This is a genomic window from Promicromonospora sp. CA-289599 (genome assembly GCF_050936155.1).
GTDB lineage: Bacteria > Actinomycetota > Actinomycetes > Actinomycetales > Cellulomonadaceae > Promicromonospora.
Genome location: NZ_JBNJNI010000001.1, coordinates 1,537,598 through 1,595,268 on the forward strand (window position 1 = coordinate 1,537,598; position 57,671 = coordinate 1,595,268).

The 57,671-nt window shown below is 70.8% G+C and carries 45 protein-coding genes (2 of these 45 running past the window's edge); 6 read left to right on the forward strand and 39 right to left on the reverse strand.

The window, feature by feature from the left end; all coding sequences use genetic code 11:
* The 13 genes from ACQEVI_RS06840 to ACQEVI_RS06900 form a co-directional block, all read right to left on the reverse strand.
* Nucleotides 1-258, reverse strand: the start of a protein-coding gene (locus ACQEVI_RS06840; RefSeq protein ID WP_432895994.1) for a type IV toxin-antitoxin system AbiEi family antitoxin domain-containing protein. Its footprint begins 774 nt before the window's first position; the window shows 258 of its 1,032 coding nt (coding positions 1-258); it begins with the start codon at nt 256-258; the stop codon falls past the left edge of the window.
* A gap of 200 nt (nt 259-458) precedes the next feature.
* Nucleotides 459-1,496 carry a hypothetical protein gene (locus ACQEVI_RS06845; RefSeq protein ID WP_432895997.1) on the reverse strand — a complete coding sequence of 346 codons (1,038 nt, stop codon included), beginning with the start codon at nt 1,494-1,496 and terminating at the stop codon, nt 459-461.
* 39 nt (nt 1,497-1,535) lie between these two features.
* On the reverse strand, nt 1,536-2,789 hold the full coding sequence (gene mnmA / locus ACQEVI_RS06850) for a tRNA 2-thiouridine(34) synthase MnmA (protein ID WP_432896000.1): 1,254 nt from the start codon (nt 2,787-2,789) through the stop codon (nt 1,536-1,538).
* The gene (locus ACQEVI_RS06855; protein ID WP_432896003.1) at nt 2,789-4,072 is read right to left on the reverse strand and encodes a cysteine desulfurase family protein; all 1,284 of its coding nucleotides are present in this window, start codon (nt 4,070-4,072) and stop codon (nt 2,789-2,791) included. The genes mnmA and ACQEVI_RS06855 overlap by 1 nt, the downstream gene beginning before the upstream one ends.
* A 155-nt stretch (nt 4,073-4,227) precedes the next feature.
* Nucleotides 4,228-6,423, reverse strand: a complete 2,196-nt coding sequence (locus ACQEVI_RS06860) for a PhoX family protein (RefSeq protein WP_432896006.1) — start codon at nt 6,421-6,423, stop codon at nt 4,228-4,230.
* Nucleotides 6,424-6,630: 207 nt separating this feature from the next.
* Nucleotides 6,631-7,743, reverse strand: coding sequence for a ThiF family adenylyltransferase (locus ACQEVI_RS06865; protein ID WP_432896009.1), 1,113 nt, complete (start codon nt 7,741-7,743; stop codon nt 6,631-6,633).
* Between the two features lie 191 nt (nt 7,744-7,934).
* Nucleotides 7,935-8,315 carry a hypothetical protein gene (locus ACQEVI_RS06870; protein WP_432896012.1) on the reverse strand — a complete coding sequence of 127 codons (381 nt, stop codon included), beginning with the start codon at nt 8,313-8,315 and terminating at the stop codon, nt 7,935-7,937.
* Complete coding sequence (locus ACQEVI_RS06875; protein ID WP_432896015.1) at nt 8,308-8,955, reverse strand: hypothetical protein; 648 nt, start codon at nt 8,953-8,955, stop codon at nt 8,308-8,310. The genes ACQEVI_RS06870 and ACQEVI_RS06875 overlap by 8 nt, the downstream gene beginning before the upstream one ends.
* Nucleotides 8,956-9,025: 70 nt before the next feature.
* Nucleotides 9,026-9,385: a hypothetical protein gene (locus ACQEVI_RS06880; RefSeq protein ID WP_432896018.1), complete on the reverse strand. Its 360-nt coding sequence runs from the start codon at nt 9,383-9,385 to the stop codon at nt 9,026-9,028.
* A gap of 44 nt (nt 9,386-9,429) precedes the next feature.
* Nucleotides 9,430-11,136, reverse strand: a complete 1,707-nt coding sequence (locus ACQEVI_RS06885) for a hypothetical protein (RefSeq protein WP_432896021.1) — start codon at nt 11,134-11,136, stop codon at nt 9,430-9,432.
* Nucleotides 11,133-11,639, reverse strand: coding sequence for a DUF6507 family protein (locus ACQEVI_RS06890; protein ID WP_432896024.1), 507 nt, complete (start codon nt 11,637-11,639; stop codon nt 11,133-11,135). Before ACQEVI_RS06890 ends, ACQEVI_RS06885 begins: the two co-directional genes overlap by 4 nt.
* A 66-nt stretch (nt 11,640-11,705) precedes the next feature.
* Nucleotides 11,706-12,416: a hypothetical protein gene (locus ACQEVI_RS06895; RefSeq protein WP_432896027.1), complete on the reverse strand. Its 711-nt coding sequence runs from the start codon at nt 12,414-12,416 to the stop codon at nt 11,706-11,708.
* A gap of 247 nt (nt 12,417-12,663) precedes the next feature.
* Nucleotides 12,664-13,260, reverse strand: a complete 597-nt coding sequence (locus tag ACQEVI_RS06900) for a hypothetical protein (protein ID WP_432896030.1) — start codon at nt 13,258-13,260, stop codon at nt 12,664-12,666.
* A 231-nt stretch (nt 13,261-13,491) separates the two neighbouring features.
* Here ACQEVI_RS06900 and glgX point away from each other — a divergent pair, with 231 nt between their 5' ends.
* Together glgX and ACQEVI_RS06910 are read left to right on the forward strand one after the other, a co-directional pair.
* Nucleotides 13,492-15,804 (forward strand): glycogen debranching protein GlgX, encoded by a 2,313-nt coding sequence (gene glgX, locus ACQEVI_RS06905; protein WP_432896033.1) that lies wholly within the window; start codon nt 13,492-13,494, stop codon nt 15,802-15,804.
* Nucleotides 15,805-15,813: 9 nt separating this feature from the next.
* Nucleotides 15,814-17,529, forward strand: coding sequence for an FAD-binding dehydrogenase (locus tag ACQEVI_RS06910; RefSeq protein ID WP_432896035.1), 1,716 nt, complete (start codon nt 15,814-15,816; stop codon nt 17,527-17,529).
* A 73-nt stretch (nt 17,530-17,602) separates the two neighbouring features.
* Here the strand turns inward: ACQEVI_RS06910 and ACQEVI_RS06915 are convergent, their stop codons facing one another.
* From ACQEVI_RS06915 to ACQEVI_RS06930, 4 genes are all read right to left on the reverse strand, one after another.
* The gene (locus ACQEVI_RS06915) at nt 17,603-18,652 is read right to left on the reverse strand and encodes a prephenate dehydrogenase (RefSeq protein ID WP_432896038.1); all 1,050 of its coding nucleotides are present in this window, start codon (nt 18,650-18,652) and stop codon (nt 17,603-17,605) included.
* The gene (locus ACQEVI_RS06920; protein ID WP_432896041.1) at nt 18,649-19,671 is read right to left on the reverse strand and encodes a prephenate dehydratase; all 1,023 of its coding nucleotides are present in this window, start codon (nt 19,669-19,671) and stop codon (nt 18,649-18,651) included. Before ACQEVI_RS06920 ends, ACQEVI_RS06915 begins: the two co-directional genes overlap by 4 nt.
* Complete coding sequence (locus tag ACQEVI_RS06925) at nt 19,662-20,501, reverse strand: hypothetical protein (protein WP_432896043.1); 840 nt, start codon at nt 20,499-20,501, stop codon at nt 19,662-19,664. Before ACQEVI_RS06925 ends, ACQEVI_RS06920 begins: the two co-directional genes overlap by 10 nt.
* A 66-nt stretch (nt 20,502-20,567) precedes the next feature.
* The gene (locus ACQEVI_RS06930) at nt 20,568-23,690 is read right to left on the reverse strand and encodes a VanW family protein (RefSeq protein WP_432896046.1); all 3,123 of its coding nucleotides are present in this window, start codon (nt 23,688-23,690) and stop codon (nt 20,568-20,570) included.
* A gap of 88 nt (nt 23,691-23,778) precedes the next feature.
* Here ACQEVI_RS06930 and ACQEVI_RS06935 point away from each other — a divergent pair, with 88 nt between their 5' ends.
* Entirely contained in the window at nt 23,779-24,075 is a 297-nt protein-coding gene (locus tag ACQEVI_RS06935; protein ID WP_432896049.1) for a hypothetical protein, read from the forward strand.
* Between the two features lie 400 nt (nt 24,076-24,475).
* On the opposite strand, the gene ACQEVI_RS06940 is transcribed toward ACQEVI_RS06935, so the two are convergent.
* On the reverse strand, nt 24,476-24,874 hold the full coding sequence (locus ACQEVI_RS06940; protein WP_432896051.1) for a hypothetical protein: 399 nt from the start codon (nt 24,872-24,874) through the stop codon (nt 24,476-24,478).
* A gap of 58 nt (nt 24,875-24,932) precedes the next feature.
* On the opposite strand from ACQEVI_RS06940, the gene ACQEVI_RS06945 reads away from it, so the two are divergent.
* Complete coding sequence (locus tag ACQEVI_RS06945) at nt 24,933-25,502, forward strand: hypothetical protein (protein ID WP_432896053.1); 570 nt, start codon at nt 24,933-24,935, stop codon at nt 25,500-25,502.
* Here the strand turns inward: ACQEVI_RS06945 and ACQEVI_RS06950 are convergent.
* The 18 genes from ACQEVI_RS06950 to fdxA all read right to left on the reverse strand — a co-directional run bounded on the left by ACQEVI_RS06950 (nt 25,423) and on the right by fdxA (nt 53,034).
* Nucleotides 25,423-26,661 carry a PIG-L family deacetylase gene (locus ACQEVI_RS06950; RefSeq protein ID WP_432896055.1) on the reverse strand — a complete coding sequence of 413 codons (1,239 nt, stop codon included), beginning with the start codon at nt 26,659-26,661 and terminating at the stop codon, nt 25,423-25,425. The genes ACQEVI_RS06945 and ACQEVI_RS06950 overlap by 80 nt on opposite strands.
* Before the next feature lie 34 nt (nt 26,662-26,695).
* Complete coding sequence (typA, locus tag ACQEVI_RS06955; protein WP_432896058.1) at nt 26,696-28,639, reverse strand: translational GTPase TypA; 1,944 nt, start codon at nt 28,637-28,639, stop codon at nt 26,696-26,698.
* Between the two features lie 205 nt (nt 28,640-28,844).
* The gene (locus tag ACQEVI_RS06960; protein ID WP_432896061.1) at nt 28,845-30,587 is read right to left on the reverse strand and encodes a dipeptide ABC transporter ATP-binding protein; all 1,743 of its coding nucleotides are present in this window, start codon (nt 30,585-30,587) and stop codon (nt 28,845-28,847) included.
* Nucleotides 30,584-31,543, reverse strand: coding sequence for an ABC transporter permease (locus ACQEVI_RS06965; RefSeq protein ID WP_432896064.1), 960 nt, complete (start codon nt 31,541-31,543; stop codon nt 30,584-30,586). The genes ACQEVI_RS06960 and ACQEVI_RS06965 overlap by 4 nt, the downstream gene beginning before the upstream one ends.
* A complete protein-coding gene (locus ACQEVI_RS06970) occupies nt 31,536-32,462 on the reverse strand; it encodes an ABC transporter permease (RefSeq protein WP_432896066.1) in 927 nt (308 codons plus the stop codon). The genes ACQEVI_RS06965 and ACQEVI_RS06970 overlap by 8 nt, the downstream gene beginning before the upstream one ends.
* A gap of 153 nt (nt 32,463-32,615) precedes the next feature.
* Nucleotides 32,616-34,313, reverse strand: coding sequence for a peptide ABC transporter substrate-binding protein (locus ACQEVI_RS06975; protein WP_432896069.1), 1,698 nt, complete (start codon nt 34,311-34,313; stop codon nt 32,616-32,618).
* A gap of 1,387 nt (nt 34,314-35,700) precedes the next feature.
* Nucleotides 35,701-37,305 (reverse strand): IS1634 family transposase, encoded by a 1,605-nt coding sequence (locus ACQEVI_RS06980; protein WP_432905779.1) that lies wholly within the window; start codon nt 37,303-37,305, stop codon nt 35,701-35,703.
* Nucleotides 37,306-38,501: 1,196 nt separating this feature from the next.
* Nucleotides 38,502-40,934 (reverse strand): ATP-binding protein, encoded by a 2,433-nt coding sequence (locus tag ACQEVI_RS06985; RefSeq protein WP_432896072.1) that lies wholly within the window; start codon nt 40,932-40,934, stop codon nt 38,502-38,504.
* A gap of 32 nt (nt 40,935-40,966) precedes the next feature.
* Entirely contained in the window at nt 40,967-41,659 is a 693-nt protein-coding gene (locus ACQEVI_RS06990) for an ABC transporter ATP-binding protein (protein WP_432896075.1), read from the reverse strand.
* Nucleotides 41,656-42,627, reverse strand: coding sequence for an ABC transporter ATP-binding protein (locus ACQEVI_RS06995; RefSeq protein WP_432896078.1), 972 nt, complete (start codon nt 42,625-42,627; stop codon nt 41,656-41,658). The genes ACQEVI_RS06990 and ACQEVI_RS06995 overlap by 4 nt, the downstream gene beginning before the upstream one ends.
* Nucleotides 42,628-42,681: 54 nt before the next feature.
* Entirely contained in the window at nt 42,682-45,486 is a 2,805-nt protein-coding gene (locus tag ACQEVI_RS07000) for an FtsX-like permease family protein (protein ID WP_432896081.1), read from the reverse strand.
* Nucleotides 45,486-48,746, reverse strand: a complete 3,261-nt coding sequence (locus tag ACQEVI_RS07005) for a hypothetical protein (protein ID WP_432896083.1) — start codon at nt 48,744-48,746, stop codon at nt 45,486-45,488. Before ACQEVI_RS07005 ends, ACQEVI_RS07000 begins: the two co-directional genes overlap by 1 nt.
* An 87-nt stretch (nt 48,747-48,833) precedes the next feature.
* Nucleotides 48,834-49,097 carry a hypothetical protein gene (locus ACQEVI_RS07010; RefSeq protein ID WP_432896086.1) on the reverse strand — a complete coding sequence of 88 codons (264 nt, stop codon included), beginning with the start codon at nt 49,095-49,097 and terminating at the stop codon, nt 48,834-48,836.
* Nucleotides 49,094-49,546, reverse strand: coding sequence for a hypothetical protein (locus ACQEVI_RS07015; protein ID WP_432896089.1), 453 nt, complete (start codon nt 49,544-49,546; stop codon nt 49,094-49,096). The genes ACQEVI_RS07010 and ACQEVI_RS07015 overlap by 4 nt, the downstream gene beginning before the upstream one ends.
* Before the next feature lie 47 nt (nt 49,547-49,593).
* Complete coding sequence (locus ACQEVI_RS07020) at nt 49,594-50,013, reverse strand: MarR family transcriptional regulator (protein ID WP_432896092.1); 420 nt, start codon at nt 50,011-50,013, stop codon at nt 49,594-49,596.
* 141 nt (nt 50,014-50,154) lie between these two features.
* On the reverse strand, nt 50,155-51,462 hold the full coding sequence (locus ACQEVI_RS07025; RefSeq protein ID WP_432896095.1) for a citrate synthase: 1,308 nt from the start codon (nt 51,460-51,462) through the stop codon (nt 50,155-50,157).
* Nucleotides 51,463-51,586: 124 nt separating this feature from the next.
* Nucleotides 51,587-52,705 carry a succinyldiaminopimelate transaminase gene (gene dapC, locus ACQEVI_RS07030; RefSeq protein WP_432896098.1) on the reverse strand — a complete coding sequence of 373 codons (1,119 nt, stop codon included), beginning with the start codon at nt 52,703-52,705 and terminating at the stop codon, nt 51,587-51,589.
* Nucleotides 52,706-52,716: 11 nt separating this feature from the next.
* Nucleotides 52,717-53,034 carry a ferredoxin gene (fdxA, locus tag ACQEVI_RS07035; protein ID WP_020017584.1) on the reverse strand — a complete coding sequence of 106 codons (318 nt, stop codon included), beginning with the start codon at nt 53,032-53,034 and terminating at the stop codon, nt 52,717-52,719.
* Nucleotides 53,035-53,172: 138 nt separating this feature from the next.
* Here fdxA and ACQEVI_RS07040 point away from each other — a divergent pair, with 138 nt between their 5' ends.
* The gene (locus tag ACQEVI_RS07040) at nt 53,173-53,481 is read left to right on the forward strand and encodes a DUF6725 family protein (protein WP_432896102.1); all 309 of its coding nucleotides are present in this window, start codon (nt 53,173-53,175) and stop codon (nt 53,479-53,481) included.
* A gap of 85 nt (nt 53,482-53,566) precedes the next feature.
* On the opposite strand, the gene ACQEVI_RS07045 is transcribed toward ACQEVI_RS07040, so the two are convergent.
* The 3 genes from ACQEVI_RS07045 to glgP all read right to left on the reverse strand — a co-directional run bounded on the left by ACQEVI_RS07045 (nt 53,567) and on the right by glgP (nt 57,204).
* A complete protein-coding gene (locus tag ACQEVI_RS07045; RefSeq protein ID WP_432896105.1) occupies nt 53,567-54,124 on the reverse strand; it encodes a hypothetical protein in 558 nt (185 codons plus the stop codon).
* 151 nt (nt 54,125-54,275) lie between these two features.
* Nucleotides 54,276-54,473 (reverse strand): ferredoxin, encoded by a 198-nt coding sequence (locus tag ACQEVI_RS07050; RefSeq protein WP_432896108.1) that lies wholly within the window; start codon nt 54,471-54,473, stop codon nt 54,276-54,278.
* Between the two features lie 151 nt (nt 54,474-54,624).
* Nucleotides 54,625-57,204, reverse strand: coding sequence for an alpha-glucan family phosphorylase (gene glgP / locus ACQEVI_RS07055; protein WP_432896111.1), 2,580 nt, complete (start codon nt 57,202-57,204; stop codon nt 54,625-54,627).
* Between the two features lie 204 nt (nt 57,205-57,408).
* Between glgP and ACQEVI_RS07060 the strand changes: the two genes are divergently transcribed.
* Nucleotides 57,409-57,671, forward strand: partial view of an alpha-1,4-glucan--maltose-1-phosphate maltosyltransferase gene (locus ACQEVI_RS07060; protein WP_432896114.1) — the 5' portion only. It continues 1,843 nt past the right edge of the window; the window shows 263 of its 2,106 coding nt (coding positions 1-263); the start codon lies at nt 57,409-57,411; its stop codon lies off the right edge, out of view.

Below are 57,671 nucleotides of genomic sequence, written 5' to 3' on the forward strand. Positions count from 1 at the left end.
GTCACGGCTCGCACGGCCCGACGGGACGAAGCGCCGCAGATAGACAGCGCGACGTAACCGCTCGATCCGACCCGCCCGAGCATCTTCGGCAAGCTTCCTCCGCTCGTCCCGCCGATAGGGCAACGCCTTGGGAACCGAGGGGCCCGCTGTCCGGTCGGCCGAGTACATCTTCACGGTCGGATCGGTTCCGTCTCGTCTGGCTCGTTGCCAGCGGGCGATGCGTTCCAGGTTGCTCTCGAAATCAGGTTTCCGCTTCATCCAGCCATATTGACGATCATTCGCATGCAATGGCAGAGAGGTTGGGCCATGGCTGTGGAAAACCAGTCGACACGCACCAGCCTCGATGGTCTTCCGACGTGCTGACTCGATGGACCTGGGCAGCCGAGTCAGCCACGTGGTCGGACCAGCCTGCTGACTCGGCGGACCTCGGACGCCGAGTCAGCAGGCTGGTACGGGAGTCAGGCTTCCGCCTTTTCCGACAGGGCCTCCGCTACCCGGCCCAGGTTGGCCAGCTCCGCGCGGTGGGCGTCCGTCGAGCCGAGCGACTTCCGGTGCGCGGCCAGGAGCGTCACGTCGGCGAGCTGCGCGGCGGGCAGGCCGATCCGCCGCCACGGGACGGCGACCAGGTCGGCGAGCGTGCCGAGCGCCGGTCCCGCGCACTGCGAGACCTGCGCGGGCGGCAGCCCCGCCCAGAGCCCGGTCCCGCGCTCCGTCGCGCGGGCAAGCAGCTCCCAGGCCCGCTCGTTCCAGCCGCCCGGTCCGACGTCGGCCAGGTCGAGGCCCAGCGCGTCGGCTCCGGCGAGGACCACTGCCGGCACACCGACCCAGGTGCTGCCCAGGTGGACGACGGAGCGCGCGCCGGCGTCCCGCACGGCCGCGAGCACCGGCTCCAGGCCCTCGACGATCTCGGGCCCCGCCACCGCCCGCAGCCGCGAGAACCCGGAGAACGTAGGCAGCACGCCCGCGTGCACCTGGCCGAGCAGCGGCTCCGCGAGCTGCACGGTCACCTCTGCGCCGGGGACCTGGGCGACCATGTCGGCGACGAGCGTGCGCAGGCTCCCGGCGAGCGCGAGGCCCAGCGCCGCGCGGGCTCCGGTGTCCGCCAGGACGCGGTCCCCGCGGGCCGACCAGAGCTGGGCCGCCAGTGTCCACGGCCCGAGCATCTCCACGGTCAGCGGACCCGTGTGGCCGTGCGCCGCGATGGCGAGGGCCTCGAGGTCCTCGCGCCAGAACGTATCGGCCCGCCGTGCGTCGATCCCCGGCCGGTCGGTGAGCTTCCAGCCGTGGGGCCCCAGCTCGACGGGCATCTCGGCGAGCCGCACCGCCGTCCGCCCGAGGGTGTCAGCGCCCGGACCACGCTGCGGCAGCTGCGTCAGGAACGGCAGCGCGTCGACGCCGGTCGGCAGTTCGGCGAGCTCGCCGAGCGCCATCTGCTGTGCCTCGAGCACATCGCGCTCGCCTCCGGGCCACGGCCCGTGTCCGGTCACAGCGGTCATCAGCTCTCCTTGTTCAGATGTGCGGGCTCGCGGCGCTGCCTAACGCGCCGCGGGGGCCCGCCAGGCGCGGGAGACCGTCGCCTGGCCGAGCACACGCGTCCCGCGGTACACGACCACCGACTGGCCAGGCGCGACGCCACGCAGCGGAGCCCCGGTCAGCTCGATCTCCATCGCGTTCGCGAGCCGGTGGGATCCGTCCGCCGACGGCGTTCGCTCGCCTTCCGGGACGTCGTCACCATACGCGTCGCCGGGCGAGGCGACCGACCGCACCCGCGCCGGGACGGGCGCGCCGTGTGCGCGGACCTGGACCTCGGCGGTGAACCAGCCGTCCGCGTCCGGGACGACGTCGGCGGGGGTCTCGACGGGCTCGACCGGCGATCCCGAGAGCACGCCCTCGAACCACAGGGCCTTCTCCCCCGCGATCCGGTCCACACTCAGCAGCTCGGCCGGTCCCACCACCACGGTGTTCGTCGCGGGCTGCACGTCGACGACGTACCGCGCCTTGCCGTCGGCGGCGGGCCGCCCGAGCCCGAGGCCCTTGCGCTGCCCGACGGTGAACGAGTAGGCGCCGTCGTGCTCGCCCACGACCTCGCCGTCGGTGTCGACGACGGAGCCCGGGCGCGAGCCCAGGCGGGACTGCAGGAAGCCGCGGGTGTCGCCGTCTGCCACGAAGCAGATGTCGTAGGAGTCGGGCTTGGCGGAGACCGACAGGCCGCGCTTCGCGGCCTCGGCGCGCACCTCGTCCTTGGACGCGAACCCGCCCAGCGGGAACATCGCGCGCGCGAGCCGCTCAGGACCGGCGACCGCCAACACGTAGGACTGGTCCTTGGCGTCGTTCGGCGAGCGGTGCAGCTCGCGCACGGTCTGCCGGCCGCCGTCGGGCAGCGGGACCTCGGTGGTCACGATCTGTGCGTAGTGACCCGTCGCGACGGCGTCGAACCCGAGGGCCGTCGCCTTGTCGAGCAGCGCCTCGAACTTGATGTGCTCGTTGCAGCGCACGCACGGGTTGGGGGTGCGGCCGGCCTCGTACTCCGACAGGAAGTCGGCCACCACGGTGTCCTCGAACCGCTCGGACAGGTCCCACACGTAGTACGGGATGCCGAGCATGTCGGCCGCACGGCGGGCGTCGCCGGCGTCCTCGATGGAGCAGCAGCCGCGCGATCCGGTACGGAACTGGTCCCGGTTCCGGGACAGTGCCATGTGCACGCCGACGACGTCGTGCCCCGCCTCGACCGCGAGCGCCGCGGCGACCGCGGAGTCCACGCCGCCTGACATTGCCGCGAGCACCCTCATCACATGCCTCCGATCGAACGGCCGGACACCAGGCCCGCGGCCTGCGCGCGGGCAACCACGTGGGGCAGCGCGGCGGCGAGCCGGTCGACGTCGGACTCGGTGGACGTGGCGCCGAGCGTGAACCGCAGGGCGCCGCGGGCCTCCGCCTCGGGGACGCCCATGGCGAGCAGCACGTGCGACGGCTGCGGCACTCCCGCCTGGCAGGCCGAACCGGTGGACGCCTGCACCCCCGCCGAGTCCAGCAGGTACAGCAGGGAGTCGCCCTCGGCGCCGGGGAAGGTGAAGTGCGCGTTACCGGGCAGCCGGTCGCCCGACGTCGGCTCGGGGCCGCGCAGCACCGCGGAGGGTGCCGCGACCCGCACACGGGCGACGAGGTCGTCGCGCAGGGCGGACAGCCGGGCGGCACGCTCCGGCAGGCACTCGACGGCATGCCGTGCGGCGACGCCGAAGGCCGCTATCGAAGCGGTGTCGAGCGTCCCGGAGCGCACGCCGCGCTCCTGGCCGCCGCCGTGCAGCACCGCGTCGAGGGCCAGGTCACGCTTCGCGAGCAGCGCGCCGACGCCGACGGGGCCGCCCAGCTTGTGCCCGCTGACGGTCATGGCGTCCACGCCGGAGTCGGCGAAGGAGACCTCGGCCTGGCCGACGGCCTGTACGGCGTCGGTATGCACGGGGATGCCGTACGGGCGCGCGGCGCGCACGACGTCGCGGATCGGCTGGAGGGTGCCCACCTCGTTGTTCGCCCACATGACGCTGATCAGGGCCGTCTCGTCGGCGTGGGCGGCGAGCTCGGCGCGCAGGGCGTCGAGGTCGAGCCGGCCCTCGCCGTCGACGGGCAGGAGCACTATCTCGGCGCCCGCGTGGCCGGCCAGCCAGAACGCCGGGTCGAGGACCGCGTGGTGCTCGACTGCGGAGACGAGGATCCGGCAGCGGCGCGTGTCCTGCGCGCGACGCCCCCAGAAGATGCCCTTGATCGCCAGGTTGTCCGACTCGGTGCCGCCCGACGTGAAGATGACCTCGCTCGGCCGGGCGCCCAGGGACTTCGCGAGCGTCTCGCGCGCCTCCTCGACGGCACGCCGTGCCGTGCGCCCCGCGGAGTGCAGCGACGACGCGTTGCCGGTGCGCTGCGCCTCGGCCACGAACGCCGCGAGCGCCGCGGCCGACATGGGCGTGGTCGCGGCGTGGTCGAGGTATGCGCCGTCCGGCTCACGGGGCGGTTCGCCGTGCGCACCGCTCGCCGTGAGCGGCTTGCGTGCGGGAACGGGGGGCGGGGTGGTCACGGTCATCAAGTCTACGAACGCCTGGAGGCCCTGATCGCATCCCGCGGGTGTGACGTGCGCGAGAAAGCGCCGGGGCACCGCCGGCCGGGCCTGCCGGGACCGAAGTCCCGACGGGCCCGGCCGGCGGTGCCCCGGCGAACAGCGTCGCGCGACCTCAGACGTCAGTCGCGGTCACGGTCGCCGCCGCCCCAGGGCGAACGACGCTCGCGGTAGACCTGCACCACGGTCGGGCGCGGGCCACGGAAGTCGCCGGCCTCGGGGCGGACGCCTGCGGGCACGTAGTCCGGGAAGAACGACTGCGGCGCGGCGAACGTCCCGTCCTCGCCCGGGTGCTGCACGTTGACGTAGACCATGCCGTCCCGTGAGTCGACGAGCGGGCCGCAGGTCTCTGCGCCCGCGGGCACCGAGAGGAACTGCTGCACGTGCCCACGCTCGCGGCCCGTGACGGGCACCTTGAACAGGCCGTCGCACTTGGCGATGCCGCTGGAGCTCGGCTGGCCGTCGGTCGAGATCCAGAGGTTGCCCTCGGCGTCGAACGCGAGGTTGTCCGGGCAGGAGATCGGGGAGACGCGCTCCTTCGGGTAGCCCGCGAAGTAGGTGCCCTCGACGGCCGGGTCGCCCGCGACGATCAGGAGGTTCCACGTGAACCGGGTGGAGGTCTGGTCGCCCGAGGGGATGATCTCGACGACATGGCCGTCGCGGTTGCCGTTGATCGTGGCCCCGTTCACGACCTTGTGGGTGCGCGGGTTCGGCTCCGTGGCACCCTCGACCGTGCTCGTCGGGGTGCGGCCGGAGTTGTTGGTGCACGCCACGTAGATACGGCCCGTGACCGGGCTGATCTCGACGTCCTCCGGCCGGTCCATCTTGGTGGCGCCGACCTTGTCGGCGGCCAGGCGCGTGTAGACCAGCACCTCCTCGACGGACATGCCGGCGACCTTGCTGCGGCCGTCCTGCACCAGGGGCAGCCACTCGCCGGTGCCGTCGAAGGCGCCGTCGGACGGGAGCGCGCCCGAGCCGTCGATCTCGGCGGCCGGCGAGTCGCCGGTGAACTTGGCGACGAACAGGTCGCCCTCCGAGAGCAGCGTCTTGTTGTGCCTGCGGGCCCAGCGGGAGTCGCCCTTGGCGACGCGGTCCTTGGACACGAACTTGTAGACGTAGTCGAACGCCTGGTCGTCGCCCATGTACGCGACGGCGTGGCCCTTGCGGGACAGCGTGACGTTGGCGCCCTCGTGCTTGAACCGGCCCATCGCGGTGTGCTTCACGGGCTTCGAGTCCGGGTCGTACGGGTCGAGCTCGACGATCCAGCCGAACCGGTTGGCCTCGTTCTCGTAGCCCTCGGACTGGGCAAAGCGCGGCTCGTCGGCCTCCCAGCCGTAGCTGGTGGAGCTCCCGATGCCGTAGCGGGCATCGGCGGTCGGGTTGGCTCCGGCGGCCACGAAGTAGCCGTTGAAGTTCTCCTCGCCCGACAGCACGGTGCCCCACGGCGTGGTGCCGCCGGCGCAGTTGTTCATGGTGCCCAGCACGCGGCGGCCGGTGCTGTCCGCGGCGGTCTTGAGCAGGTCGGAGCCGGCCGCGGGGCCGTCGAGCACGAACTCGGTGTCCATGTGGATGCGGCGGTTGAGCACGCTGATGCGCTGGTAGTCCCACGGCTTGCCCGTGCCGCGTCGGCGTACCTCGACGACGGCCATGCCGTGCGCCGCCCGCTCGATCGCGCGGGAGTAGGCGTTCTTGGTGCGGCTGCCGTCAGCGGCGATGTCCCAGTACCGCTCGGTGGGCGGGAACATGGTCTCGGGGTTGGTGTACTCCAGGTTCGACACCAGGATCCCGCGGGTGCCACGGTGCTTCTCGCGGGGCCGGATCGGCAGGATGTCGAGGTAGTCGCAGTTGTAGCCGAACTGCTTGGCCTGCTGCTGGGGCGACTGGTTGTTCGGGTCGAACGTGCGCCCGCCCGGGAGGATCGGGTCACCCCAGCGGATGATCGGGTCCCAGGTGTAGCCCTCGGGGACGACCAGCGCGTCGACGTCGACGGGCTGCGGGTCGATCGCACCGAAGGCCAGGCCGCGGCCACCGTGGCCGGGGAAACGCCCCTCGGGCAGGGTCGCGGCGGCCGCGGACGGCGCACCGACACCCTGCGCACCGATCACCACGGCGCCCGCGGCGACCGCCAGTGTGCCGAGCATCGCGCGGCGCGACAGCACCGAGCTCACGACGTCCTTGAAGTATTCGTTGGCGCTCTCGTTGGGAGCGGGGTGAAGGCACGCGTCGTTGCACTTGAGACGGCACGTGACGGGGCTGCGCTTGCCGCGCGCGTGCGTGTGCACCGTCAGGAGCGAGCGGTGTTCGGGGGCGATCGTCATCGGAGGTTCTCCGGTCCGAGCTGGGGGGTAGGTCGTCGTCAACCTAGGAGCAGGCGGTGTCTCGCCCACCAAAGGTCCGGTACGTCCAGATGAACGGGACGTGTCCAGCAGGTGGGCTCACTCGATCCTTGTATCGGGTGAGCGCGGAGTCCCGCTACGGGCGCGTGCCTCGCAAGCTCGGCCCGCACCCTGCGCTGCACTCTGCGCTCACCCGATGATGGCGCGGCTCGTGACGTCGCGCCACCCCTCGGCGCGCAGCAGCTGCTCCGCACCGCGCGACCGCAGACCGCGCTCGCACACCACGACCACGGGCTCGTCGAGGGGATGGTCCAGCAGCTCCGGCGGCAGGTTGCCGGCCGCGAGGTCCTCCAGCCGGGCGAACACCGCACCGAGCACCGCACCCGGCAGCAGCCCGACGTCGAGCAGCAGCACCCCGGGCAGCTCAGGGCTGTCGGACGGCGGTCCGGCGGACGTGAGCTCCGGCGCCGCGAGCTCCGGCTCCGGCTCCGTGGGCGGTGTCGGCTCCGCGAGCGCGACACCGCTCGGGGACGACGGCGGCGCGGCCAGCGCGATCGTGTCCCACGCCGAGGTGCGCGCGTCGTAGGCCAGCAGCCGGCCCAGCGCCGGATCGCCGGTACCGGTCAGGACCTTGACGGCCTCGACCGCCATCGTCGAGCCCACTACACCGCACGCCGGGCTCAGCACGCCCACCGTCGCGCACGACTCCCCCTCGGGCGGCTGCGGGCCGAACACGTCGGGGTAGGTGATCGCCCTCCCGTCGGGCGCTGCCGACCAGAAGACGCTCACCTGGCCGTCCCAGCCCAGCACAGTGCCCCAGACGACGGGCAGGCCGAGGTTCGCGGCGGCGTCCGACACGGCGTAGCGCGTCTCGAACGTGTCCGAGCCGTCGACCACCAGGTGGTAGCCGCCGAGGATCGCCGCGGCGTTGTCGCGGGTCAGCCGCTCGCCGTGCGCTATCACCTCGACCTCGGGCGCGAGCCCGCGCAGTGCGTCGGTGGCGGACACCGTCTTGGCACGTCCGACGTCAGCCACCGAGTGCAGCACCTGCCGCTGCAGGTTGGAGGCCTCGACGACGTCGTCGTCGATGATGCCGAGGGTGCCCACCCCCGCCGCGGCGAGGTACTGCAGCACCGGGGAACCGAGCCCGCCCGCACCCACCACCACGACGCGCGACGCGGCGAGGCGTTCCTGTGCGGCCAGACCGAACCCGTCGAGCAGGAGGTGCCGTGCGACCCGGCGGCGTTCTGCGGGTGCGAGACGATCCCGGACGAGCGCTGGCTGCGGCTGAAGCTGCTCCATCACGTCATTCCACCACGCTGCCGGACCTGGTTGTGAGCGCGACCGTTGCGACTACGCGTCCGTATCAGGCGCAACGATCGCGCTCGCAACCATCCTGTCTGATGCGTGACCAGAGTCGGTCAAGCGGTTTGGGGCCGGCCAGGCCCCGGCGAGGGATGGTGGTGCGGAACGCCCTCGATCAGCACAGGAGGTCAGCGGATTCCTGCGAGCAGCATGAGATACGTGCACACGTACAGGACGATCGACGTGACGAGCCCGCCGGTCATGATGGCTGCTCCGCGCTTCCGGCGTATGACACGTGCGACCGACCAGATGCTGGACGCAAGCCAGCAGATCCACGGGCCGAAGATCATCACCAAGAAGCCCACGGTGAAGGCCAGGTCGGCGAAGGCCTGGTCGGGGCAGCTATCGGGGCAGTAGTACGGCCTCGGCGCACCGATGACTGCGAAGAAACTTGCGAAAAAACAGCCGAACGGGATGAGCACGATCGCTACGATCGTCTCGAACTTGTCGATGCCGGATTCGGGATACTGCCGCTGGGCGCCTTGAGGCCGCCCGGGGGAGCTATTCATCTCTCGGTGGTGACGTCGTGGTGGCGTCGAATGCGGCGATGACCGCCCACCGCAGCTCGGCAGCGACCGAGTCGGCCGCGCGCTCGACGAGCTTGATGGTCGCGCCCTCGCGACGCACGTCGAGCAGACGGCCGTCCGCCACGGACCATTGCCTGTCCCAGGCCACCGCTGGCACCTCGCCGCCGCGCCAGGCCTCGACGCGCACCCGCAGCGCGTAGTCCTCGCGGGAGAGCAGCTCCAGCGTCGCGTCACGCGATAGTTCCAGCGTCTGATCCCGGCTTCCGGCCGCGGCCGACGACGGAGCGCGCAGCGCGCCGGTATCCGGGAGGGTGCGCGCGACGGAACGCCACAGGTCTTCCGGTGTGGTGAACGTGACCTGCGCGCCGGGCTCGACGCGCCGCCGGCCGTCGACCCGCGCCAGGCGCCGCGTGACCAGCACGATCTGGTCGCCCGACATCGTCAACAGGGTCTCCGTGCCGCGATCCCGGTGCACGGCGACCAGCGAGCCGCGTACCGGGGCGTCACGGTGCTCCGCGAGGATCTCCGCGGCAGCGTCGCCGTCATGGATACCAGTACGGATCAGTTCTTGGAGCCGCGACCATTCGGGGCCGTCCACACGCAAGGTCCTCGACATGGTCATGCGGTGGCTCTCCTCCAGGGTGTTCGACGGCGGGCGTCGCGCCGACGCGCTCCTGTCGCGGTGGTCGGCCTCATGGCTCGATGCCGAGCATCTCGCGACTGACCCTCACCTCGCGGCCGCCGGTCCCGAACCAGGTGCCGTCTTCGAGGTAGATGACGGAAGGGCCGCGCCAGTCAGGTTCAATCTCGGGGTTGCGGGCCATGGCTTCCTCGATCCGCGCGATGATCTCGTCGGCTTCTGGCTTGGTCTTCGCGGTCAGGTGGACCGTCCCCGCGCCAGCGCTGGAGCTACCGAAGCTTTCGCGGCACCCGGCTTCGACGGATTCCACACCTTGGACCTGCGCAACCGTCTCGTTGATCAGTTGCTCGCACTTGGCCGTTGTAGCGCCGCAGGCCCCGAGAAGCGTCACGAGGCCCAGCACACCTGCCATGCTCAGCAGTCTGTGTGCGCGGCCTCTCCTTCTGGTGCCGGGTGTCATTGGTCGAACTTCCTTTCCACGGGGATGTACTCGACGCTCACCTGCGGCGCCCCGGTGTCGGACCACGACGTAGTGTCGGGCACCTCACCGAGTTTCCAGGGGCCGGTCCGGGCGGTCGGGGGTGGCAGGAGGAACCCCGCGTCACGGAGTTCTTGTTCGTAGGCGACCAGGCGGGGATCGTCAGCGTTGGCCCTCATGGACTCGGTGTAGTTCTCGTGGTTCTTCTTCCCCTCCCAGAACGCTTCGGGGCTCTCTAGGATGATCTTGGACTGATTGGGCCCTCGGTCCACCTCCGGGGCGCCGAACCCGGCCCGGTCATCACCGAAGTCGAGCCTGTGCACGACGTCGTACTCGTTCCCGAACTGGTTCACATGGATATCCGGATCGATCCGGAACGTGTCGATCGGGGAACCGAACGTCATGGCGTGGGTGACGTTGTACTCGCGGGCGAACTCCGGCTCCTCCAGCAGGTGCGCGACGGTGATCCCGCCCAGGGAGTGACCGACCATCATGACCTGCGCGCCGTCGGGGATGTTCGCCTTGTCCATCGCCAGCCGAACCGCCTCCGACATCGTGGACTGCCCCGACCCGTTCATCGTGGCCAGGTCCGAGGTCAGGTCCATCGGGTTGTCCCCTGCCACCGGACTCCACTCCATCGTTCCCGGCACGCTCACCACTGCTCGGGGGCCGTCCGGGGTCACCATCGTCGTCACCCGGACAAGCCCCTTTGTACCCTGCTCACGCCCGGACCAGTGCTTTGCATCGTAGTAGGCGAGATCCACGCCTCCGGTCAGGCCCGCGAGGCTGTATGGGAGCTCGTTGTCCGACGGGACCCGGCTGAAGGCCCAAGGTACGGGCTCGCCCGCATACGCCGTCCCGTCGTCGAACACGCGGCTGTGCCACCCGGGGATGGGCAGATCGTTGTACCACTGCCCCTCCCTCATGAACCAGTCGGCCCCCCACTCAGCGGTGCTGGGCCAGTTGTTCAGGTCGGTGAACTCCTCGTACCAGCCACTGACGTCGGTGCCGGTGTCGGTGTACCAGTCCGCCGTGTCGTCCCACACGTTCCCGCCGGCTTGAGTGAAGTCCTCCCACCCGTCGCTAACGGTGTCGACGGTGCCGTTCCAGGCGTTCCCGATGCCGGTGGCCGCGTCCTGGAACCAGTTGCCCGCCTTCTCCAGCATGGTGGCGGGCGACCCGATCGCCTTGATCTTGTTCGCGCACTCCAGCTCCGCGGTCTCGAACTCCTCACCCAACAATCGCGACTGCCCGATCAACCGCGTGTTCTCGAACGACAGCTCCCCCGTGAGCTGGACCCCCAGCAGAGGACTGCTCAACCCCAGACCCAGCACATCAGCCTCGCCCCGGGCACGGGACCTGAAGTCCCCGATCTGTGCGACCAAGGTCGATCTCTTGGCCTGCAGGGAGCGGACGTCGTCCGCGAACCGGTCCAGGACGCCGGCAACTTCGTCGAGGTCGTCGGCCAGCTTGTCCGTCGCTACCCGGACCGGGTCGAGCGCACGCAGCACCTGGTCGGTATCCGGTGTCTCGTAACAGGCGCCCAGCCCTTGCCACGCGCCCGAGACCGCGACTCCGGCGTCGCGCACGGCGGTCGCGTCACGGCGCAGGGACTTCGCGCCCATCTCGATGCTCTCGGCGTCCAGGTGCTCTCCGGGCACACGCAGGGCGTCGACGAGAATCACGAGCCTGCTCCGGTCGTGGATCCGGGCCGCGCGCCGAATCTGTTCGGGTCGAACGCCGGTGCTGGGTCCTCGGACCACACAAGTGACGTCTGCGCGGGACCGAACCGGCTCGGATCGAAGGTCTGCCCACCTTCAGGCGTCGCAGAGACCGGCGCCCCCAGAGTTCCGGACGGGTAGCCCAGTCGAGGCGGCTGGAAGGTATCGGTCTGCGACAACCCGAGCGAGTGCGTCCGGGCCATCTCCTCATCACCATCAAGGAACGCCGCGACCGCACGCACCATCCCGCCCGGCGCCGACTCCAACCGGTCCGCGACCGACTGCATGTCGTCCTGGGCGGCCTCGGCAAACCCCCGCAGCGCGTCGGCCACGATCTCGCTGCCACCGCCCACGCCCGGGACGTCAGTCCACACCTCTGCCAGGGCCCGACCCAGACCGTCCGCCTCAGCGCGCACCCGGGCCAACGTCTGATCCACACCCTGCGGCGAGACGCGATACCCCGTCACAGCTACCCCCTTCACCAGCTCCGCATGTCACGATCTCAGCCATTCACGCCACGCCCGCTCGGCGGTCTACTGCGTGATGACCTGCGCCTCGCCGACGACGACCTGGGTCTCCGCGGTGCGGTCCAGCCTGATCGTGCCGCCGATATCTCCCGGGCCCTGCCAGTCCGCGACCCAGTACGACGTCGCGGTCACCGTGTACGGGTCACCCTGCCTGTCGTACTGGTGGCCACAGTCGGGCGACTCGGCGATGCCGTACCGATCCTCGTACGGCGTCCCCGGGCCCGTGCAGGCGACCTTCGTCCCGTCACCCATGTCGTACACGATCCGGACCACCCGCGCGGACGCCGTCACCGTCACCGCCCCCGCGGTCGCCTCACCCTCGCCGGGACCATAGGTCGTCGGGCCAGGTTCCTGGACCCACATCCACACCGGCATCCCCACGATCCCGACCCGGCCCGGCTCGTCCTCGGGAACGATGCCGATCGTGACCGGCTCGATCCCGATGCTCTCCACCGCACGCTGGGCCAGAGCCTCGAAGTCGACCTCCGTGCCCGGCGGGACCGGAGCCCAGTAGGTGCTCTCCTCACCGGAGTAGCAGTGCGCCAGATCGTTCTGGTCCAGGCGCTCGACACAAGGCAGCGTCCTGCACAGCACGAGCACTCCGTCGTCATGCCCCTTCCAGGCGGGATCGTCCGGGTCGGGCTCCGTACTGACGACCTTCGCGAAACAGCGACCGGTCCACGTGCCTGCCCACTGGCACGCCACCTTGCCATTCACCTTGGGACAGTCGATCTCCTTCCCTGCCCCTTGCGAGCCAGAACTCGCCGGAGTGGTCTCGGTGCCGCCGCAGTCCTCGGCCACGATTCCTAGGTTGTTGCCCCTGCCCACTTTTACGCCGCTGCCCGAGCAGGGGTCCATAGAAACGGGTGCAGAACGAGCCGTCTCGACCGGAACCGCCGCAGCGGCCGGTGTGAAAGCCAGAGCAACCAGAATCAGGGCAGCCAGCGCTGCGAATGTACGCATGTCAGCACTTCTTATCTGTGGCCGTGAACTTGTTGGCGGTCCACCGGCCGTCGTCCTGCCCCTGCATGAACACCTTCACGATGGTTCGTCTGGGCTGACCCTTCCTGACAGCCGACGTGCCGTCCTCCCGGACGACGTCGACCTCGCTGTTGTCGAGGCACACGGCGAACTTCACGCGGTGGCCACCGATGCCATCGGCCAGCGGGTCACCGTCATAGCCGGTCACTTTGATGGACGCTATCCGGGTCTGCCCGACCTGCTTGAGGCCCTCGGTGGCGTAGAGGTCATCGTCCGCCTCCACACCGTCCCACGTCTCCGGCTCTCCGAGATAGGGAAACAGCTCCTGCGAGGCGCGGGTGCCCTCGATGCGGTGCCGGTCGGTGATCTCCAGGTACTCCCGGTACCGCTGCTCCGCCTCAGCCGCCCGCTCTGCGATCGCGGCCTGAGACGGCTCGACACTCGGGCTCGGAGACGCACTCGCGCTCGGCGATGCCTCTGGTACCCCTGGCTCGTCACCACCGGACTGGCAAGCCGCCAGCCCCAGACAAAGAACAGCGGCAGCGGCCACGCCACGCAGGCGCGTCGTCGTACGGGTCACAGGCACGGGCTCCTTGATTTCGGAACGGGGCTGTCAGGATGTCGACGACGCGCACACCGCACCTCAGCGATATGTCGGAAGTCACGATATCTGGTGAACTTCACCCCCTGCCACGAAAGCCCCGCGGCCCCTGCGACAGCACGGAAATACCCTGTCTACCCGCTCCCGACCGCCCGTCCCCATCAACCATCGAGGTTGGGCCGACCGTCGCAGCCTGCAACGATTGCCCCCATGGCGCAGCAAGCAGAACCACAGCGGGCCCCGGGCGACCCCGCCCCTCGTCCGGTCGTCCGGCCCTTGATCCGGCCGACGGCCAGGCGCAGCCACGTCCCGCCCCTCGGCGTCTACGTCACGCCCGGCGGCGGGATCGACGCGGCTGTCCTCGCGTCCCACGCCACCGCCGTCGACCTGTGCCTCATCGACGTGACCGACCCGGACCTGGACGAGCACGACCCCGACCGGTACACCGAGCGCCGGGTGGAGATGGTGGGCCCGGTGTACGGCGTCTGGCACACGCACGTGCCAGACATCGCCCCCGGCCAGCGCTACGGCTTCCGCGTGTACGGGCCGTGGGAGCCCGAGGCGGGGATGCGGCACAACCCGGCCAAGCTGCTCATCGACCCGTACGCCCGCGGGTTCGCCGGCCGCCTGCGCTACGGTCCCGAGGTGGTGGGCTCCGTGTCCACGGAGCGCGAGCCGGGCTGGTGGCTCGGCGACCGCTACGGCGCGGCGGACGACCGGGACTCGCTGGCGTACGTGCCGCACTCCGTCGTCGTCGCGCCGCTGCCGCCGCCCGCACCCCTGTCCCGGCCGCGCGTGCCCTGGGCCGACACGGTGATCTACGAGGCGCACGTGCGTGGCCTGACGATGCTCCGCGAGGACATCCCGGCGGAGCTGCGCGGCACCTACGCCGGGGCGGCGCACCCGGCCGTCGTCGAGCACCTGCTGAGCCTCGGCGTCACGACGCTGGAGCTGCTGCCCATCCACAAGAGCGCCGCCGAGTCGCGGCTGGCCGGCAACGGGCAGTCGAACTACTGGGGCTACAACACCCTCGGCTTCTTCGCGCCCAACGCCGCCTACGCCACGCAGGCGGCGCAGGACCAGGGCGCCGAAGCGGTGCTCGACGAGGTGCGCGGCATGGTGCACCTGCTGCACGAGGCGGGCATCGAGGTGCTGCTCGACGTCGTCTACAACCACACGTGCGAGGGCGGCGACGACGACCTGCACGTCGCCTGGCGCGGCCTGGACAACCCCCTCTACTACCTGCACGACGGCGCCTCGCCCGCCGCTCTCGCGGACGTCACGGGTACCGGCAACTCGCTGGACTTCCGGCGTCCGCGCGTGATCCAGATGGCCCTGGACTCGCTGCGGTACTGGGCCGAGACCGTCGGCGTGGACGGGTACCGGTTCGACCTCGCGGTGACGCTCGGCCGGGGAACCGTGGGTTTCGACCCGGACCACCCGTTCCTGGTCGCCCTGCAGACCGACCCCGTGCTGTCGGGCCTCAAGCTCGTCGCGGAGCCCTGGGACGTCGGCCCGGGCGGCTGGCAGACCGGCTCGTTCCCGCCGCCGATGGCGGAGTGGAACGACCGGTTCCGCGACGCCGCGCGCGGCTTCTGGCTGGACGCGCCCAAGCAGGGCGTGCGGGGGCAGGAGATGCTCGGCCTGCGCGACCTCGCGACGCGGCTGGCCGGGAGCGCCGACCTGTTCGGGCCGAGCGACCCGCCGCTGGTGCGCGGACCCGTGGCGTCCGTGAACTACGTGACGGCGCACGACGGCTTCACGCTCGCCGACCTGGTGGCCTACAACTACAAGCACAACGAGGCCAACGGCGAGGACAACCGGGACGGCACGGACAACAACCTGTCGTGGAACCACGGCATCGAGGGGCACACGTCCACCGGTGACGACGCCACCACCGAACCGTGGCAGGCCATCGTGCCGCCGCGTCGCAGGTCGCAGCGGAACCTGCTGGGCACGCTGCTGCTCTCCGCCGGTACCCCGATGCTCACGGCCGGTGACGAGTTCGGGCGCAGCCAGGGCGGCAACAACAACGCGTACGTGCAGGACAACGAGGTCTCGTGGCTCCGCTGGGCGATGGACTCCGCCGCGACCGACCTGCTCGAGACCACCCGGTACCTGCTACGGCTGCGGCGGGAGCACCCCGCGCTGCGTGCCGACTCGTTCTTCCTGGGCTCGCCGCGGCCGAACGAGTCCGACCCGGACCTGCTCTGGTTCGCCGGCGACGGCGCGCCGATGGAGCCCGCCACCTGGAACCAGACCGGCCGGCGCGTGCTGCAGATGCTGCGTCCGGGACCCGCGGCCGGTGACGCCGACGTGCTCCTGGTCATCAACGGCGACCTGGACGACGCCCACGTGACGCTGCCCCCGCGGACCGACACGAACAGCGCGCCCTGGCAGCTCGTCTGGGACTCCTCGTGGGACTTTCCCTTCGTCCCCGAGGACGAGGCGGGCCCGCGGACGTCGGTGACGCTGGACGCGCTCAGCCTCCAGGTGCTGCTCTCGCAGGGTGCGCCCGGCTAGGGTTCGCTCATGACTGACTCTGCCTACAACAACGACGTTGCCGCCACGGTCGAGACCGACGTCGTAGTCATCGGCGCGGGGTTGTCCGGGCTGGTCACGGCGACCGAGCTGACGGCGGCGGGCAAGCGGGTGGTCCTGCTCGACCAGGAGCCCGCCGCGTCGCTGGGCGGTCAGGCGTGGTGGTCGTTCGGCGGGTTGTTCCTCGTGGACTCCCCCGAGCAGCGCCGCCTCAAGGTGAAGGACTCGTTCGATCTCGCCTTCGCCGACTGGCTCGGCTCCGCCCGGTTCGCGCCGGGTGCCGAGCGCGGCGAGGGTCCGGACCGCTTCGGCTACCGGTGGGCCAAGGGGTTCGTGGAGTTCGCGGCCGGTGACATGCGGCCGTGGCTGCACGCCAAGGGGGTGCGCTGGTTCCCTGCCGTGCAGTGGGCGGAGCGGGGCGGGTACCCGGCGGGCGGCCACGGCAACTCGGTGCCGCGCTTCCACGTCACCTGGGGCACGGGCCCCGCCGTCGTCGCGCCGTTCGTCACCGCCGCGCGCGAGGCGAACCGGGCCGGGCTGCTGGACCTGCGCTTCCGGCACCGGGTCACGTCCCTGGTCACCACCGACGGCCGGGTCACGGGGGTGCGTGCCGAGATCCTTGCCGACGACGGCGTGGGCCGCGGCGAACCCTCCAGCCGCACGGTGACCGGCGAGGTGGAGCTGTCCGCGCAGGCCGTGGTCGTCGCGAGCGGCGGTATCGGTGCGAACCACGATCTGGCCCGCGCCCACTGGTCGGCGGACGCCGGCCGGCTGCCCGCCCGGATGCTGTCGGGCGTGCCGGACTCCACCGACGGGCTCATGCTCGGCGTCGCCGCCGCGTCCGGCGCCGCGCTGGTGCACGAGGACCGGATGTGGCACTACCCCGAGGGAATCGCGAACCACTCGCCGGTCTGGTCCGGGCACGGCATCCGGATCCTCCCCGGCCCGTCGTCCCTGTGGCTCGACGCCGACGGCGGTCGCCTGCCCAGCCCGCTGTTCCCCGGTTTCGACGCGCTCGGCGCGCTGCAGCACGTGACCACCCGCGGGGACGACCACTCCTGGTTCGTGCTGAACAAGACGATCATGGAGAAGGAGTTCGCGCTGTCGGGCTCCGAGCAGAACCCGGACCTGACCGGCAAGTCGGTACCGCTGCTGCTGGAGCGTGTACGCGGGAAGTCGGTGCCGGTGCGGACGTTCGCCGAGCGGTCGGAGGAGTTCCTCTGGGCGAGCACGCCCGCTGAGCTCGCCGCGAAGATGAACGCCCTCACCGAGGCCACCGAGGGCTCGTCCGGGCACGTCGACGCCGAGGAGCTGGCCGCCCTCATCACGGCCCGGGACGCGCAGGTGGCCACGGGTCTCGGCAAGGACCCGCAGGTCGTGGCGACGTCGGCCGCGCGGCACTTCATCGTGGACAAGGCCATCCGGGTGTCCCCGCCGCGCGCCCTCACCGACCCTCAGGACGGACCGCTGCTCGCCGTCCGCCTGACGGTACTGACCCGCAAGACGCTCGGCGGCCTCTGGTGCGACGAGACGGGCCGCGCGCTGACCCCGTCCGGCGACGTGCTGGAGGGCCTGTGGGCCGTCGGCGAGGCCGCGGGCTTCGGCGGCGGCGGATCGCACGGACACCGCGCGCTGGAGGGCACGTTCCTGGGCGGTTGCCTCTTCACGGGCCGGACGACGGGCCGGGCCCTGGCCGCGGCGCTGTAAACCGTCGGGGCATGACGAAGGCGGCTGGGCTGTGTACGAACACTGCCTGCCGCCTTCACCTGGATCTGCTGTCTCAACGCGCCGACCGGAGCTCCGCGCCTCGGTCGTCGAGCCGGATGACCACGGCGCCCTGAGCGCAGCGGCTCACCAGCTCCGCCGGCCAGTCGCCCGTCAGCGGCACCATCTCGGCGTCCGCGCCGACGCCGGTGCGGGCACTGTCGCCCGGACGCAGGCCGGTCGCCCGCGGCCCGCCCGGGCGGCCGATCAGCTCCCGCACCGGGTCGGGACGGTCGAAGAACCAGTGCGTCGGCGCGTTGGACTCGAGCTCGTCCGCGAGCCGTTCGAGGTCCCGGGCCGCGAGCCGCAGCACCGGAGCCACCCAGGCGGCGTTCTCGGTGACCATCGCCTCGGTGCGGCGTGGGTCGGTGAGCCCGACCCGGGTCCCGTCCCGGAACGAGCCGGCCGCGAGCCCCAGCGCCAGGTCCCGCACCGGCGCGCCTGACACCGCCCCCAGCAGCTGGTTGGCCAGCACGTGCGGGACGTGCGACACGAGGGCGGCCGCCTCGTCGTGCAGGTCGTCGGTGAGCACGGCGGCCGTCCCGCCGAGCGGGCCGGTGACCAGCCGCAGCACCCGTTCCAGCCGGACGGGGTCGGTCCCGGCCACGCCGGCCACGGCCGCCGCACAGGTCACCGCCCACGGGATGCCCTGCATGAGCTCAGCGGACGATGCACCGAACCCGCTCCGTTCGGTCCCCGACATCGGGTGCGCCCCCACGTAACGGCCGCCCAGACCGGCGTCCGCCACGGCCTCCCGCACCGGCGCCTTCACCGAGCCGACGTCGGTCACCGTCGGGTCCCAGCCCGGCTCGCCCGCCAGCGCCTCGGCGAGCTCCCCGGCGACCGCGTGCATGGCGCGCAGCGGCGCGGCGAGCACCACGATCTCGGGACGGTGCAGGGCGAGCCCCGCGACGTCGTCCACCACCGAGAGGCCCGCCGCGCGGGCCTCCTCGTTGGACGCCGGGTCGGTCGCGACGACCGGCACACCCGCCGCCTGCAGTGCCTTGGCCAGGGAGCCGCCGATCAGGCCCAGGCCAACTATCCCCACCGGGCCGCTGCCGCTCACCACAGCAGCCCGCGTTCACGTGCCTGGTCGGAGTCCTTGGCCGAGATCGAGCCGACCGGGACGTGGTCCGGGTCGAGCACGCCGTCGAGGGCCCGGAAGCCGGCGCCCGCGGGGAACAGGCCGAGCGTCTTGAGGGAGTCGCCGGCGGCGAGCAGGTCGCTCACCACCTCGCGGGCGCCCTGGTCCCACGGCGCCTCGTCGAACGTCACGACGAAGACGTACTTGCTCTCCTGCGCCTTGAGCGGCCGCGTGATCAGGCTCGACATGTTCACGCCCCGGTCCCCGAACGCTGCGGTGATCCGCGCGAGCACGCCCGGCCCGGTCACCGCCGGGGTGATGGCCAGCATCGTCTTCCAGGCCGTCGCGCCCGCCGCACGAGACCGCGCGAGGTGCGCGTCGGCCGCGCTCCGCCGGGTCAGGACCAGGAACCGGGTGCGTCCGCCGCGGAAGTCCTCCACCGCCTTCGCGTACGTCTCCAGCCCGTAGAGCTCGCCGCAGATCGTGGGCCCGAGCGCGATGGTGCCCGGTCCGGCATCGCGGCAGGCCGCCGCGTTGGACGACGCCGGCGCGGTCGCCAGGCCGGTGCTCGTGACGAAGCCGGCGCACTGCGCCAGGCCGTGCGGGTGCGCGGAGACCTCGGTCAGCTCACCGTGACCAGGTCGCACGAACGCGTCGAACGACACGTCGAGCGCCACCTCGTCCACCGCCACGACGTCCGGGCTGGACAGCAGCGCGTCCAGCGAGGGCACGACGTAGCCCTCGACCGACGACTCGATGGCGACGACGCCGACGTCGGCCGTCCCGTCGGCCACGGCATCGTGCACGTTCTTGACGGTGGCCAGCGGCTCGACGGTCATGTCGCCCGTGGAACCATCTGCCGCGGTGTGCTGGCCCGCCCACTCCAGCGCCGCCTGGTGCGTGAACGTCCCCTCCGGGCCCAGGTACGCGGCCCGGGTGCCGCCCTCTGTGCCCGCCTCCGTGATGCCCGCCTCCGTGATGCCCGCCACCGTCATGCCCATCGGGGCGTCAGGGCGTCCGGCCCGGGCACGAACGACTCGCCGGGCAGGACGGCCAGGGTGCGGTGCGCGACGCCCCGCTCGGTCAGCGCGGCGACCAGGTCGCTCAGCACGTCCGACGTCGGACAGGAGAACGACGTGAAGAACACGTGCGGCCCGGCCGACGACGGCTGGCTGCGGAGGTGGTCCAGGTCGAGGCCGGCGTCGGCGATGAGCGCGAGCGTCGGCTGCAGGGAGCCGAGGTGGTCGTCGGCCGGCCCGAACGCGAGCCACACCTGCGCGGGCTCGGCGAAGGGCGGCCAGTCGTCACGGGACTCCAGGAGCCCGTACCAGCCGGGTCCGCCCTCGGCGAGCGCGGCGCTGTCGGGCAGCTCGGCGAAGCCCGCCGGGACCCGGGACCGCTCGATCACCAGGGACCCGCCCTCACCCGCGAGGGCTATCCGCTCCTCGACCGTCGCACGCGTCGGCACGAGGCGCGGGCTGGCGCCGAGGCTCCGCAGGACGCTCGCGCAGTCGCGCATCCCTGCCTCGTCGACCACCACCTGGCCCACGGTCGAGCCCGCACCGACCCACACCCACTGACCGGGCACGGCTACCGCACACGTCACGATGAGCGACGACGCACCCTCCAGGAGGGCGCGCTCGAGGCCTGGGGCGGGGTGCTCCGGGTGTCCCAGGTGCACCACCGCCGCCAGCGCCTCGATGCCGGCCACCGTGGCGAGCGTGTCCGCCGTGGTGCCGAGGTCCAGCAGTTCGACCGGGTCGTTCCAGCCCGCCATCTGCGCGGCAAGCACCGCGTGCGCGGGAGACTCCCGCTCGCTACGTCCAAGCATGTGCGAAACCTACCGCCGGTGAGCCGTCTGAGCCTTACCGGAAAGCCCTACCGGCTGTCACAGGTGCTAGTCACAGACCACCGGGTTGTCCGGGTTGTACGTGTGGTTGAAGGAGTTCTCCTTGGCCAGCTCGTCGCCGAGGTAGACCTTGCGGGTGATGCCGATCGAGAAGCCGGCTTCGCCGCCCGGGTAGGGCTTGCAGTCGGCCGACGAGTCGTGGATCACCGACGGGGGAGTGACGTTCGTCTTGCCGGTGTTGCTCTCCTCGACCCGGTAGTGCTTCGTGCTCCAGATCTTGACCCAGAGCTCGCCGCCCGCCACGTAGGACTGGAGCACCGCACCGTAGGGCGTGTCGTTGGTGAACTTCATGTCCTTGGCGCCCACGTAGATCGTGGCCTCGCGACCTGGTGGGTAGCGCGTGAACCAGAAGGAGTGCGCGTGATGCTCCACGTCCTCGTAGCCGGCGAAGAACCCTGCGTTGAAGGTCGTCGTCGCCATCTGCGAGAGCCCGCCGCCCACTGCCTCGACGTGCCGGCCGTTCTCGATGACGCCCGCGTCGAAGTAGCCGTTCTCCAGCGTGATCGGCGCCAGGGCGTCGAGCAGGGAGAACGTCTCCCCCGGCTTCACGAGGTTGCCGGTGATCATCTCGGCGCCGCGCACCAGGTTCTGCGTGCGTACGGGTTCGTTCGTCAGCGGCGTGTGGAACTCCGAGACCACTTCCTTGACCCCGAGGGCCTTCAGGGAGTCGACGGTCTCCTTCGGGTCCTGCTCGACCAGCTCGACCGACGTCTCACGGTCGTCGCTCGTCGCGGCGGTCTGCACGGCCTTGCTCGCGTCGGCGGGATCCAGGGTGGTGCCCGTCTTGCCCCCGACGGCCGTCGGCTTGCCGCCGGCGAACTCGAAGTGGGCGTCGGACGGCACCTCCAGCAGGTCGTCGGTACCGTCGACGACTGCCTCGACGGTCGCTTCACCGTCGACGAAGGTGGCGAGCTTGCCGTCCCGCTGCTCGAACCGGAACAGCCCCGCCAGCACGTCCGGCGCCAGGACCGGCGACTGTCCACCGACCGACACCGTGACCGGCCCCGAGATGACCTTCTGCGCGATGGCGTAGCTCTCGTCGGTCTCCTGCTGCGTGATCGTCGGCTCGACCGGTTCGACCGGCAGGTCGTACGGACCCTGCTGGAGGATCCAGCGCTCCTGGATGATGCGCGAGGTCTCGCTCGCGACGATCCGCGAGCCCTCCTTCGGGTCGGTCTTGACCGCCTGTCCGTCGACGAACGAGACGGTGCCGTCCACGGGCTCGACGGCGAGCGACTCCTCGAGGCCGGCCACCGCGGCGTCGAACTTCTTCTGGTCGATGGCCAGGACGAGCGCCTCGGCCGGGCCGCCGAACATGTGCTCCCACATCCGCACCGGGCTCAGCGAGAACTCGGTGAGCTCTGCCGCCGTCGCCTCCGCGTCGACGGCGAGACCGCTCGGCTCCGGGGAGAGCTGGGCCTTGCCCTCACCCGCGGTGAGCTCGATCGGCTCCTTGACCCGCGAGGCGAGCTGCTCGTCGATCGCGGCGGCGGCCTGGGCCTGCGTCATACCGCCGACGTCGATGCCGGCCACCGTGGTCTCGCGCGGCGCCTTGTCGCTCAGACCCCACGCCACGAAGGCGTAGACCGCGAACAGCAGGACGACGACCAGCACGGAGATCAGCGCGATCTTCGGGCCGCGGCTCGGGGCGCCGTCTCCGGCGAGACCGAAGAACTCACCCTGGCCGGACGCGCCCGGACCGTTGGGCCCGACGGGGCCGAACGGTCCACCGGGACCGCCCGGTCCGGCGGGGCCCTGCGGCCCACCGGGTTCCTGGGCGGAGGCTGCCGACGGCGCCGCATCCGGACGCACCGGCGCCCAGCGGGTACCGGCCAGCGGACGGGACACCCGCTGGATGGCGCCGGTCAGCGGCTTCAGGAAGGGGTTCTGTTCGGGCGCCGCCTGCGGAACCGCACCGGGAGGCGGCGCGATCGCGCCCGACTGCGGGTCGGGCGAACGCGGCGGGACCGATGGCGGAGCCGCTGGCGAGGTCGGGACGGCGGCCGGGGGTGTGGTCGGGGCGGCGGCACTCGCCGCTGCGGCGCCGGCGCCGGCGGCAGCACCTGCTGCGGCTCCGGCGGACGTCGTGCTGGGCGTCGTGCTGGGCGTCGTGCTGGGCGTCGAGGTGCGCGGAGCCGACTCGACGGGCGCTGCCTTGCCGGGCGCATCCGTCTTGGGCGCCGGCGCCTCGGGTGCCACCGTCCTGGGGACGACCGCCGGGGCGGTGCCCGCAGGGGCGGGGTGTGCGGGCGCAGGAGCCGCAGGTGTTGCGGCGGCCGCGTCGGCGGAAGCGGGCCTGGCTGCTGCGGCGCCGGCCGCCGCGGTCGTCGCTGCCGCCGCACCGGCTGCGGCACCTGCTGCGGCACCGAATGCCGCCGCGGGGCGCGGGGCGTCGGCGGCCGGTGTACCGGGGACCGGCCCGGCCGAGGTTGCGGTCTTCGCCTCGTCGGACGTCCTGCCCCCGTCCGTCACGGCGGGAGCCTGTCCAACGGGCGCGGCGGGTTCGGCCGGCTGCGCAGGGGCCTGCGGCGGCGTGGCCGCACCTTCGGCATTGTTCGCCCCGGGGGCCGTCTTGGGCGGACGGTCGAACGCGAAGACCCGCGGCGTGTAGCCGCTCCGCGGCGCCGCGGCCGCCTTCGTCGGCGGCGTCTTCAGCTTCTCCACCACCGTCTGCAGCACCGCGACCGGTACGGGGTCGACGACGGCCGGCGCGACCGGTGCGCTCTCGCTCGTGGGCTTGTTCGAGGCGGATGCGCTCACGGGCGCGGGCTGGCTCGGAGCGTCGGCCTTGCTCGGAGCCTTGGGCTCGATCGGAGCCGAAGCGGCAGGCTCACTCGGGGCCTGGCGCTCGGCCGGGGCCGCGACCTCAGGCTTGCTCGGAGCCTTGGACTCGATCGGGCCTGCGGCCTCGGGCCTGGTGGGGGCCTTGGGCTCAGCAGAAGCGGCGACCTCTGGCTTGCCCGGAGCCTTGGACTCGATCGGGGCCACGACCTCGGGTCCGGTCGGGGCCTTGGATTCGCTCGGGGCGACCCCAGGCGTGGTCGGGGCCTCGGGGTCGCTCGAGACTGCGACCTCGGGCTTGCTCGAAGCCTCGGGCTCGCTCGGAGCCACGACCTGAGGCTTGGTCGGGGCAGCGGGCGTTCCCGGAGCCGCAGGCTCGTTCGCCGATCCGGACGCGGGCTCGCCAGGAGTCTCCGCCTTGTTCGAAGACACGGGCGGGTTCGAGGAAGCGGGCGGGACCGGCGCCTCGGACGTGCCAGGAACCTCCGGCTCGCTCGGCGTCGCAGGCGGAGCCGCCGACTCGGGTCCGCCCGGTGTGCCGGCCGGCACCTCGGCGTCCGCTCCGGGACCCCTGGGGGCGCTCTCGGGTGCCGCGGGCGGTGCCGCGGGCGGCACGACGGGCGGACGCGGGGTCTCAGGGGCCTCGGACTGCTCCGGAGGGGTCACGGGCTGGGCCTTCTCTGGGGATCTGGGGGCCGGGTTCGCGGTCGATTGACCGGCCGGTACTGAGGTCTGCGCTGCCCCGGGGTCGCTCGAGCGTATCGGGGGCTTCGCAACCTGCCTCGGCACGCCGCCAGGGCGCGTTCGGGACAAGGGGGGAGGCATCACCGGGGCGGGTTGTGTCCCAGTGCTCTCGTCTGACGTCGGCTCGAGCGGTTCGTCACGCTCGGTCGGCTGGCCCATCGGCACGCTCCGTGCAACTACCCGAGACGCGGGCTCTCCGCGTCCCCCAAGGGCGCACCTGGCCTGCGGCGAATCCGCTGGACGGGGCCGCCCTGCCGGGCATCCTATCCAGCGACAATCCCGCCCGAGGCCGCGTACTGGACGCCCCGAGGTGGAGGTTGTGTATCAATCCTGACCACCATCCTGAACCAGCCTGCGAAGGACCGCAGACGTCAGGCGGCAGGCCGATCTCGGCGTGCCGGAACCTCAGCGAACCACGACGACGGCAGGAACGCGACGACCGCCAGGACCGCCACCCCCGAGTACGACCAGACCATGCCGAGCACACCTGCCGGGACCACGACGTCGCCACCGGAACCCGGAAGCGACAGGGCCTGCACCATGGCGACCCAGCCCACGCCAAATCCAAGCAGTGTGCCGTAACCGGCCCAGGCGCGCGCGAGCACGCCCGCCGCGGCGGTCAGAGCCAGTGCGAGCGCCAGTCCGAGGTACCACGAGTCGTCACCGAACCGGTGCACCACGGTCCCGAGTCCGCCCATGACCACGCCGAGCAGCACGGCGAGCAGGGTGCGCACGATCGTTCGTCCGAGGTGACGTCCGGGTGAGTTCACCCAGCCATTGTCCAGCATTCACCTGGGAGGACACTGCGAATGTGCAACACTCCGGCGGGTGAATACGCTTCAGGAACAGACTCAGCTCATCGTTCGGCAGCGCGTCCGGCTGATGGTCAACCAGTACGAGGTGCACGGCGCGCGTCCGGACGGCTCCGAGGGCGAGCTCTACGCGTTCGCGCAGCAGAAGCGCATGGCCTTCCGCGAGCAGGTGACTCTCTACACCGACGACACCAAGCGGGAACCGGTACTCGGCTTCAAGGCGCGCCAGGTGATGGACCTCGGCGCCACCTACGACGTCGTCGACGGCGGCGGCAGCCCGGTCGGCTCGTTCCGCAAGGACTTCGCCAAGTCGCTGCTGCGCACCACCTGGCACGTCGAGCAGCCCGGACTGGGCACGGCCACGGGGTCCGAGCGCAGCATGATGGTCGCGATCATCCGCCGGTTCACCGAGATCGACTGGCTGCCCTACCACTTCGACTTCCTGATCGACGGCCGGCCCGCGTTCTCGGTGGAGAAGAAGTGGGGCCTGCGTGACCGCTACGTCGTCAACATCCAGGACCCGAACATCGACCGTCGGCTCGTGACCGCCATGGCGATCGGCCTGGACGCCCTCCAGGAGCGCTGACCAGATAGGTCTCCGTGGTCAGGATCGGCGCGAGCACGCCGTTGGACAGCGCGTACCACCCGGCGAAGGCCCCCTCGGACCGCGCCAGAACGGTCGCGTGCCGCACCTGCGTGGCATGGGCCTGCAACGCCGCAACAACGCTCTCGACCACGCCCCGGACCCCAACCCGCACCACCCTGGAACGGCCGATGGATGTGGTCGGCAGAAGGTCAGGTGATCGGTAGCTCGAGCTGCCGATCACCTGACGTTCTGCCGACCACACGTTCAGGTTCTCCCGGGCCAGCGGAGGGAGGGGGGCCTCCGGGGGCGGGAAGGTCAGCTTGTGGGCCGCGGCGAGCGTCATCGCCTCCGGCAGCGCCGCCAGCGTCGCGCGCGCCTCGCGCAGCTCGGCCGCGGCTACTACGGCCTGCCACAGCTCGGCGCCCGCCCAGGGCTCGTCCCGCGGTCCGACGCCGGGGGCTGGCGTACCCTCTCCCGCCGACGTGCCTCCGCCGTCGGGTCGCCAGCTCGGGTCCGCCGCGAGCTCGAGCGCACGGACCGTCACCTGGTGCGCGCGAACGTGGTCGGGATGCCCGTACCCGCCCCCGGACTCGTAGGTGGCGACGACGGCAGGGCGACGTGCGCGGACGAGGACCGCGAGCCGGCCGGCGGACTCGTCGAGCGGGACCCGCGCGAACGCCGTCGGCGGGGAGTCCGGTGCCGGCCCGGCGACGCCGGGCGCGACCCAGGTCATGCCGGAGTCCTCGTACCGCACCTCCGCCGAGGCTTCGGACGCGCTGGTATCCCCGGTCGTGGGTAGGCCGGCGGGCGGCAGGGTATCCAGGAAGGCGTGCTCGACGGCGCCGTCGACTCCCCCGCCCAGCTGCCGCAGGGCGGCAGCGAGCTCGCCCTCGCGGTAGGCGCCGAGCGCGGGTCCGTCGCCCTCGAGACCGGCCCGGCCCTCCGACGTCGTACCCGGGAGGGCGATGACCTCGCCGCGTTCCCCGCGCGTGCACGTCACCACGCAGACGGGCCGCCCGGCCGCCGCGAACGTAGCCAGCAGACCGCCGGTCGACAGCGTCTCGTCGTCGGGATGCGCATGAACGGCGAGCACCCCGCCGTCGTCTGCCCCACCGAAAGCACTGAGTGCTGGATATTTGCCCTCTGAACGAACGTTCATGGGCGAATATCCAGCACTCAGCGGGAGGGTTTGGTCAGGCTCGCTTGGCGCGGGCCGTCGCGCGGGCGCGGTCGGTCGCGTTGAGCAGGACCTTGCGGATGCGGACGACCTCAGGGGTCACCTCGACGCACTCGTCCTCCTGCGCGAACTCGAGGGACTCCTCGAGCGTGAGCTTGCGCGGCGGGATGAGGTTCTCGAAGTTGTCGGCGCTGGCGGAGCGCATGTTCGTCAGCTTCTTCTCCTTGGTGATGTTGACGTCCATGTCCTCGTTGCGCGAGTTCTCGCCGACGATCATGCCCTCGTACACCTCCTGCGTGGGCTCCACGAAGAAGGAGCCGCGCTCCTGCAGGTTGATCATGGCGAACGGCGTGACCTTGCCTGCGCGGTCGGAGACGAGCGAGCCGGTCATGCGCGACTCGATCGGGCCGTGCCAGGGCTCGTAGCCGTCACCGATCGAGGCCGCGATACCGGTACCGCGGGTGTCGGTGAGGAACTGGGTGCGGAAGCCGATGAGTCCACGCGCCGGGACCATGAACTCCATGCGGACCCAGCCGGTGCCGTGGTTCGTCATGGTCTCCATGCGGCCCTTGCGCTGCGCCAGGAGCTGCGTGACGGCGCCGAGGTACTCCTCGGGGACGTCGATGGTCATGCGCTCCATCGGCTCGTGCACCTTGCCGTCGATGATCTTGGTGACGACCTGCGGCTTGCCGACCGTGAGCTCGAAGCCCTCGCGGCGCATCTGCTCGACGAGGATGGCCAGGGCCAGCTCGCCACGGCCCTGCACCTCCCAGGCGTCGGGGCGCTCGGTCGGGAGGACCTTGAGCGAGACGTTACCGACGAGCTCGGCGTCGAGGCGGTCCTTCACCTGGCGGGCGGTGACCTTGTGGCCCTTGCCGCCCTTGCCCGCGAGCGGGCCGGTGTTGATACCGATGGTCATCGAGATCGCCGGGTCGTCGACCGTGATGAGCGGCAGCGGCCGCGGGTCGTCGACGTCCGTCAGGGTCTCGCCGATCATGATGTCCGAGATACCGGCGACGGCGACGATCTCGCCGGGGCCGGCCTTGTCGGTCGGCACGCGGTCGAGCGCCTTGGTCTCGAGCAGCTCGGTGATCTTCACGGTCTGCAGCGAGCCGTCGTGGCGGGCCCACGCGACGTTCTGGCCCTTGACCAGGGTGCCGTTGTGGATGCGCAGCAGCGCGAGGCGGCCGAGGAACGGCGACGCGTCGAGGTTGGTGACGTGCGCCTGCAGCGGCATGTCCTCCTCGTACGTCGGCGCCGGGGTCTTCTCGAGGATGGTCGCGAACAGCGGCTCGAGGTCCTCGCTGGCGGGCAGGCCGCCGTCGGCGGGCTGCTCGGTGGAGGCACGGCCGGCCTTGGCCGACGCGTACACGACGGGGACGTCGAGGATGGCGTCCAGGTCGAGGTCCTCGACCTCGTCGGACAGGTCGCTGGCCAGGCCGAGCAGCAGGTCGGTGGTCTCGGCGACGACCTCGGTGATGCGTGCGTCCGGGCGGTCGACCTTGTTCACGACGACGATGACCGGCAGCTTCGCGGCCAGGGCCTTGCGCAGGACGAACCGCGTCTGGGGCAGCGGGCCCTCGGACGCGTCGACGAGCAGCACGACGCCGTCGACCATCGACAGGCCGCGCTCGACCTCACCGCCGAAGTCGGCGTGGCCAGGGGTGTCGATCACGTTGATGGTGATGCCCTCGGGCTCACCGTTCGCCGCGGCCGCCGGGCCGGAGTACCGGATGGCGGTGTTCTTGGCGAGGATCGTGATGCCCTTCTCACGCTCCAGGTCACCCGAGTCCATCACGCGGTCCTCGAGGTGCTGGCGGGCGCCAAAGGATCCGGACTGCCGCAGCATGGCGTCCACGAGCGTGGTCTTGCCGTGGTCGACGTGGGCCACGATCGCGACGTTTCGAAGGTCGGAACGGGTCGCACGGACCGAGGTCGGCGCGGTTGCAGGCACGGTCACGGAGCACTCATTTCCAGAAGGGAGGTCAGGGGCGCGGACTCTGATCCGAGGTGGACCGGTCTCGCAGCACCACCCATCCTACCCGCGAATCGAAATCACCAGGTGTCGACCGTGTCACTGTGCGGTGAACACCCCGAACGTGTCAGACGCTCAGGTCACTGGAGTGACCTGAGCGTCTGACACGTCGTGGGGCGGGAGCCCGAGGTCAGCCGCCGATCTCCAGGCTCGCGCCCGGGATCGCCGCCAGCAGGTCCCGCGTGTACTCCTGCTGCGGGTTGTCGAACACCTCGTCGGTGGTCGCGTGCTCCACGATGCTGCCGTCCTTCATCACGGCCACGAGGTCCGCGATCTGGCGCACCACAGCGAGGTCGTGCGTGATGAAGAGGTAGGACAGCCCCAGCTCGGCCTGCAGGTCGTTGAGCAGCGTCAGGATCTGCGCCTGGACCAGCACGTCGAGCGCCGAGACGGCCTCGTCGAGCACGAGCACCTCGGGCTTGAGCGCCAGCGCACGCGCGATGGCGATACGCTGCCGCTGACCGCCCGACAGCTCGTTCGGGAACCGGCGCATGGTCGCCTGCGGCAGCGAGACCATGTCCAGCAGCTCGCGGACGCGAGCCTCGCGGGACTTGCGGTCGCCCACCCGGTGCAGGGCGAGCGGCTCCTCGATCGAGCGAAAGACCGAGAACACCGGGTCCAGCGAGCCGTACGGGTTCTGGAACACCGGCTGCACCCGACGGCGCAGCGCGAACTGCTCCTTCGCGGACATCGTGGCGACGTCCTTGCCGTCGAACATGACGGCGCCCGACGTCGGTTCGAGCAGTCCCAGCACCATGTTGGCCGCCGTGGACTTGCCGGAGCCCGACTCGCCCACCAGCGCGAGGGTGTGCCCCTTGGGCAGCGCGAAGTCGATGTTGTCGACCGCCGTGAAGTCGGTGTGCGAACCCGGCCGGGAACCGCGAATGCGGAAGACCTTGGTCAGGTCCTTCGCCACGACGACATCGGGGACGGTGGTCTCCACCTCGTCCGCGTGCCCGGCGAGCAGGTCCTCTGCTTCCGCGCCGCGCTCGTGCGCGGACTGGATGCGGCGCGAGGCCAGCGACGGGGCCGAGGCAACGAGCCGCTTGGTGTACTCGTGCTGCGGATCCTGGAGGATCTGCACCGCCGGGCCGGACTCCACGATCTTGCCCTTGTACATCACGATGAGGTGCTCGGCGCGCTCCGCGGCCAGGCCCAGGTCGTGCGTGATGAACAGGACGGCGGTCCCGAGCTCGGCGGTCAGGCCCTCCAGGTGGTCCAGGATCTTCTTCTGGACCGTGACGTCGAGGGCGGACGTCGGTTCGTCCGCGATGAGCAGCTTCGGCCGTGAGGCGAGGCCGATCGCGATGAGCGCTCGCTGGCGCATACCGCCGGAGAACTCGTGCGGGTACTGCCGCGCACGGCGCGCGGCGTCAGGCAGGCCTGCCTCGCCGAGCAGCTCGACGACGCGCGCGGTCCGCTCCGCCTTGCTGCCCTGGAAACCGTTGGCGACCAGGGCCTCGTCGATCTGCGTGCCGATGCGCCACACCGGGTTCAGGTTCGACATCGGGTCCTGCGGCACCAGGCCGATCTCGCGGCCGCGCAGGTCCTCGACCTGCTTGCGCTTCAGCCCGACGAGCTCGCGCCCGCCGAACGAGATGGACCCGGCGGTCACCTTGCCGGTGCCGGGCAGCAGGTCGATGATCGCGTGCGCGGTGGTCGACTTGCCGGAGCCCGACTCGCCGACGATCGCCACGGACTGACCCGGGTAGATCGTGAGGTCCACGCCGCGTACGGCGTCGACCTTGCCGGTGGCCGTGGTGAAGGAGATCTGCAGGTCGCGGATCTCGAGCAGCGGGCTGTTCCGGTCGAGCCTGTCCTCGCCCGCCGGGGCGCCCTCGGTGCCTTCAGTGAGGCTGATCGTGGTCGTCATCGCTTCCTCGCCTTCGGGTCGAGCGCGTCACGCACCACGTCGCCCATCATGATGAAGCTGAGCACGGTCAGCGCGAGCGCGGTCGCCGGGTAGATCATGATTTGCGGGGCCACCCGGATCGATGTCTGAGCCTTCGAGAGGTCACCACCCCACGAGACGGTCGACGTGGGCAATCCGATACCGAGGAAGCTCAGGGTGGCCTCAGCCACGATGAATGTACCGAGCGCCACCGTCGCGTAGACGATGATCGGCGCGGCCGCGTTAGGCAGAACATGCTTGCCCAGGATCGCGAGGCGCCCCATGCCGAGCGCCTTGGCCGCGGTGACGAACTCGTTGTTCTTCACACCGAGCACCGCACCGCGGGTGATGCGCGCGATGGAGGTCCAGCCGAAGACCGAGAGCACCACGGCGACCACTATTTCGTTCCGGTTCTGCAGCAGGCTCATGATCACGATCGCCGCGAGCACGAACGGCACCGCGAAGAAGATGTCGGTGAACCGGGACAGGACCGTGTCGACCCAGCCGCCGAAATATCCGGCGATCGACCCGATGAGGGTACCGAGCACGACGACGAACGTCGTGGCCAGCACACCTACGGTCACCGACGCTCGTGCGCCGTGGATCGCCCGTGCGTAGATGTCGCAGCCCTGCCGGTCGAACCCGAAGATGTGGCCAGCCGCGGGGCCGCCGAGCGAGTCCTCGAGGTGGCACTCGGTCGGGCTCGTCGACGTGAACAGCCCTGGGACGGTCGCCATGAGGACGACGAACAGGATCAGCGCGGCGGAGACCCAGAACAACGGGCGGTGACGCATGTCGCGCCACGCATCACTCCACAGACTGGACGGTGTATCGGAGGCGTTGACAGCATCGACGACCCCAACCTGCACCGCTTCGGGGGGCGCCACGAAATGTTCCTGCCCCGGGCGTGGAGTCTTCTCGTAGCGGTTGTCAGGCATAACGAATCCTCGGGTCCAGGACGGCGTAGAACACGTCGACGATCAGGTTGGCGACGATATAGACGATGACAAGCACCGTCGCCAGTGACACCACCGTCACGTTCTCGCCACGGATGATCGCTTGGTAGAGCGTGCCTCCCACACCGTTCACGTTGAAGATGCCCTCTGTCACGATCGAGCCAGCCATGAGATTGCCCAAGTCGATACCGATAAAGGTGACCACCGGGATGAGGGAGTTGCGCAGTACGTGTCGCGTCATGACCTTGTTCCGCGGCAGGCCCTTGGCGCGGGCCGTGCGCACGAAGTCCGCCGTGATGTTCTCGACGACCGACGTCCGTGTCAGGCGCAAGATATAGGCGAACGACGTCGTGGCCAGGACGATCGCAGGCATCAACAAGCTGATGAAATCGGGATCCCGTCCAGCGGTGATCGGTAGCCAGCCGAGCTGCACGCCCACGATGGCCTGCAGCACGAATCCGATCACGAACGTCGGCACGGAGATGAGCACCAGGCTCCAGAGCAGCACCGTCGAGTCGAACAGCTTGCCCTTGCGCACCCCGGCATACAGACCGAAGCCAATGCCGAGCACTGTCTCGAACGCGATCGCCATGAGCGCGAGCTGGAACGTCACCGGGAAGGCCTGAGCAATCACCTCGACGACCGGTCGCCCGGTGAACGTCACACCCATGTCGAACGTGAAGACGCCCTTGAGGAAGTACAGGTACTGCATGAAGAACGGCTGGTCCAAGTGGTACGCCTCGCGAATGGCGAGCTCGGCAGCCGGCGACAGACCGCGTTCGCCGCCGAGAGCAGCCACAGGATCGCCCGGGCGCAAGAACACGAGCCCATACAGCAGAAGCGTGGCGCCGAGGAACACGGGGATCACCTGCAGTAGCCGGCGTCCGATGTACCAGAGCATTGGTTGGTCTCCTTGGTTGATATCTGCGGAACATTCTCCCGGACCACCTCCGGTGCCCAGCTTCCGCACAGCGGAAGGCGGGGCGCGCAGTCCACGCGCCCCGCCCCTCACCTGGGGTGACAGGTCACTCCGGCGAACCGGAAGTGATTACCCTCACTCCGTCTTGGTCACCTCGTAGAGCAGAGGCATGCTGTCCCAGCCGAACTCGACGTTGTCCACCTGGTCGGAGTGGCCGGCCGTCGTCGAGTAGTACCACTGCGGGATGGCCGGGAGGTCCTGGAAGAGGATCTCCTGAGCCTCGTTGTAGAGCTCGTTGGCCTCCTCGAGCGACGAGGCACCAGCGGCATCCTTGAGAGCGGCGTCGAACTCGTCGCTCTCGTACCGGCCGTCGTTCGAGCCCGCCAACGCCGCCTTGCTGTACAGCGGGCCGAGGTAGTTCTGCAGCGACGGGTAGTCAGCAGACCAGCCGGCACGGAAGATGCCGTCGATGGCACCGCTCGGGCCCTTGTCACGCTCGTTGAGGAACTCGTCGAACGTCGGGTAGCCGGTCATCTCGCAGCTGATGTCCAGGTCGTTCATGTAGCCGTTGCACGTGGCCTCGACCCAGTCCTGATGGGTGGAGTCCGTGTTGGTGTGAATCGTCAGGACGTAGTCGTCCGGCAGCGGGTCTTCCTCGTTCGCCTCGTCCCAGAGCTTCTTGGCCTCTTCGGGGTTGTACTCGGTGACCTCGTTGCCGGGGATCTCACCGGTCCAGCCGTCGATGACGGGAGAGGTGAAGTCCGTGGCGGGGATCCGCGTACCGGCGAAGATGGTCTCCGTGATCTGCTCACGGTTGATCGCCATGGACAGAGCCTGACGACGCTTCAGACCGGCGTCGCCCTGGAACTCGGGCAGCCACTCCGGCACGGTCATCGCCGCGAAGCTCGCGGACGGCTCGCTGACCGCGTTCTCGCCGAGCTCCTCCTCGAACGTGCTCATGGCCGAGGCCGGCACATTCTCAAGGATGTCGAGGTTGCCGCCCTGCAGGTCAGCGTAGGCGGTGTTCTCGTCGGTGTAGACGACGAAGTTGAGACCACCGTTCTGCGCCTCACGGGGACCCGCGTACGACTCGTTCGGCACCAGGCTGATCTGGGACTCGTTCTCCCAGGTCTCCAGCGTGTACGGCCCGTTGACGATCGTGGTGGTCGGCTCGGTGCCGAACGCGTCGGGGTCGTCGAAGAACGCTTCCGGCAGCGGGAAGTACGCCGAGTAGCCGAGGCGGATCGGGAAGTCGGACTCCGGCTGGCTGAGCGTCACCGTGAACTCGGTGTCACTCACGGCCTCAAGGCCGGACAGCGTCTCCGCCGTCGGCTCCTCCGCCATACCGGAGACGTTGCCCTCGTCGTCGAACTCGGGCACGCCCTGGGCCTCTTCGAAGCCCTCGATAGAGGAGAAGAAGCCGGCGCCCTTGGCACCGTTCGGACCGTAGCCCGCCCAGTTCCACGCGTCGACGAAGCTGTTCGCGGTGACGGGGGTACCGTCCGACCACTCCCAGCCGTCCTGGATGGTGATGTTCCAGACCATGTTGTCATCGGACTCGATCGACTCGGCGATCTCGTTGTGCACGACACCCTCGGCGTCGTAGTAGACGAGGCCCGAGTAGAGCTGCTGGACGACGAGTCCGCCCTCGGTCTCGTTGGTCATGGATCCGATCAGCGGGTTCTGGGGTTCACCGTTGCTGATCGTCACGATGCCGGTCGACTCGCCCTCGGCGGGGGTTTCTTCTCCACCGCCACCGCCACAAGCGGTCAGCACGAGCGACGAGGCGAGGGCGAATGCGCCGAGCCCCACAAGTCGCTTACGAGGTGTCACGTGTCCTCCTGGGTAGCAGTTCACCCCGGTCCGACGGGTTGCCGTCCGGAGCGATGCGGACGCTTCTTTGCGCCCAGTGATAACAGACCTAACGTAGCCGCTGCATCCAGATGCCGATGACCAACTCACAGGAAACGCCACCGAGTTGTGACCATCTCGGTACGCGCGGGTAACACTCGGTAACAGTTCTGACCAGGCGGTTCTCACACTCGTAACAAAGGTGCCACCAGGCCGCTCACCAGGAAATTCACCCGTTGCCTCAGGCCATCACCTGCCCCTTCGCGCAACTCGACCAGCACGAGACAGGCTCCGCCAACAGCAAGACGAAGCGATGCCCGGCCGCACAGCGCGGCCGGGCATCGCTTCGTAACAGGTCGGGCCGCCGCCCGGCCGGGTGCTGGCCCACCCGATCAGGGGGTCATGCGCCCGGCTGGTCACCTGCTTACGGAGTCACCTCGAGACTCCGACCCCGTGGTAGGTGACTCGCTGGCCACGAGGGCAGGCGGGCCCACGAACTTCCTTGGTTGCGTTGTCACCAGGTGCAGTAACCCAGCCGGTCAATAGCAAGGCACCACCATTGCACCTCGACTCTGACCTGAAGAGTTCCTCGTTGATGAAGGCAGTGCCCGTGCACTTTGCCCAGGCGTATTGCTGCGCGTTGCTGCTGTCGCTGGTCCAGCGAGTACCGCTCGAACACGACACCCCCAGGGTTGAGACGGGGGCGTCCCTGTCAGCCGAGGCCGACGGAGCGCCTGCACCGTCGGTCGATGCGGTCGCGCTTCCGGGAGCTGATTCGGCCAAGCTAACCGAGGCGCCGGCTGTGACAGGGAACGCAGCGATCATGATGGCGACGACCAGTACGGCAATGGCGGCATAGGCTCCTGCCAACCTTGCGTTAAGGCTTTTTGTCATGTTCCCGAGGTCCTTCCTTGTAGTCCTGCGCATGATGGGCGTGGCAAAGTCCAATACCGCAGACTCTCGCGATCCGGTGTGCACCGAGGCGCAAGTCGAGTCTTGTACGCGACGAGCGGGACCAGAAGGCGGCGAACCGGCAGAACAGCGGCAGGATGTGCGAGCGCCTGGTCAGATTGCCCGCACTCGAAGTAGTGGCGCTTCGGGCACGTCGCACTCCGCGTACGCGTGCACCGTACGATGCAGATACTCCTGTTCGGCACTTGCGTCGCCCCGAGCGCGGTAGGCGTCGGCGAGCCCATGATGGGTACGAGCATCGAGGCCAACCCACTCCGGCGGTCGAGGACCAGCCACGCCTGACAGCGCCTCCACCAGCGAGCCCGGCGCCACCCGCGCCTCCAAGATCTGGGCGATCTGCTCATCGCCCTCGCGCCAGCAGCGAATCGCAGCACTGATCAGACCCGACTTGGCTCATTTAGTGCGGTCGATGGATGCGGTCGACGGCGGCTTGCAGGTCGTCGGGTAGCGGGTCGGCGGCGGTGATCGTCTGCCCGCCGGCGGCGATGGTGATCTGCCGGTAGCGGCGGGCGGTCTTGACGAACTTGCGGATGGACCAGCCGGTGGCGTTCTCGATCCACCGTGTGACGGCCAGGGCGGCGAACACGATCGTCAGATGCGCCTCGATGCTGTGGCGGACGTGGTGGAAGACGGGCCGGGCGGCCAGGTCGGACTTGGTCATCCGGAAGGACTTCTCGACGTTGAGCAGCGCGGAGTAGGTCGCGATGACGTGCTCGGCGCTCGGGTCGTCGAGGTTGGTGACGTAGGCCTTGATCCCGGCCAGTGCCCGGGCCTTGGTCTCCAGGTCACGGTTGACGGTCTTGGTCGCGCCGGCGAGCTTGACGAACCGGTTGCGTTTCACAGCGCTCTTCCCAGCGACGGCCTGCTCGGCCTTGCGGACCTGCTCGTCGATCCCGTGCAGGGTGCGCCGGGCGCGCGCGGCGGAGAACTTGTAGTAGTACGTGTGGTCACGCCGCTTGTCCGAGGGCGCGGCGGGCCACGGGCGGGTGAACACGTGCCCGTCGGGGATCTCCTGCCCGGGGTGGTCATCGCGCCACTTCTGGACCACGATCGGGACCTCGCCCATCCGCGCCCCCAGGACGAAGGACCAGCCCAGCTCCTCGATCGCGCGCCAGTTCGTCTCGGAGATCATGCCCGCGTCGGCCACGATCACGATGTCGGTCAGCCCGTGGGTGGCCATGAACGCCTGCAGCACCGGGACCATGGTCGTGGTCTCGGCGCGGTTGCCCTCGAACGCGTGGACCATCAACGGGAACCCGGCCGCGTCCGTGAGCAGCCCGACGGTGATCTGCGGCTCCAGCCTGCGTTCTTTCGAGAACCCGGGTTCGCGGAACCCGTCGCCCTCGTGGGCCTCGAAGTGCAGCGTCGTCACGTCATACAAGCAGTACGTCGCCGGCCCCAGCCCCACATGCTCGGCGCACGCGTTCGCAATCCTCGTCCGCCACGGACCACCGGTCGGATCCACGACCAGCGGTTCGCAGTCCTGCGGTTCGGAGTCCTGCGGCTCGCCGTCGGCGTCGTGGTCGAGTGGGGGCAGGCCCTTCGCAGGCAGGCCTGCGTAGACGCGCAGACGCCGCTTGAGCGTGGCATAGGACGGCGCGTCGATCCCGGCTTCGGCCAGCACCCGCAACGAGTCCAGCTTCGAGGTCGGCTCGATGATCCGCGCCAGGACGAGCTGCTTGAACACCTCGTCCTTGCGGGCTGCCCGGTCGAACCCGAGCGCCTGGTAGGCGCGCTCGAGCGCGTCGACGAGCACGCCCATCCGCGACCCCGTGATCGGCAACGGTCCACCACCAGCCGGAGGGCTGTCGGGCAGCCGCAGGTCCAGCTCGCCCTGCCCGGTCGCGATCTTCTGCCGCGCCGCAGCGACCAACAGCTCCCAGTCCGCGTCGGTGTGCGCCGACCCGAGGTGCTCGATGTCACGCGAACCACGCAGCTGGGAGTGCACGATCTGTACCGCCCGAGCCCCCGAAGCCGTCTTGACCGTCCGCACGTACGCCACGACGAGCACGATAGACACCACGATTAGTGCGCACCACCGCACACCTCAGCAAGCATCCCCGCAGGTCACCGGGCCGCTGTCACCACGACCTCAAAACCGTGAGCCAAGTCGGGCCTGACAGCGCCTCCACCAGCGAGCCCGGCGCCACCCGCGCCTCCAAGATCTGGGCGATCTGCTCATCGCCCTCGCGCCAGCAGCGAATCGCAGCACTGATCAGAGACAGCCCGGACCCGCGGCTGCCGCCCGGTATCTCGAACGGCTGCCGATTCGCGTTCGATCAATGACGGGGTCAGCGAGATCCGTTGATCCCTCTTGACGACTGTGCCCTGAGTTCTCCCGCCGCACCGCGTCGTCGTAGCCAGGCAAAGCTCACCGGCCGTTCGCAGCCTCAACGACAATTCGCCGCAAAGAGGTTCATGCGATTCTTCTGCACAGGTTCCTGCCGTCTACCTGCCGATTTACTGCCTTGTGAACATTCCTGCTGCATAGAAGACTGGTTTCACGCCCGATACTCAGTTCATTGCAAAACCATTACCGCATCGTTGGTATTCAAGTTCCGAATCACTCCCTTACGATCACTGGAAGGATCGAAGAATAGGATGAGAAACCTCAGAGCAACGTCGGCAAGACACTCCGCGCGTATCACTGCACTTTTGATTGTCACCATGATCACGGCGTTCCCAATCGCCACTACCGCTTCGGCGAGCACGGCCGATTCTATGCATTCGATCGCCTCAGTTGTCCCGGTCGATCCAGTGACCGCTCTCGAATCGTCTGATCCAGTGAGCGTCCTGGACGCAGGCTGCAGTTCGGGCAGGGCGTGGGACGGCGATGGCAGCAACGCCCGGAATTATGCATGGGCAACGTGCAGGTACACCGGTTCGGGCCTCATCAGCTTCGACGAGTTCAGGCTCGCATGGAGCTGCACCAGTGAAGGCTACGTGAGATACACCGGCTGGAGGATCCTCCCGCCCAGCGAGGCCAAGCTCACGTCGACCGGCTACTGCCCACTTAGCAAGCGTGTCGATGCAAATGAGGCGCAGACGCGGTATGTCGGACCTTAGTCTCCTCTGTCAATGATCCCGCAACTTGCCTGAACGCTGCGGAACGCACGGTTCTCTGGTTGCCAATACTGCGACTTGCCTCCAGAGAACCGTGCGCCGTCAGTTCCGGTTGCTACCGGTGGGTCGCCCTCATCAGACAGCTCGACCTCGAACTACGGTCTCCTCAGGGACGCCGCATTCCGCGTACGCATGCATCGCACGACGTAGATGCACCTGTTCGGCGCTTGCGTCGCCCCGAGCGCGGTACGCGTCGGCGAGCCCGTGATGGGCGCGAGCCACCTCGTACATGTCCTCGTGGGACTGCGCGAGAACTGCGGCGCGCTCGAAGTGTCCGATGGCCTCCTCGAACTCTCCCGAGAGGACCAGCGCACGGCCGAGGTCAACAAGTGCCGTCCGTACGTGCGCCAGGTATCCAAGGTCCTCAGCGTCCTCGAGCGCCTGCCTGAGGTAGACGGTGGCCTCGGCCCCGCGTCCGAGCTGTACGAGGTCCATGCCGACCTCCACGAGCATCGGGCCGAGCCCAACGCGAAAGCCGAGCTGCCGACAACGCTCGAGACAAGCTCGGTGCACCTGTAGTGCGGCAGCGGCGTCTCCGGCTTCACGGGCGAGAGTCCCCCGGTAGCTGTCGATGCGAAGACGGTTGTATTCGTCGTCGTCCTCGAGCAACCGTGCCACCTCGTCGAGGCGGCGCTTCGCGTCCATGAGGCGGCCGAGGCGCAGCAGCGGTGCGATCATGTTCGCGCGAACCAGTACACGCGCCAGCGTGTCCGAGGCGTCCTCCGCCCGAGCGAGGGCATCGCCGTAGACGTCGAGCGCCGCCGCGAAACGGCCGGACTGGCGGTGCGCGATCCCGATGTTCCGGAGCGCAAGCGCCGCAGCTGCATCTTCACCGAGCTTGTTGTACAGGTCCACTGTTTGCTCGAGACAGGCGACTGCCTCCCGAGACCGACCTGCCACGATGAAATGCCGGCCTCGGTCTGCGAGCGTGATCGCCTCGTGTGCTTCGTCGCCGAGCTTCCGAGCGATGTCCAGGGCGGTCTGGTTGACAGTGAGGTATTCCTCGTAGTCCCGATCCGCCAGGCGGAACGTACTGAATGCCGTCGCCAGGTGCCAGGCTGCCTCAAGATTTCCTGACCGCTCCGCCGCGGTCACGGCGGCCGCAAGATTGGCGCGCTCGGCTCGGAACCAGGCGAGTGCCGCGTCCTTATCCACGATGTCGGGCAGACCGAGGTCGTACTTGGCGGCTCCCGCTGCCAGGACCCGAACCTTCGTCGGAGCGACTCGGTTCGCCGCCCGGTACGCGAAGTGCAGGTAGACGTCGACGAGCCGAACCAGGGCATTTTCCTGTTCCGCCCTGGATTCCTCGGTCTCGGCGAGCTGCCTTGTGTATATCCGCACCAGATCGTGCAGCCGATACCGACCAGCGGAACGGCTCTCTACCAGGTGCACGTCGACCAGGGCCTCCAGCGTCCAGCCGGCATGCCGTTCCGATAGTTCGCTCAATGCTGCGGCGGCATGAGCATCCACGTCATCGCCGGGGACAAGGCTGATCCGCCGGAACATGCGCCGGTGATCCGCGTCCAGCTCGGCGTACGAAGCACTCAGTGCCGCCGTGACACCTCCGTGTCGCGTGTCGAGCTCGGAGAGCAGCCAACCGTCCTCGGCGAGGCGCGCCAGCAGATCCTTCACCTGCCACTGCGGACGGCTGCGCAGCCGAGCCGCCGCGAGACTCATCGCCAACGGCAGGCGGCCGCACCGCTGCGCAATCTCAGCCGCTTCGTCCGTGGTGATCCGAACGTCGACCGCCGCGTCGAGCATCGCGACAGCTTCATTCATCTGCGGAAGGTCCAGTGGCACGGAGTGCACACCTGTGAGTTGTGACAGGTCTCGTCGGCTCGTGGCGAGAACCAGGCTGTTCGGTGTCCCCGGTAGCAGAGCCTCGACCTGGTCGGCGTCCGTCGCGTTGTCGAGCACCAGAAGTACGCGACGATCGGCGATGACACTGCGATATCGACCTCTCAGCTCGTCGATACTGCCAGGCAGGTCCTGGTCATCAGCACCAAGGCTACGCAGCAAGCGGGTAAGCGCCGATCGCTGTCCCGGCCGGGGTTCGTCGGTGTACGTCACGCCGTGGAGGTCCACGAACAACTGCCCATCCGGGAATCGCGGAGCCAGCTCGTGCGCTGCCCACACTGCCAAGGAAGTCTTGCCGACTCCGGCCATCCCGTGCACGGTGACAACGGTGGCGCCCTCGTCGATCGCGGCGACGATCCCATCCACCTGTCGTTCACGGCCGACGAACGCTGTCGGCCTTCGCGGCAGCTCGCGAGGAGCAGGTCGGGCTTCCGGAGGGGAGGTCAGCAGCGCTTGATCACTCCCGGCCAGGCCGAGAGCCTCCATGAGAAGCCGCGAGGTCTTCGGCTGAGGTCGCGCCTTCCCGGACTCGATGTCCCGAATCGTCCGAATCCCAATGCCCGCTTTGTGAGCAAGCTCCTCTTGCGTCAGCATTGCCTGTAGCCGAAGTCGCCGCAGGTCGACATGATCGCCGGATCTTCGTTCGGGCATCCCGCAAGGATAACGTGGTGAAAGCCGCCCGTTCAGCCGATCACACGGCCGTCGTGGAGCTCCACCACCCGGTCGGCACGAGCCATCAGCTCCGGGTCGTGCGTCGAGACGACGGCGGCGACGCCCCTCTCGTGCACCACCCGGGCGAGCAGGTCCATCACCACGGCAGCGGTCCCGGAGTCGAGCTGTCCGGTGGGCTCGTCCGCGAGCAGCAGCTCCGGATCGGCCACGAGCGCGCGGGCGATGCCCACCCGCTGCTGCTGGCCCCCCGACAGCTCGTACGGCCGCTGCTTCGCGTGCCCGTTCAGCCCGACGGCGTCCAGCGCAGCCGCCACCCGCTCCGCCCGCTCGGCCGGGACCGTGCGCCGCAGCCGCAGCGGCACCTCCACGTTCTCCGCCGCGGAGAGCACGGGCACCAGCCCGAACGACTGGAACACGTAGCCGATCCGCTCGCGCCGGGCGGTGAGTACCGCCTTCTCCCCCAGCGCCGTCAGCTCTGAGTCGCCCAGCCAGACGCTGCCGGACGTCGGACGGTCGAGACCGCCCAGCAGGTTCAGCAGCGTGGTCTTGCCCGAACCGGACGGACCACGCACCACGAGCAGCTCGCCCGCCGCGACCTCCAGCGACGCGCTGGTCAGCGCGTGCACCTCGCCCGCCCCGGTACCGAACACCCTGGTGAGGTCCTGGGCGCGCAGCACGGTGCGCGCCTCGGTCGTCGTCGTCATCGGTCCTCCTCGGTCGTTCGGTCCGACGCCGGCGCAGGGGCCGCCGGCCACACACCCACGTGGTCGGGCTCCAGGGCCAGCCGCACGCGGTCGCGCAGGTCGAGCGCGTGCACGAAGTCCTGCGGCAGCTGCAGGCGGCCCACCCGGTCGACCACGGCGAACTCCTCCGACACGTGCCGTGCCTGACCGTGCTCGTCGGTCTCCGTACGCCGCAGCGTCTCCGTGGAGGTACGGCCGTCGCGGATCTGGATGGTGCGCGCGACGTGCTCGGACACCGTCGGGTCGTGCGTCACGATCAGGGTGGTCACGCCCGTCTCCCGGTTCACGCCGCGCAGGGCCTCCAGCACCTCGACGGAGGTGGCCTCGTCGAGCTCGCCGGTGGGCTCGTCGGCCAGCAGCACGCGGGGGCTGTTGGCGACGGCGACCGCGATCGCCGTCCGCTGCTGCTCCCCGCCGGACATCTCGCCCGGCCGCCGCCCGGCCACATGACCGACCTCCAGCAGCTCGAGCAGCGCCTCGACGCGGCGCGCGCGGTCTCGTCTCGACAGGCCTGACCCCCGGGACGCCAGCTCCAGCGGGAGCCGGACGTTCTCGCTCGCCGTCAGGTACGGCAGGAGGTTGCGCGAGGTCTGCTGCCACACGAAGCCGACGGTCGAGCGCTGGTAGCGCACCCGTTCGGCGTGCCCCATGGTCAGCAGGTCGGTGCCCGCCACCACCGCCGACCCGCCGGTCGGTGTGTCCAGGCCGGAGAGGATCGTCAGCAGCGTGGACTTCCCGGACCCGGACGCGCCGACGACGGCGACGATCTCCCCCGGGTCGACGCTCAGCGTCAGCCCCTGCAGCGCCTGCACCTCGACGCCGTCCGTGGCGAAGATCCGGACCAGGTCGCCGCACCGGATCTCGCCGCCGCCCACCGGCGCGGTCGACACCGGAGCGCCGCCGTCCGTCAGCTCGATGGTCGTGCTCATCGGGTCTCCTCTCGAACGCCTGGGTCTCGGACGCCTGGGTACAGGGTCGTCGTGTCAGTCATTGCTGCCCATCCGCAGCTGAGCCGCCACCTCGCCGCGCCGGCTCAGGGCCGCCGCGACTCCCACCGCGGCCAGCACCACCACGACGAACCCCGCGGCGGCCGAGCCGAGGAGCAGGGGGTCGTACTGCGGGCCGGGTTGCGTGAGGCCGCCGGTCAGCGCCGTGACGTCGACCGCGGCCAGCACGAGCGACGGCACCGCGACGCCAAGCACCGCGCCCACCACGAGCGCGACCACCGCCCACGGCCCGATCTCCCAGCCGACGAGCCCGCGCCCCTGGCGTGACGACAGGCCGAGCGTCTGCAGCACGGCGAGGAGTCGAGCTCGCGCGGGTGCCGCGAGCATCAACGTCATCACCACCGCCGAAGCGCACAGCAGACCCGCGAGCAGCACGGCCAGCACGAACGCGATCACCAGTCCGCCGGAGACCGGCGCCGCCAGCAGCTCGTCGGCCTCCTGGTCGGGGTCCTCCACGACCGACGACGGCAGCAGGCGGGTGATGCCGGCGCTGACCGCCGAGCGGTCGGCGTCGTCGGTCAGGCCGACCAGCGCGAGCCGTGGGTAGGTGGTGTCGCCGGTGGCCGCGGCCAGCCGGTCCGTGTCGACGAGGACGAGGGCACGGCCGGCGGGGAGCCCGGGCAGCTCGTCGACCACGTCGACGACGCGCACGGCGACGCTGCCCTCCTGCGTCGCGAGCGTGATCCCCGTGCTTCCCGGGCTCACGCCGGGACCGGCGGCGGCCCGGGTGAGGATCACCGGCACGACGTCGTCCGCGCCGCCGGTGCCGGCCTGCCGGGACAGCTCGCCGAGCGTCTCCGGCGCTCCGGCCACGTCGGCCTGGGCGGTCGCGAGCGCTGCCGCGTCCGCGGTGTAGATCTCCGCGCGCGGGGAGGCACCGTCGCTCTGCAGCACGCCGTCCCCCACCTGGCCGACCGGGACCACCACCTCGACGCCGTCGAGCGCGGCGATCTGCTCGGCCACCGGCTCGTCGACCATCGGGCCGGAGATCCGGAGATCGGCGCCGGTCGCGCGCCAGGCCTCGCGGACCACGCCACCGGAGACCGTCGAGTACAGCACCGCGGACGTCGCGGCGACGGCCACGGCGAGCACCAGCGCGACGGCGGGCACGGGTCCACCCGCCGGGTCGCGCGTGGCGCGGGCGGCCCCGAGGAACGGCACCAGGTCGCGGCGCGGCGCGAGCGCACGCTCGACCGCCAGCGCGATCCAGGGGTAGGCACGCACGGCGAGCAGGGTGAGCGCGAGGGAGACCAGGAGCGGCGCGGCGGCCACCAGCGGGTCGACGCCGGAGCCCGCACCCGAGCCGGCCACCACCCCGCGGGAGAGCAGGAGCCAGGTCGCGAGCGCCGCACCCGCGACGACGAGCACCTCGAGCACCCAGCGCACGCGGCTGCGCGACCGGGGCGCGAGGTCCGCCCGGGTCGTCCGGAGCCCGGCGGGCGACGTGGCGAGCGCGAGAGCCGCCGCAGGGGCGAGCCCCGCCGCGACGGCGAGCCCTACCTGGCTCGCGGTCACCTGTGCGTCCATACCGAACCCGGTCGAGAGGGCGAGGCCCACCCCGAAGCCGACGGCCGCCGAGCCCAGCCCGACGACGAGTCCTTCGCCGCCCATGAGCAGGCGGAGCTGGGCCCCCGACGCTCCGCGGGCGCGCAGCAGGGCGAGGGCCGAACGGCGTCGGTCCACGACGAGCCGAGCGCCCAGGGCGAGCACGGCGACGGTCGCGCCGAGCGGTCCGACGGCGAGGACCGCGACGATCGCGTCGACACCGGTCCGCTGCGCGAGCAGGCGGTCCAGGATCTCGCTGAGCCGGCTGTCGGGCCGCAGCTGCATCGGCGTGGGGTCGCCAGGTCCGGCCGCGACGGGGATCACCTTGGCCGAGAGCCCGTTGACCTGGGACAGGAGTGTCGGCACTGCGGCCGCCGTCACGTCGTCGGTACTGACCGGGTACCAGACGCGGGTCTCGGCGTACCCCAGGGTCAGGGGCACGATCATCGCCGGGCTGACGTAGACGGAGGCCGTACCGAGCAGGCCGCGGTTGGGGTCGCTGATCACCGAGGCCCGTGCGCCGAGGCTGTTGTGCAACCAGTAGTCGGCGTCGGGATCGCCGGTCTCGAAGAGACCCGTCACGACCAGGCTCGGGTAGCGCTCCGCCAGGGCGACCACACCCGAGCCGCCGAGCGTGTCGTACTGCCCACCGAGCTCCCAGCCGTAGGCGTCGGCGACAGCGCGCGAGACCGCAACCTCGAACGGGTGGTCGCCGCCGGCCGGCGTCGCGGCGGGCCAGCTCCCCGCGACGAGCTCGGCCCGGTCCGCCAGGCCGGGTGCCGTGCGGAGCAGGATCTTGGCCTCGGCCAGCTCCGAGGCCGGCACCGGGTCCGTGTAGGCGAGCTCGGTAGCGCTCACGTGGAAGTCGGGCACGCCCATCGCCGAGCGCAGCGGCTCCGGTACCTCGGCGCGCACGGCGTCGAGGTTGGCGAGGAACGGCGACCAGTCGGGTTCGGCAGGGGTGTCTTCGGCGGGCTCCTCGCCCGGGACGTAGTACATCCCGCCCGGCGGCTCCCCGGGAACCGCCCCGACCACGGAGATCACGTCTCGGGAGGGGCCGGAGGCCGCCGCCGTCTCGTAGGCCACCTGATCCCCGTGCATGGTGGCGACGGCGCGCGGCGCGGTCGACAGCACCCCGGCCGCGAGGAACGCGACGACGCCGAGCGTCGCGGTGGCGCCCCAGGACGTGCGCAGCTGCCGCCGCGCGAGCAGACCCAGTCCGGACAGTGCGCCCATCAGCGGACCTCCTCACGATAGGTGGTGTCGCGGGCCTGCCCGGCGACACGCCCGCCCACCCCGGCGGCCACGAGGACGAGGCCGGCCACCGCGGCGGCCAGCACCAGGCCGGTTCCCGCGGCCTCCAGGACGAACCGGGCCGGCGGGGCCGCGTCGATGCCGGTCAGCGTCGCGGCCGCGAGGCCGCCGACGACGAACCGGGCCACCCACCAGCCTGCGACGGCGCCCACCGCGAGCGCCACCAGGCCGACGGAGACGAGCTCGGCGGACCGCGCCCGGGCCTGTGCTACCGGGCCGAGCCCGACGGCGCGCAGCACGATCACCTCACCGCGTCGCTGGCGCAGCGTCGCCACGGCGACAGCGAGCACTCCCGCGAGGGCGAGCAGTGTCGCTCCCGCGGCGGCGAGCCAGAACGAGACCCGCACGGGTACGGCCGTGGCAGTGGTGCCGTGGCCGGGTGTCGTGACGTCCGGCCGGTCGCGGACGGTCGCGCTGGTGGCCTCGGCCTCGGCGGTCACCTCCTGGGCCAGACGCGTCACGGCGTCGGCGGGTGCCGTGGCGCCGGGCGGCCCTGCTGCCAGCCAGACCTCGCTCGTCAGCGCCGGTTTCTTGACCTCACGGACCAGCGCGGCGGCGAGCGCACCCCGGTCCAGCAGGGCGGCGTACGGCTCGAGCGCGCCGGGCACCGTGCCCGACGACGCCACCGAGACGACCGTCAGACGCGTCCCGCCGAGGGTCAGCTCGAACGGGTCCTCCGGCTCGAGGCTCAGCGCCTCCGTCAGCGAGGACGAGACGAGCAGCGGGACGGGGGCCGGTTCGGGCGTGGTCAGGAGGCGCAGCCTGCTGGCCGCCGCCGCGCCGTCGCCGAGCGGCATGCTGAGCTCGACCTCGCCGGGACTCGCGTCAGGGCTCAGCTCCAGACCCGCGGAGCCGTCGAGCATCTCGGAGGGCGTCCACTCGGAGACCTTGAGGGGTTCCCCGCCTGCCGTGAGTCCGCCGACGGTGAGGCTCGCGTCGGCGAGCCACCAACCGGGCCGGGTGTCCATGTCGAGGGCCGCGACGCGCCATGCCTGACCCACCGGAGGCGGAGGCACCGCGGCGGACAGCTCGTGCGTGCTCAGGTCCGGGCCGAGGGTGCTGCCGGTCCCGTCGCCCTCGGCGAGCTGTCCGAGCTCGAGCGTGGCGAGCGTCCCGTCGGGCGCGGCGAGCACCATGGACATCTCCAGCTCGTGCGGGGGCCCGCCCGGCAGCGCTACCGTGCCCGCGACCGGACGGATCCAGCCGCTCACGGTGAGGCTGACGTCGCGGGCGTCGTCAGGCAGGGCGGGCGCCGTCGCGAACGCGTCGCCGGCCAGGGCGCCGGCTACCCGGTCGACGTCGAGCACCTCGGTGGGCGCGCGCATCACCGCGGGCAGCGCGGCCGCGGGCAGCGCGAGCAGCGTGACCGGGCGCCCGTCGGAATAGCCGGTGCTGGCCAGCGCGGGCGCCGCGGCGACGGCGTCCGGGCCGGTACCCGGCCCGCCCAGCAGGTACGGCGCCGGGTCGAGCGGCCCGTTCTCGGGTGCCGTGACCCGCACGTCGGCGCCGTTGGCGAGCACGTCGACGTCGGCCCGCAGCCGCTCGGCGGTACCGGTGTACCCGCCGGCCAGGGTCGCGGCACCGCCCGCGAGCACGAGCAGGACCACCGGCACGACGTAGACGACGAGCCGCCGGGCCACCTGACGGGCCGCCAGCGGCCCGACGACACCACGCGACCGGCCGGCGAGCGCCGCCCACAGCCGGGTGGCCGGGCCGAGCACGGCCATCGCCGCCACGGCGAGCGCGGCCAGTGCGAGGGCCGGCGCGGCGGCCGCCGTGAGGTCGGTGCGCGCACCGTCGGGGGTGGTCAGGAGCGGGGAGCCGTAGCGCAGCAGCTGGGTGGCGCTCACCGCTGCGGCGGCCACCGTCAGCACCACGGTGCCCAGCGCGGCCACCTGACGTACGCGTCCCGAGCGGTCGGTCACCTGTCGCCGCACCGCCGCCTGCGCCTGCAGCGCCGCGACCAGCGTGAGCGTCGCTGCCGCGACGACCGCCATCGCGAGCGCCACCGTCACCGGTGTCACCGCGGGGGCGGCAGCCCCGGCATACGACGCGGCGACGATCCCCAGCGCGGCCCACGCCGCGGTCCCGCCTGCCGCCGCGGCGGTCAGTGCCAGCAGCACACCCTCCACGGCGGCGGCGGCCGTCACCGTCCCGGGCGCGGCCCCGCGCGAGACGAGCAGCGCCACCTCTCCCTCTCGGGTAGCGGCGAGCAGCCGCGCCACCTGCACCAGCGCGACCAGGCCCACCAGTGCGAGCAGGCAGAGCGGCACCAGGGCGACGGCGTCCGCCGCGTCCAGCGCGGCCGCGAGGTCGGCGGTCGTCGTGTCGAGCGTTCCCACGACGGTCAGCCCGCGGGGAGCGACGGACGTGTCCTCGCCCAGACCGCGCTCGATCTCGGCCGCGAGCGCCGCGAGAGCGGGCAGGTGCTCGGGCGTGATGGTGGCACCGTCGGGCACCACCGTCCAGCGGGCGAACGGGTCGGTGTCCAGGTCGTCCAAGGTCTCCTGGCGCACCGCCACCGGGCCGGGGTAGGCGCCGTCCGAGCCGGTCAGCGTCGCGGGGTCGCCGAGCCAGACCGCGGCGTCGGGGTCGGTGACCCGCCAGGTCGCCGCGATGGTGACCGAAGCGCCGGTGGCGGTGGGGCTGTCGGGGTCGATGCCGAGGCGAACGGTGTCGCCGACGCTCAGGCCGGCGGCCTCCGCGGCGTCCGCCTGCACGGCCGCCTCGTCGGGGGCGGTAGGCCAGGTGCCGTCCGCCAGGGTGACACCCGAGGTGCCCTCGCCGGCAAGCGCCTCCGCGCGCGACGAGGCCGGGAGCAAGGCCACCGACCAGCGGCCCAGGTCCTGCCCCTCGCTGCCTCGTGCGTACAGCGGCTCGGTCCGCACGTCGTAGGCGACCTGGTGCGGTACGCCGTCGAGCAGGCCCGCGAGCACCTGCTGGACCGTGGCGTCCTGCGTGTCGGCAGCGGAGCCGTCCGCCATCCGGGTGGCGAGCTGCAGTGCGCGGCCGGACGGCTCTGCGGCCGCGATCCCTTCGCGGGCACCGGCGGTGGCGGCGGCCTGCGTCCAGCCGACGGTCACGCCGAGGGCACCCGTGAGCACCGCCACCAGCAGCCAGACGAGCGCGAGCAGCCCGCGGTGCGCCGTGGACCGGCGGGCAAGGAGGGTGGCTCGACTCACGGAGCCAAACTAGCCGCGGCCTGTGACACCGCCTACAAAATTACCGCCGCCCCGGGCAACGATCCGGTCACGCTGCTCGGTCGCAGCTCATCGGCGCGCCTCCCGGCGCACGTTGACCAGGGTGAAGACGCCGCCGAGCACCGGGACCAGCGCAAGCAACCGCGTACGCGGCAGAAGGTCCTGGCCGAGCAGGGCCGTGACGGCCACCGCCAGGTACAGCGCGCCGTGCGCCGGACCGAGCGCCGACGCGACGCCCTCCACGTGCACCGTGGCGAGGTTCACGAGCAGGGCGGCCACGCTCAGGAGCTCCAGGACCGAGAGCACCTCGAGCGCGCGCAGCAGCGGCCTCACACCGACCCCGGCCGCACGACCATGAGCACGACGACCGCGGCCCACAGCAGGTTGAAGACGCCGGTCAGCATGCTCAGCCCACGCAGCCGTGCGGCGTCGCCGGGGCTTTCCAGCACGGCCCGCTGGCCAGGCGTGATGCGCAGCGCGAGCAGACCGCCCGCGACGGCCGTGAGCACCATCGCCGTGACGATCCAGATCTCGCCCAGGCGCCCCTGGACCGCCGCCAGCACCAGGCCGATCACAGGAACCACGAGGGCCAGCACGCCGTAGACCCGGGTCACTCCGTGCAGCATCTGAGCCACCGACGCACTGCGCTCGGCCCGGGCGGTGGGGTCCGCCGTACCCGCCGCCAGTGGGGCGAAGCGTGGGAAGAGGCTGGTGGTCACCGCCACGGGGCCGACGAACAGGATGCCCGCGAGCACGTGCGCGGACAGCAGCAGGTTCTCCATACCTTCAGCCTAACTGAAGGATGGCCATGCTTCATACTCCCTGAAGGTCAGCGACTCCGGGACAAGTGCTCCTCGATCTGCCGTCGCATGGCCTCGACGAGCACGGGGTACTCCGCGGCGAACTGGGCGTCGAGCACGGCGACCCGCTCCGCCGCCTCCCCGAGCAACCGCTCGCCGGCCGGAGTGACCTGCAGCGACGCCGCCGCGCCGGCGCGCGCCGTGGCATCCTCGACCAGACCGTCCGCCGCGAACGCGGCCACGGCGGTGTGGGCGCTCTGCACGGTGATGCGCGAGCGGCGGGCCAGCTCGCTGAACGAGACGCCCGGCGTCGCCCGGATGTGCCCCAGCAGGCCGTACTTGCGGGTCGTCAGGCCGAGCGGCTTCAGGGTGTCGGCGAGCGCGGCGTCCCAGACCCGGCCGATCGTCAGCAGCGCGACCGTCGGGCTGAACGGCGGTTTCTCGGGCATGGAAGCAGGCTAACCGGCGCGACACCTGCGGCGCCGGTGACAGAGCCGCGCCCAGACAGAACTGTGGCGAGACAGAGCCGCAGGTCCGCTGCAGTCCTGTCTCGCCACAGTGCTATCTGGGCGCGGTTCCGTCCTGGCGGCTCAGCGCCGACCGGCCGGGACGTACGGGCGCTCCGTCGCGCCGGTGTACACCTGGCGCGGGCGGCCGATCTTCGTCTGCGGGTCCTTGATCATCTCGCGCCACTGGGCGATCCAGCCGGGCATGCGGCCCAGCGCGAACAGCGGCGTGAACATGGCGGGCTCGAAGCCCATCGCCTTGTAGATGAGGCCCGTGTAGAAGTCGACGTTCGGGTAGAGCTTGCGCTCCACGAAGTAGTCGTCCGAGAGGGCGATCTCCTCGAGGCCACGCGCGATGTCGAGCAGCTCGTCCTTGGCGCCGAGCTTGTCGAGCACCTCGTCGGCCGACTTCTTCACGATGGCGGCGCGCGGGTCGTACGACTTGTAGACCCGGTGGCCGAAGCCCATCAGGCGCACGCCGTCCTGCTTGTTCTTGACCTTGTCCATGAAGGTCTCGACGGTCTCGCCGCCCGAGCGGATCTTCTCCAGCATGGTCAGCACCGCCTCGTTGGCGCCGCCGTGCGCCGGACCGGACAGTGCGTTCACGCCCGCCGCCACAGATGCATAGAGCGTCGCGTTGGACGAGCCGACGACGCGCACCGTGGACGTCGAGCAGTTCTGCTCGTGGTCCGCGTGCAGCACGAGCAGCTTCTCCAGGGCGTCCACGACCATCGGGTCGGCCTCGTAGGCCTCGTACGGCGTCGCGAACGTCATGCGCAGGAAGTCCTCGACGTACCCGCGCGAGTAGTCCGGGTACAGCAGCGGCTCGCCCACCCGGCGACGGTGCAGGTAGGACGTGATGGTGCGCGTCTTGGCGAGCAGCAGCACCGTGGCCAGGTCGACCTGCTCGTCGTCTGCCGGGTCGAGCGACTCCGGGTAGAACGTGCCCAGCGCGTTCACCGCGGACGCGAGCACCGCCATCGGGTGCGCGTTCCGGGGGAACGTGCCCATGAACGTGCGGAAGTCCTCGTGCACGAGCGTGTGGCGGTTGACCCGCTCGGTGAACGCGTCCAGCTCCGTGGCGCTCGGCAGCTCGCCGTAGATGAGCAGGTAGGCCACCTCGAGAAAGCCCGAGCCCGCGGCCAGCTGGTCGATCGGGTACCCGCGGTAGCGCAGGATGCCCGCGTCACCGTCGATGTAGGTGATCGACGACTCGCACGACGCCGTGTTCATGAAGCCCGGATCGACCGTGACCAGGCCCGTGTCCTTGAGCAGCGACGACACGACTATGCCGTCGTTCCCCTCGCTCGCGGCGACGACAGGCAGGGTGTGAGAGGTTCCGTTGACGGCGAGCTCGACGCGGCTCGAGCCGTCCACCGGTGTGGAGGTCATGTCTTCCTTCCTGAATGGCGCACGAGGGACGCTGCTGTGAAACTGCGGTGAAGGAAATTCACGGGCAGCGTCGACCTGGGGCACGACAGTATCGCGCCCTGCTCTTGTTTTTCCAATCCGTCGGTCAAGCCTCTGTGAGGCGTGACACAGCGTCGGCAATCTGTGCGTCAGTGGAGGTCAGTGCCACTCGCGTGTGCTCGTTGTCGCCATAGAGGTGGCCGGGCGCGGTAAGGATGCCGCGATCCGCGAACCATTCGGCGACCTGCAGGCCGGAACGCCCGTCCGGCGCCGCCACCCAGAGGTACAGGCCGGCTCCCGATTCCTCCACGACGAGCCCTGCCGCGACGACCGCGGCGGTCAGCGCCCGGCGCCGGATGCCGTAGACCTCGCGCTGCGCGGCGACGTGCTCGTCGTCGGACAGCGCTGCCGTCATCGCGGCCTGCACGGGGGCGGGCACGATGAGCCCGAGATGCTTGCGGGTCTGCGTGAGGTCGGCGATCAGCGCGGCGTCGCCCGCGAGGAACGCCGCCCGGTAGCCCGCGATGCTGGACTGCTTGGACAGGGAGTACGCCGCGAGCAGCCCGTCGTGGGAACCGTCACACACGTGCGGGTCGAGGATCGACGGGACACCCTGGTCGACCCAGGGTCTCTCCCACGCCAGCTCCGCGTAGCACTCGTCGGAGACGACGACGGCGCCGATGGCACGCGCGGCCTCCACCACGGCACGCAGGGCCTCGACGTCCAGCACCCGGCCCGTCGGGTTTCCCGGCGAGTTGACCCACACCATGCGGACGTCGTCCCGGCCGGCCCAGTCGGCGACGTCGTCGGTCGCCAGCGGCGTGGCACCCGCCGCGCGGATGCCGGCGACGTACGTCGGATAGGCGACGGCCGGGTGCACGACGACGTCGCCCGGTCCGAGGCGGAGCAGCGAGGGCAGCAGGCCCACGAGCTCCTTGGAACCGATGGTCGGCACCACGGCGGCGGGATCGAGGCCGGGCACGCCCCGGCGTCTGGCGAACCAGTCGGCGACGGCCTGCCGCAGCGCGGGCGTACCCGCCGTCATCGGGTAGCCCGGCGCGTCGGACGCCGCCTCGAGCGCGTGCCGCACGACCTCGGGCGTCGGGTCCACGGGCGTACCCATGGAGAGGTCGACCAGACCGCCCGGGTGGGCCTTGGCGGTCGCCGTGATGCCGGCGATCGAGTCCCAGGGGTACGGCAGGTCGGAGAGGTCGTGCAGACCCATGTCGCGGGCCGTCAGGCCTGGGGTGGGAGGGCGGCGATCATCGGGTCGTCCTTCTCGATGACGCCCATCTTCGCGGCACCACCGGGCGAGCCGAGGTCGTCGAAGAACTCGACGTTCGCGCGGTAGTAGTCCTTCCACTCATCGGGGACGTCGTCCTCGTAGTAGATGGCCTCCACCGGGCAGACCGGCTCGCAGGCACCGCAGTCCACGCACTCGTCGGGGTGGATGTACAGGGAGCGGCTGCCCTCGTAGATGCAGTCCACGGGACACTCCTCGATGCATGCCCGGTCCTTGACGTCGACGCATGGCTGAGCGATCACGTAGGTCACTTCGAGGGTGTCCTTCCACTTCCGGACTGAGGATCATGCACGATGTGGACCGCGGGACGAGCCCGGCGGCGCGATCCTAGTATCTCCCGGGAGACGCACAGATCCCCACCGGTCTCACGCAGCGGAAAGGGAACCTGAGTGACATTCGCTACACCACCGGCTCCGACCGGGGGCTGGCGCGCACTCCGGCCGGGCACACGAGTGGTGGTCCGGCGCCGGCTGGCGCCGTCCGGCCCTGTCGTGTCCGACGGCGGCACGGCCCACCGCTGGACGGACCTGATCGGCTTCGTGGTCGAGGTGTCCGACGCCGGCCTGCGGCTGCGCACCGATCCGGTACCCGGCCGCGGGGAGCCGGAAGAGGTCTCCGTCGCGGCCGCCGACATCGAGACCGCCAAGCCGATCCCGCCGCGACCGGTGCGACGAGCGCGCCCCGAGAGGGACACCTAGACTCCACGCAGCCGCCTCCTGCTGGGAGTGACGGAAGTGAAGCCGGGACCCCCCGCCGGACGACGGGAGCCCGGCATCGCGCATTTCAGGACAAGTTCAGGTTGATGATCTCGATCTCGCCGAACCCATCCATCGCGTCGGTGTCGCCACCGGAAGTCGCCGCATTCACGGCCCCGGCAACAGCATCGGGTACCCACAGCATCGGCTCATCCTTGGGGCGAGAGAATCCCACGCGGATCCCCGAGCTGACAGACCTCTTGCCACGCAAGGCCTCAACCAGTCTTAGGTCGCGCTCGTTCAGTGCAAAATGGCGCGTCTCGAGCCAGACCTCCGAGACACCCAACTGGTCCAGCTCGTAGAGAAGCCGCTCCATGCACTGCGCGCGAGCTCGCTCCTGGCGTCGATGGTTGATTGGAGCCCCGACCACGACGAGGTGCGCAAGGTCATGCGATCCGATGAGCGCCGCAATCTTGCAGCGCCGCATCTCCGTCTCGTCACGCCAGTGCAATCTCAGGGCGCCTTTGAGAAGTAGAGAGGCGAGGCCATCTCGAACGACATCGCACTTGCCAGGATCGGCAACGACCGCGGCCAAGAGATATAGCCCGTTCTTGCCGTCCTTGGCTGCACGCATGGACTCGTCCACCCAGGCATGCAAGGCGAACTCTTTCTGGGGGAGACGGGTCGGGCTTCACCGCAGGATCATCGCGCAGAAAGCGCGATCATGCCCGCCCAAATAGCGTTGCTTATACGCAACGGCTATCTATGAAGGGGTGCCGGACCCATCCTCGGAGCCGTCAGGCGTTCTGGTCCACCCAGATGACGCCTGTCGGGCACATGCTCACTGCCTCCTGCACGGCGAAGTCGAGCTCCGGGCCCGGACGCTCGTCCAGCAGGATGACCCGGTCGTCCTCGTCCTGACCGAACACCTCGGGGGCGAGCAGCACGCACTGGCCGGCGCCGCAGCAGGCGTCCTGGTCCACGTTGATCTTCATGGGAACACTCTCCCTACCCGACACCCACTTCGCCTAATCGGCGGCCAGGGAACCCGGTCACATCCCGGCACAGGCGTCGAACGTAGGAGTGGTCGCCCTCTCGCTCCCGAGAGGGCGACCACTCCTACGTTCGACGGATCAAAAGACGCCGTCAGGCGTTGGCCACCAGGCCCAGTTCCGCGACGCTCGTCAGGTGCGAGTGCTTGGGCACTATCCGGACCGTGTAGCCGAACGGGCCGGACGTGTCCAGGTCGACCTCGCCGCCGAACGCGTGCCGGCCGGCCTCGTAGGACTCGCTGAGGGTGAGCGGCTCGGCCGAGAACTCGTCGATGACGTCGGCCTCGGTGACACGGCCGTGCACCACCTGGACGTCCACGTCGTCGGGCGACAGCGCGCCCAGCGAGACGTAGGCGCGCACGGTGAGCCGGTCACCGACCTGCACCGCCTCGCCGATCCCCGCGGACTCGACGTGGTCCACCCGCACCTGGGACCACGAGTTCCGCACGTGCTCCTTCCAGCCCGCCAGGTCCTTCGCGGCGGCGAAACCGTCGGCGGCGAGCAGCCGGCCGGCCTCGGCGGCCGGGGCGTACAGGCCGTGCACGTACTCGGAGACCATGCGCGTGGCCTGCACCTTCGGACCGAGCGTGGCCAGTGTGTGCCGCACCATCTCGAGCCAGCGGCCCGGCACGCCGTCGGTCCGGTCGTAGAACGCGGGCGCCACCTGGGACTCGACCAGGTCGTACAGCGCGGCGGCCTCCAGGTCGTCCCGGCGGTCGGCGTCCTCGACGCCGTCGGCCGTCGGGATGCCCCAGCCGTTCTCGCCGTCGTACCACTCGGCCCACCAGCCGTCCTCGATCGAGAGGTTCAGGCCGCCGTTGAGCGCGCTCTTCATGCCGGAAGTCCCGGAGGCCTCCAGCGGCCGCAGCGGGTTGTTCAGCCAGACGTCGCAGCCCGGGTACAGCGACTGCGCCATGCCGATGTCGTAGTTCGGCAGGAAGACGATCCGGTGCCGCACCTCGGGGTCGTCGGCGAACCGGACCAGCTGCTGGATGAGGCGCTTGCCCGAGTCGTCGGCCGGGTGCGACTTGCCCGCCACGACGAGCTGCACGGGCCGCTCGGGGTGCAGCAGGAGCGCCTTGAGGCGGTCCTGGTCGCGCAGCATGAGCGTGAGCCGCTTGTAGGTGGGCACGCGGCGGGCGAAGCCGATGGTGAGCACGTCGGGCGACAGGACCTCGTCGACCCAGCCGAGCTCGGCCGGGGACGCCCCGCGCTCGCGCCAGGACTTGCGCACCCGGCGCCGGGCCTCGGCCACGAGCTCGCCGCGCATCTCGCCGCGCAGGGCCCACAGCTCGGCGTCGGGCACCCTGCTGGGGTCGAGCCAGCCGGCCGACGCCTCGGGCGCCGTGATCTGGTCCAGCCCCATCCGCTCCGCCTCCACGGCGGCCAGCCGCGGCGCGACCCAGGTGGGCGAGTGCACACCGTTGGTGACCGACCGGATCGGCACCTCCCGCGCGTCGAACCCGGGCCACAGACCCTCGAACATCTCCCGCGAGACCTGGCCGTGCAGCAGCGAGACGCCGTTCGCCCGGCCGCCGAGCCGCAGGCCCATCACCGCCATGTTGAAGACCGTCGGGTCGCCGCCGTCGTAGTCCTCGGAGCCGAGCGCCAGCACGCTCTCCAGCGGCACGCCGTCCATCGCGTTGTCGCCGCCGAAGTAGGCGCTGACCAGGTCCTTCGGGAACCGGTCGATACCGGCGGGGACGGGCGTGTGCGTGGTGAACACCGTCGCGGCGCGTACCGCCTCGTGCGCCTCGCCGACGCTCAGGCCGGACCCGACGAGCTCCCGGATGCGCTCCACCCCGAGGAAGCCGGCGTGGCCCTCGTTGGTGTGGTAGACCTCCGGGTCCGGCGCCCCGGTGAGGCGCGACCAGGCCCGCAGCGCACGCACGCCACCCACGCCGAGCAGCAGCTCTTGCTGCAGGCGGTGCTCGCCGCCGCCGCCGTAGAGGCGGTCGGTGACCTTGCGGGACGCGTCGTCGTTCTCGGGCACGTTCGAGTCGAGCAGCAGCAGCGGCACCCGGCCGACGGCGGCGACCCAGACGTGCGCGTGCAGCTTGCGTCCGCCGGGCAGGTCGAGCGAGATGAGCGCGGGTGTGCCGTCCTCCTCGCGCAGGACCGCGAGCGGCAGGCCGTCCGGGTCGAGCAGCGGGTACGTCTCCACCTGCCACGCGTCACGGGTGAGCGACTGCCGGAAGTAGCCGGCCCCGTACAGCAGGCCCACGCCCACGATGGGCACGCCCATGTCGGACGCACTCTTGAGGTGGTCGCCCGCCAGGATGCCGAGGCCGCCCGAGTACTGCGGCAGCACCGAGGTGATGCCGAACTCCGGCGAGAAGTAGGCGATGGCGGCCGGCAGCTCGCCGCCCGACGTCGTCTGCCCCTGGTACCACTGCGGGTCCCGCAGGTAGTGGTGGAGGTCGTCCGACGCCGCGCGGACCCGGCCGGTGAACTCGTCGGAGGCTGCGAGCGCCGCCAGGCGTTCGGAGCCGAGCGCGGCGAGCAGCGCCACGGGATCGCCCCGGACGTCGGACCAGAGCTCTGGGTCGATGCTCGCGAACAGCTCGCGCGTCGGCGCGTGCCAGGACCAGCGAAGGTTCTGGGCCAGCTCGTCGAGCGCCGCGAGCTGCTCGGGGAGGACCGTGCGGACGGTGAATCTGCGGATCGCTCTCACTGGACGAAGACTACGCACATCACCGAGCGAGCACACCTCGCCTGGTGGGATATGGGATCCGGTCCGCACACCGTCATCATGTGCCGCCGGCGCGGCGTCGACGCGGCGCCGCCGCGTACCTCCGCTGCGTACCTCCACAGGACAGTTTCGAAACCCGGCGCGCCCGGAAGGCGAGTCCCCCGTATCGGTCGATAGCGTGTTCCGGTGAGCCAGTACTCGACTCCCGGCCGGATCGGCCGAATCCCCGTCCTCGAGGTCTCCCCCGTCGTCGAGGCCGGACGGTGGCCGGCGAAAGCCGTGGTCGGGGAGGTGGTCCCGATCGAGGCGACGGTCTTCCGTGAGGGGCACGACGCCGTCGCCGCGACCGCGGTGCTCGTCGCCCCGGACGGATCTGACCACTCGTGGGCCCCGATGGTCAACGTCTCCCCCGGCCTGGACCGCTTCCGCGGTTTCCTGCAGCCCGACGC

Excerpts from the sequence above, each read along its gene's own strand:
- ACQEVI_RS06845 (WP_432895997.1), bottom strand. The coding sequence starts at position 1,496 with ATGACCGCTGTGACCGGACACGGGCCGTGGCCCGGAGGCGAGCGCGAT.
- mnmA (WP_432896000.1), bottom strand. The coding sequence starts at position 2,789 with ATGAGGGTGCTCGCGGCAATGTCAGGCGGCGTGGACTCCGCGGTCGCC.
- ACQEVI_RS06855 (WP_432896003.1), bottom strand. The coding sequence starts at position 4,072 with ATGACCGTGACCACCCCGCCCCCCGTTCCCGCACGCAAGCCGCTCACG.
- ACQEVI_RS06860 (WP_432896006.1), bottom strand. The coding sequence starts at position 6,423 with ATGACGATCGCCCCCGAACACCGCTCGCTCCTGACGGTGCACACGCAC.
- ACQEVI_RS06865 (WP_432896009.1), bottom strand. The coding sequence starts at position 7,743 with ATGGAGCAGCTTCAGCCGCAGCCAGCGCTCGTCCGGGATCGTCTCGCA.
- ACQEVI_RS06870 (WP_432896012.1), bottom strand. The coding sequence starts at position 8,315 with ATGAATAGCTCCCCCGGGCGGCCTCAAGGCGCCCAGCGGCAGTATCCC.
- ACQEVI_RS06875 (WP_432896015.1), bottom strand. The coding sequence starts at position 8,955 with ATGACCATGTCGAGGACCTTGCGTGTGGACGGCCCCGAATGGTCGCGG.
- ACQEVI_RS06880 (WP_432896018.1), bottom strand. The coding sequence starts at position 9,385 with ATGGCAGGTGTGCTGGGCCTCGTGACGCTTCTCGGGGCCTGCGGCGCT.
- glgX (WP_432896033.1), top strand. The coding sequence starts at position 13,492 with ATGGCGCAGCAAGCAGAACCACAGCGGGCCCCGGGCGACCCCGCCCCT.
- ACQEVI_RS06910 (WP_432896035.1), top strand. The coding sequence starts at position 15,814 with ATGACTGACTCTGCCTACAACAACGACGTTGCCGCCACGGTCGAGACC.
- ACQEVI_RS06920 (WP_432896041.1), bottom strand. The coding sequence starts at position 19,671 with ATGGGCATGACGGTGGCGGGCATCACGGAGGCGGGCATCACGGAGGCG.
- ACQEVI_RS06925 (WP_432896043.1), bottom strand. The coding sequence starts at position 20,501 with ATGCTTGGACGTAGCGAGCGGGAGTCTCCCGCGCACGCGGTGCTTGCC.
- ACQEVI_RS06950 (WP_432896055.1), bottom strand. The coding sequence starts at position 26,661 with ATGAACGTTCGTTCAGAGGGCAAATATCCAGCACTCAGTGCTTTCGGT.
- ACQEVI_RS06960 (WP_432896061.1), bottom strand. The coding sequence starts at position 30,587 with ATGACGACCACGATCAGCCTCACTGAAGGCACCGAGGGCGCCCCGGCG.
- ACQEVI_RS06965 (WP_432896064.1), bottom strand. The coding sequence starts at position 31,543 with ATGCCTGACAACCGCTACGAGAAGACTCCACGCCCGGGGCAGGAACAT.
- ACQEVI_RS06970 (WP_432896066.1), bottom strand. The coding sequence starts at position 32,462 with ATGCTCTGGTACATCGGACGCCGGCTACTGCAGGTGATCCCCGTGTTC.
- ACQEVI_RS06985 (WP_432896072.1), bottom strand. The coding sequence starts at position 40,934 with ATGCCCGAACGAAGATCCGGCGATCATGTCGACCTGCGGCGACTTCGG.
- ACQEVI_RS06990 (WP_432896075.1), bottom strand. The coding sequence starts at position 41,659 with ATGACGACGACGACCGAGGCGCGCACCGTGCTGCGCGCCCAGGACCTC.
- ACQEVI_RS06995 (WP_432896078.1), bottom strand. The coding sequence starts at position 42,627 with ATGAGCACGACCATCGAGCTGACGGACGGCGGCGCTCCGGTGTCGACC.
- ACQEVI_RS07000 (WP_432896081.1), bottom strand. The coding sequence starts at position 45,486 with ATGGGCGCACTGTCCGGACTGGGTCTGCTCGCGCGGCGGCAGCTGCGC.
- ACQEVI_RS07015 (WP_432896089.1), bottom strand. The coding sequence starts at position 49,546 with ATGGAGAACCTGCTGCTGTCCGCGCACGTGCTCGCGGGCATCCTGTTC.
- ACQEVI_RS07020 (WP_432896092.1), bottom strand. The coding sequence starts at position 50,013 with ATGCCCGAGAAACCGCCGTTCAGCCCGACGGTCGCGCTGCTGACGATC.
- ACQEVI_RS07025 (WP_432896095.1), bottom strand. The coding sequence starts at position 51,462 with ATGACCTCCACACCGGTGGACGGCTCGAGCCGCGTCGAGCTCGCCGTC.
- dapC (WP_432896098.1), bottom strand. The coding sequence starts at position 52,705 with ATGGGTCTGCACGACCTCTCCGACCTGCCGTACCCCTGGGACTCGATC.
- ACQEVI_RS07050 (WP_432896108.1), bottom strand. The coding sequence starts at position 54,473 with ATGAAGATCAACGTGGACCAGGACGCCTGCTGCGGCGCCGGCCAGTGC.